The organism is Luteitalea sp. (assembly GCF_022842525.1).
Classification (GTDB): domain Bacteria; phylum Acidobacteriota; class Vicinamibacteria; order Vicinamibacterales; family Vicinamibacteraceae; genus Luteitalea.
In genome coordinates, this window is record NZ_JALHPM010000039.1 from 1 (window position 1) to 42,814 (window position 42,814).

Consider the following 42,814-nt stretch of genomic DNA (forward strand, 5'->3'; position numbering starts at 1 on the left):
CGCGGCGCCGCACGCCTGGGCTCGCCTCCGGTTCGATGCCGCCATCGCGAGTCGACGCTGGGCCGACGCAGACGCCGCGCTCGAGGCCCTCGGTGCCGACTTGGACGACGGCGCACGCGCGCTGGCGACGGCTCGCCTGCACCTGGGCCGCGAGGGTGGACTGGACGACGGCGCCCGGTCGGCGCTGGCCCATCTGGTGGCGCAGGACCGCCATGTGCGTGCAGCCACCGTCCTGCTGGCGACAGACGACGTGGCACGGCGGGAGTACGCGGCGGCCCTCGGGCGGCTGCCCTGGTCGCTCGAGGCGCCCGGCGCCGGCGTCGCCGCCACCGACATCCGGATCCTGGCCGCCGAAGCGCTGCTCGGTCTCGAGCGCGCCGCGGACGTGGTCCGGATCGTCTCGAGTGGGGCCTCCGAACCGGCGGCTCTGCAGGTCCTGTGGGCCCGCGCGCAGATCGCCCTGGGACACGGGGCGACCGCTCGCGCACGCCTCGAGACCCTGGCCGTGACGCGCGGACGCGCCGATGCGGCGCTGGCCCTTGCCGACCTCATCGAGACGTCCGAGGCCCGCCTCGCGATGCTCGCCGAGGCGCATGCCCGTCACCCGGACCATCGCGATCTGCACCTGCGGTACGCCGAGGCGCTGCGTCTCACGGGCGACACGACCGCGGCGCGCGCCGAGGCCTCCGCCGTGCTGCGTCAGGTGCCATCGTCGCGCGAGGCGTGGCGCGTGGTGGTGGCCAGTGCCGCCACGGCCCGGTCGGCGACGCTGGTCGACGAGCTCAGGCAGGCGCGCGAGGCACTGGGGGCTGGGCCCGACGTGTCGCTGCTGCTCGCCGAGGCCGTGGCGCAGGCGCCGCAGGTGAGCGGTGCCGGCGTCGACCTCGTGGTGTCCTGGTTCGCCGAGGTCGCCGAGGTCCCCGAGAGCCACGCCATCAGGGCCTGGCGCGTCCAGGCGGCGCTCGGCGTGGCGGCTGGTCGGTGGCCCCTGGCGCAGGAAGCGATTGGCCGCCTCGAGACGCTTGTACCGCCCTCCGATACGTCCGTACTGCGCCTGCGCGCCGACGTGACGGCCTGGAGCGGCGCCCATGCCGCGGCCGTGCCCCTGTTCGCGGCCTACCTCGCACGGGAGCCGGCCGATGCGGCCGCGTGGCGACAGTACGCCCGGCTGCTCACCTGGCGCGACGACCGGATCGGCGCGGAGCAGGCGTATGCGCGTGCCCAGGCGCTGACGCCCGTCCCCGGCGTCGATGCGGAGGCGCGGACGCGGCTGGCGATCCTCAGGCGTGACTGGCCGGCGGCCGTTGGGGCCGCGGCGGCGTGGCGGAGCCACGAGCCGGCCACGCTCGATGCGCTGGTGGATCTGGCGCTGGCCCTGGAGCAGTCCGGCGACGTGGCCGGGGCGACCCGGGCCTACGACGAACTGGCCCGCTGGCCCAGCCTGCCCGATACCGTGCGCCGCACGCTGGCGGCGTTCGAGTGGCGCCGCGCGCCGCACGGCGTCGGCGGGGTCGAGATCGACCATGCGGAAGGCTTCGAGGGCCAGCGCCTGCTCGAGCGGCGCGAGACGGCCGCGACGGCAGACGCGTCGGTGACGCACGCCGGCACGGTGCGCGTCTTCGGTCGCCTCGGCCAGGGGCGACTCGACACCGGCGTGGACGATCCGGCCTATCTGCAGGGGCAGGCCGGGATTCGCACCTGGCTCGCCCGCGGCATCACGGCCGAGGCCCGTGTGGGGACGACCCGGCTCGGGGGCAACGACGCAATGCTCGGTGGCTTGCGCGTCGCCGGTCCCGTGGCGCGGCATGTGGCGGTGGAGGCGAGTGTGGCCCGGCAGCCCTTCTGGGAGAACGCCGCCACCGTGGCCGCTGGCCAGCAGGCCTGGACGACCGGGGTGCGCGTCAGGACGCTGGGGACGGGCGCCTGGGATGCCAGTGTGGGCGCCGACTACAGCGCGCTGTCCGACGGGCTCGGCCGCCGGCAGATGGATGCGTCAGTGGGCCGTACCACCAACCGCGGGCCCCGGCAGGTCGAACTGCGGGCGTCGGCATTCCTGTTCGGCTTCAGTGAGCCGACGGGCGCATACTTCTCGCCGTCGGCGTTCGGCCGACTGGACCTGGAAGCGGCCGTCCAGCAGTGGTGCGGGCAGGGCGCGGCCGTGCGCGATGGGCGGTTCGCCCTGCGCGGACGGCTGGGATCCGGGGTGGACACCAACGGCGTCCCCTACGTGCTGGCTGGCGGCGGACTCGTCGTGCCGATCACGGGGCCCTTCGCCGTTGCCGCCGAGGGACGCTGGACCTCGTCGCGGGTCTACCGGGCCTGGTCCGGCATCGCCGGAGTCCAGGTGGGGACGAGCCGGGACGCGGTCCCTGGCCGGACCCGATGACGCGGCCGGGCGTCATATGTGAGGCAGCGGGACCTTTCGAGGAGCCGTCGCAGAGCCCATCAGTTGCGGCGGCTTGGCCAATTGGCATAACATTCCCGTTTCGTGCGTCCGGTGGCACTGTGGCCTCCGGACCCTACAGCCGTCAACGAGGAGCGCATGAGCAAGAGTTCCACGGTGACCGTCCGCGAGACGCCAGTCGCGGAGGTGACGACCGTTTCCGCCGGTGCCTTGAAGATTCACGGCGAGACCTTCGTCATCGAAACCGACGAGCGTGTCGATGTGGTGGATCTGACCGAACGCATCATGGAGCTCGTCCGGGGCCTCAACGTCCGGGAAGGCATCGTCAGCCTGTGGTCGCTGCATACCACGTGCACGGTGTTCATCAACGAGTTCCAGACCGCGCTCCTGTCCGACATCACGCGTTTTCTCGAGAAGATGGTCGCCCGCGATGACGCCTGGGTGCACAACGACCCGGATCACAGCGACTGCGATCGGATGAACGCCGACAGCCACCTGCGGGCCCTCCTGCTGGGGCACAGCCTCACGCTGCAGATCAGCGGCGGGGACGTGGTGCTCGGCCAGTGGCAGCGCATCCTGATGGGCGAGCTCGATGGCCCCCGTTCGCGCACCTTGCGCGTTCAGGTGTGGGGCATCGCCTGATCGGCTGACCACCATGCGCACCCGCCTGCGCGCAGCCGGGTTGCTCGACATCGCAGACACGCTCGACGCCCGGCAGCGCCTGTCTGCCGAAGACGGGCTCCGGCTGTTCGAGCATCCCGACCTCCACCTCGTCGGCTGGCTGGCCAATCGCGAACGCGAACGGCGGCACGGCGACCGGGCCTTCTACAACTACAACCTGCGGCTGGAAGTCACCAACGTCTGCCAGGCGTCGTGCCTGTTCTGCTCGTTCGCGCGCCTGCAGGAAGGGCAACCGGGCGCCTACACGATGTCGCTCGAGCAGGCCTGGGACAAGGTCCGCACCCGCGACGGCCAGGCCCTCACCGAGGTCCACATCGTCAACGGCCTGCACCCCCACCTGCCGTTCTCGTACTACACGGACCTGCTGGCGGGCTTCAAGCGGATCCGGCCCGACATCACCCTCAAGGCGTTCACCGCCGTGGAGATCGCGTTCTTCGCCGACCTCTACGGGATGACCGACGAGCAGGTGCTGCGCGAACTGATGGCGGTGGGGTTGGAGTCGATTCCGGGCGGCGGCGCCGAGATCTTCGCCGACCGCGTGCGCCGGAAGATTGCCCACGACAAGGCCGATGCCGATCGCTACCTGTCGATCCACGCGACGGCGCACCGGCTCGGCATGAAGACCAACGTCACCATGCTGTTCGGCCATATCGAGCGGCTCGACGAGCGGGTCGATCACATGGTGCGCGTGCGCGAGGCGCAGGATGCCACGGGCGGCTTCCAGGCGTTCATCCCGCTGACGTTCCACCCCGACAACAACCAGATGCGCAAGCTGCCGCCGCCGACCGCGGCCGACACGCTGCGGACCATCGCCGTGTCACGGCTGATGCTCGACAATGTCGAGCACATCAAGGCCTTCTGGATTGCCACCGGTGTCTCGGTGGCGCAGGCCGCGCTGTGGTACGGCGCCGACGACCTCGACGGCACCGTCCAGGAAGAGCGCATCTACCACATGGCGGGCTCGGACACGCCCGACATCCTGACGACGGCGCAGCTCAGGTTCCTCGTCGAACGCGCCGGCCGCACGCCGCTCGAGCGCGACACGATGTACAACCTCGTCGGCGCCTGAAGTCCTCGCCGGGTAGGGCCGGCTGTCCCAGCCGGCCGTCAGCGGCGCGGTCGGAGACCGCGCCCTACCCAGCCGGCCCTCCGCCCCTACTCCAGCCCGAACGAGATCGACACGTTCATCACCACCTCGACGGGAGTGCCGTTGAGCAGCGTTGCGGAGAACGTCCACTGCCGAACCGCGTCCATCGCCGCGGCCGCGAGCTCCGGATAGATCTCTGCGGAGGTCACCCGCGCTGCGCTGACGCTGCCGTCCTTGCCGATGACGGCCTCGATCTCGACCACCCCTTCGTGCCCGGCCTCCTGTGACGATGAGGGGTAGACCGGCTTGACGTCCTTGAGCTTCTTCGGCGGGCGGATATTGCCGCCGACGCGGACCCGCACCGGGCCGGCCGGCGCGGTCGCCGCGCCGCTGCCCCGGCGTCCCCTGACGCTAATGGTCTCCTTCAGCGTCCCCAGCTGGAGCGTGATCACGCGCGACCAGTCGGTGGGCGCCTTGAGATCGATGGGCTGGCGGAGCACCCTGAACCCGCGCACGGCGCTCTCGAGCACGTAGGCGCCCGGTTCGACCGCCGGGAACGCGAAGCGCCCTTCGGCGTCGGTCGTGGCCTCCGCCTTCCGCCCGTTCCCGTCAAGGGTCAACCGCACCTCCGGGACGACGGCGCCGCTCGAGTCGTAGACGACGCCCTCCAGTGGCGCCTGGGCGATGGCACCGCGGATGACGGCGACCGGAACGAGCAGGGCGAGCACTGCGCCGACGAGCACGGCGGTGGTGAGGCGGCTCGGGGTCGAGCGCGGCAGATCGGGGTTCAGCATGGCGGCAATCCTCCTGTGAAGCGTGGACGGTCTGGCCATCGACACGGCGATGGCGGGGGATGACGGGGGCGCCGCGCGGAGGGCGCGGGCGACGGCCAGCAGCTGCTCCGCATACGCGTGGGGCGCCACACCCAGCGCCAGCACTGAGTCGTCGCACGCCCGTTCACTCTCGACCGACAGCTGATGGCAGGCCATCCAGGCGAGTGGATTCCACCAGAGCACGGCGCGTACGACTGTGGCGTGCATCTGCCACACCCAGTCTCCACGACTGATGTGCGCCAGTTCATGGCCGAGGACGATGCGGATCCGCTCGTCGGGCCAGTCGAGGGCCCCGGCCGGAATCAGCAGGCAAGGCCGACGCCAGCCCCACGTCGCGAGCATGTCGGCACGCGGGCTCTCCTTCAGTCGCACGGTCCGGGCCACGCCGGCCGCGCGTGTCGACGACGCCAGCGCCGTGGTCCAGGAGGGACGGTCCACCGGGCGGGCCCGCCGGGTCGCCACCGCCAACCGGACCGTCGAGGCCAGCAGGCTGCCGAAAAGGAGCGCGGCGCCCAGAGCCCACAGCGTGGCAGCGACGGTCGTCCAGCGGACGTTGGCGTCCGGCGTTGTCGGCCGTCGTGCGGCCTCGACGCCGGCCTGTAGCGCCGCCGACTTCGTCCTCGGCCTCGCGGCGAGGCGAGCAGGCGCCGGCGGGGCCACCTGCGACGGCATCAGAGCGGCGATGCGGGAGAGGCCGGGAAGGGGCACGGCGACGGCGGGCAGCAGCAGGCCAAGCGGCGCGATCAGCGGCGCCATCGTCAGCGCGACGACCAGCACCGCATGGCGGAGGGCCGGCGCGCGCCGACGCAGCGCCACACACATCAGCAGACCGACCGCGAGCACGAGGGAACCGCGCACGGCGATGTCGAGCAGCAGCGTCACGGCGCCTCTCCCTTCGCACGACGAATGACCGTCTCGATGGCCTGGAGTTCCTCTGGTGTCAGCGTGCCGGCGTCCGTGCCGAGCAGAGCAGCGACCACCTTGGCGCGCGACCCGTCGAAGAACGTGTCCACCAGATGTCGCAGGGCGGAACGCCGGGCCGAGTGTCGCGGCACCGTCGGCGCATAGACGAAGCGGGTGCCCTGGGTGTCGTGCACCACGTGCCCCTTGGCCTCGAGCACCCGCAGCTGCGTCCGGACCGTGGAATCGCTCGGCGATCCCGGCAGCGCGGCCTGGACGTCGGCGGCGGTGGCCCGCCCGAGTCGGTACAGGACGTCCATGATCTGCCGCTCGCGCCGGCTCAAGGCCTGGTGCATCGCTCCCTCTCCGTTAATTTTGTAACAGTACAGCGAGAAAAATAACAGTGATGGCGATGGCTGTCAAGCGGCGATCGTCGTCGTGCTGTCACCTTTGGCCATCGGCCCGTATCTCATCCTCCAGCGTCGCGACCTGCGGCGCGTGCGCGCCGGAGCGACTCGGATTCGTGCAGACCCCGACGACCTCCTTCGGGGACGCCCTATGAGTGCATTGAGCCGTGCCGCCGCTCCGCTGGTGGCGGTGGGCCTGCTGGTGCTGGTGCTGATCGTGGTCGTGTCTCGCCGCAGTGAGGTCGAGACGACCCGTCAGACGTTCGAGCGGACCACCCGCGTCCACCTCGATCACGCCGCGTACTTCACGGAGCCGTTCGTTGATGGGCCGTCGGTCACGCGCGCCTGCCTGACGTGCCACAAGACCGCCGCGACCGACCTCATGGCCTCGGCCCACTGGACGTGGCTCGGCGACGAGGTGCGCCGCGAGGGTCACGCCCCGGTGCCGGTCGGCAAGAAGAACCTGGTCAACAACTTCTGCATCGGCATCCAGGGCAACTGGCCCAGTTGCACCAAGTGCCACAGCGGCTACGGCTGGAAGGACGCCAGCTTCGACTTCTCCCAGAAGCACAACGTCGATTGCCTCGTCTGCCACGACTGGAGCGGGCAGTACACCAAGGGCCCGGCGGGGCTGCCGGCCGCAGGCGTGGACCTGCTGGCGTCGGCCCGGAGCGTGGGCTATCCGAAGCGGCAGAACTGCAGCAGCTGTCACAGCTACGGCGGGGGCGGTCTCGGCGTCAAGCACGGTGACCTCGACAACAGCCTCGAGAACCCCGCCGAGGACATCGACGTGCACATGGGGCGCGAGCAGTTCCTCTGCATCGACTGCCACAAGGCCACGGCGCACCGCATTCCCGGCCGCAGCTTCGCCGTCAGCGTCCAGAGCACGGGCGGCATCGGCTGCGTCGACTGCCACCGCACCTTCCGCCACGCCGACACGCGCATCGAGAGCCACCGCTCGGCCCTCGCCTGCCAGACCTGTCACATCCCGTCCTACGCGCGCAAGGTCCCGACCAAGCAGACGTGGGACTGGAGCAAGGCCGGCGATGCGTCCCGGCCCGACGACCCGCACAGCTACCTGAAGATCAAGGGCGAGTTCACCTATGAGCAGGACGTGCTGCCCGAGTACGCCTGGTTCAAGGGCGAGGTCGATCGCTACCTGCTCGGCGACCCGATTGCCGCCTCCGGCCCGACGCATCTCAACAAGCCGCGCGGCTCGGTCGACGATCCGCGGGCGCGCATCTGGCCGATGAAGGTGCACCGCGCGCGGCAGCCGTACGACGAGGGCTACCGCCGCCTCATCGTGCCCGTCACGGCCGGCACCGAGGACGAACGCGGCTACTGGAAGGACTTCGACTGGAACACGGCTGCGGAGCGCAGTGCGAAGCACACCGGCCTGCCGTTCAGCGGTCGCATGGGCTTCACCGACACCGTGATGGTGTGGCCGCTGTCGCACATGGTGGCGCCGAAGGGCCAGGCGCTGCGCTGCGTCGACTGCCACGGCACGACCGGCCGCATGGACTTCAGGGCCCTCGGCTACGCCGGCGACCCGATGCGCACGGGCGGCAGGGCGCGATGAGGTCGCTGCGTGCCGTCCTCGTCGCCGCCCTGCTCGGGGCACCCCTGCTGGCCGCCGAGTCCGATCGCTTTCATCCACCGTTCGTGGCCTACGACGCGGACGGCGGCCTGGTGCGTGACACCGGCCAGCCCGTGAACAGCGCCAGAAGCTGTGCCAGCTGCCACGACACCACCTTCATCCGCAGCCACGACCTGCATGCGCGCAAGGGCGTCGAGGTGGACTGTCTGGCCTGCCACGCGCCGGCGCCACTACCGACGCTGCGGTCGGCCTTCGACGCGCAGGGCCGCCTGCCGACGGCGCAGATCACGCTGCAGACGCCTTCCAACGCGCAGTGCCTGGCCTGTCATGGCAGCGGCGGCGGGCCGCATCCGCTGATGCTGCCCGATCGTTATCTGGACCCGAACCCGGCCACGGGACGGCATCCGGAGCACCTCAGCCGGGACAGCGGCACGATCTACAGCGCCGGCTCGCGGTTGTCGTCGCGGCTCAACCTCGTCACCAAGGACGACCTCGACCAGCCCTGGGACCTGCACGCCGCCAGGCTCGTCTCCTGCGTCGACTGTCACTACTCGCCAAACAAGCCCGGGCGCCAGCGCCAGTCGCGACAGGCGCCCGCGCACCTGACGCGGGATCCTCGCCAGCTCTCGACGGCGGCCTACCTCCGGCGGCCCGACCACGGCCTCGCCAGTGCCGCATGCGTGGAGTGCCACGACCCTTCGAAAGGTCACGCCTTCCTTCCCTATCCGCAACGGCACTTCGAACAGCTGGACTGCCGGGCCTGCCATGTGCCCACGCTGCACGCGCCGGTGCTGCGACAGGAAGATCGCGCGCTGCCGGATGCGTTCGGTCGCCCGCGCCGCGAGTGGCGCAACCTCGAAGGCGCCGACGACGACCCGTTGAACACGCGGCTGGTCCGCGCCTTCCAGCCGCTGCTCGCCAGCGTCTCCGGCGCGGACGGCTCCTCGCGCATTCGTCCCGTCAACGTCGTGACCGAGCGCGCCTGGCATGGGGCGGATGGTCGTGAGGTCGACTACGCCCTCGTGCGTCAGGCCAGCGCTGGCGGGGCGTCAGCCGGCGATGTGGAGGCGATCCGCACCCGCCTGCTCGCGCTCGGCGTGCAGGCGCCCGCGCTGAAGGTCCGCACCCGCATCGTCCCCATCGTGCACGGGGTGCAGGAAGGCAAGGCGGTGCTGCGGGGCTGCCTCGACTGTCACAGCGCGGGAGGCCGGCTCGACACGCCGATCGCGCTCGGCAGCCTCGCCGATCCCGCCGACGCCGCGCTGGTGGCGCCCGGCGCCGGCACGCACCTGTACCTGCCAGGGCTCGGGCGACAGCTGTGGTCGACGCGCCTCGGGTCGGCCGTGTTCCTGCTGACGGCGCTCGGCGTCCTCGCGCATGCGTTCTGGCGCTGGCGGACGCAATCGCTCCGCGGCCATCTGGAGCACGGGGCGTCGACTCGGGTGTACCTGTACAGCGCCTACGAGCGGTTCTGGCACTGGACGATGGCGGCGAGCACGCTGGGTCTGGTGCTGACGGGCCTCGAGATCCACTTCACCGGGACGTTCAGCGTGCTCGGCTTCGGCCTCGCCGTCAGCCTGCACAACGCGATGGCGGTGCTGCTGCTCGGCAACGCCGCCCTCTCTCTCTTCTACCACCTCAGCACGGGCGGCATCCGCCAGTTCATCCCGCCAGACGAGAACCTGCGCGGCGCGTTGCTGGCACAGGCGCGCTACTACCTGCAGGGCATCTTCACCGGTGCCGCGCATCCCGTGCCCAAGACCGTCGGCCGCAAGATGAACCCGATGCAGCAGCTGACCTACCTCGCGCTGCTCAACATCCTGCTGCCGTTCCAGATCATCAGCGGGATCCTCATCTGGGGCGCCGAGCGCTGGCCCGCGTACAGCGCGGCCATCGGCGGTCTCGGCGTGGTCACGCCGCTGCACAACCTCGGATCGTGGCTCTTCATGAGTTTCACGCTGGGCCACATCTACCTCACGACCACCGGGCACACGCTCACGAGCAACCTGCAGGCGATGGTCGATGGTTGGGACCAGATTGCCGTGGCGCCGGCGGGCGAGCCCGTCCAGGAGGACAGTCATGGAGGCCGTTGATGCCCCCGTTCGCACCGAGCGTTACATCGATCCGTATCTGGCCGGCGCCCTTCTCGGGGTGGTCCTGTTCTGCGCGTATGCCCTGACCGGCACCGGGCTCGGCGCCAGTGGCGCCATCAATCGCGCGCAACTGAGCATCGTCAAGCTGGTGGCGCCCTCGCACGTGGACTCGGTCAAGCACTTCGCGGCGACGGCCGGTGGCTCACGGCAGCCGCTCGCCGATCCGAGCGTCGGCATGTTGCTCGGCACGCTACTCGGCGGTTTCGCGAGTGGCCTGCTGCATCGCCGGGTCCGCGTCGAACTGCGCAAGGGCCCGCGGGCCACGGCAGGCACGCGGTTGCTGCTGGCCTTCACCGGCGGCGGCATCATGGGCTTCGGTGCGCGTCTCGCGCGCGGCTGCACGTCCGGCCAGGCCCTCTCCGGCGGCGCCGTGCTCAGCGTCGGCAGCTTCGCCTTCATGTTCAGCATCTTCGGGGCGGGCTACGCGCTGGCGTGGTTCTTCCGCAAGCAGTGGATCTGAGGATCGCCATGGTGCCCATCGACATCACGTCCTGGTCGCTCGTCGCCCAGTGGATGCTCAGCTTCGGCATCGGCCTCGCCTTCGGGGCGGTGCTCGAATCGGCCGGCTTCGGCGACTCGCGGCGCCTGTCGGCGCAGTTCTACCTGCGCGACATGACCGTGTTGAAGGTCATGTTCGGCGGCATCATCACGGCGGCCACGCTCATCTTCCTGACCAGCAGTCTCGGCTGGCTCGACTTCCCGAGCGTCTTCGTCAACCACACCTATCTGTCATCGCAGGTGGTGGGCGGTCTGATCATGGGCGTCGGCTTCATCGTCGGCGGCTTCTGCCCGGGCACGAGCCTGGTCGCGGCGTCGACGCTGAAGATCGATGGCGTGGTCTTCCTGATGGGCGTGGCCGCCGGGCTGTTCGCGTTCGGTGAGACCGTGCCGGCCTTCGAGGCCTTCTACGAGAGCGGCAACCAGGGACGCTTCACGATCGGTGACTGGCTCGCGATCGACAACGGGTGGGCGCTGGTCGGCGTGGTGGCGCTGGCGCTGGCGATGTTCTATGGCGGCGAGATCGCCGAGGCCATGGTCGGCCGCGGCCAGGCCTGGTCGGATGTCTCGCTCGTGCCCCGCAACCGATGGAAGAACGCCGCGGCGGCCACGGTCGTCGGGCTCGCGCTGTTCACCGCGTGGCGCGGCCAGCCGGACGCCGCCGATCGCTGGCAGGTGGTGGCGCCACAGGCGCAGGTGCAACTCACCGAGCGGGCGGTGTACGCGCACCCCCTCGAGATCGTGCAGCTGAAGCAGAATCCCGGCCTCTACGTCCACGTGCTGGACGTAAGGCCCGAGCACAGCTTCAACCTGTTCCATCTCAAGGGCGCGTGGCACACCCCGCTCGAGACGTTCGACGATCCGGCGTTCTACCGACAACTGGTGGGGCTGCCGCCCAACACCGTGCTGATCGTGATGGGGCAGGCCGAACAGGAGGCCACGGCGGCATGGAAGCGCCTGCAGGCCGAGCGCGTGCCCAACGCCTACATCGCCGAAGGTGGCTACAACGCGTGGTGGGCGCTGTTTCCGCCCGAGTCCTGTCTCGCCGAATCGCTGCCCGGTGCCGATCCCGTGGTCGAACGCGCCACGTGGCGCTTCACGTCGGCCATCGGGGCCCGCAGCTATGCCGCGCATCCCGACTGCGGGTGCGTGGAGCAGGACATCACGTGCGGCGACGAGGCCCACGCGAGCGGCCGGGGGGAGCACCCGGCGCTCCCAGCGGCGCTGTTCACGCCGAAGGTGAAGGTGAAGACCGGCCCGACCCGGACGGGCGGCTGCAGCTAGGTCTCGGCCTACGGGACACCGGTCAGCTTCTTGCTGACCTCGCGCAACTGACGTCGCGCATCGGCGTCAGCCGCCTGGGCGTGGGGCGTACCGATCTTCTGGCCCACGAAGTACGTGCCGCTCGGCGCGTCGGTGGCGATGGCGTTCATCACGGCATCGGCGCCCTCGGCCACGGTGCTGCGCGGTGTCATGCCGCCCGAGCGCACCATCGTCGTGTCCATGTACGTGGCCGGGTGCAGCGACTGCACCACGATGCCCTTCGGCTTCAGTTCGGCCGCGAGGTCGATGGTGAACAGCACCTGCGACAGCTTGCTCTGGCCGTAGGCGCGGTTGCCCGAGTAGTTTCGCTCGATCATCACGTCGGCGAAGTCGATGGGCGCGGCGCTGAGCGAGGACACGTTGACGATCCGCGGCGACCGTCCCTTCTCGATGAGCGGCAGCAGCTTGTAGGTGAGGAGGTAGCCGGACAGGTAGTTCACTGCGAAGGTGAGTTCGTGGCCGTCCTTGCTGACCTGACGCTCTCCCTCGCGGATGAACACGCCGGCGTTGTTCACGAGCAGGTCGAGTCGCGGGTAGTCGCGCGTGATCTCGTCGGCGAGGCGCCTGACCTCGGCCAGCGACGCGAAGTCGGCCTGGTAGAAACGCGCGGAACCCTTGCCACCCTTGCCGATCTCGTCCACCACCGCCTTGCCGCGCTCCGCGTTCCGGCCGTGGATGATGACGTGTGCACCATCGGCGGCGAGTCGGCGGGCCACTTCACGGCCGAGCCCGTCCGTGGATCCGGTGACCAGCACGATGCGCTGCGACGTCGGCACCGCAGGGCGGGCGGCGGCCCCGGAGGGCTGTGGGGCACCCGCGGGAGCGGCGACAGCGAGGGCGAGCACCAGCAGGGTCGTGAGCATGTGGCAGATGATATTCCGAATGCCGAATGCCGAATGCCGAATGCCGAATGCTGAAGGGAGAAGGGAGAAGGGAGAAGGGAGAAGGGAGAAGTCACCTTCCCCGCGCACGTCGACCTCCGGGCGGTGGCGCCGCGATCTACGATGGGCGTCATGCTGAGAGCCGTCCTTCTGTCCAGCTGCGTGGTTCTCGCAGGGGTGCTCGCGGTCGCGCAGTCGCCGTCGTCACCGCGGCAGGCCGAGGCGGTGTCACTGGCCGGCGTCCCGCTGTATCCGCCGGACCCGATCCCCAATCGGGCGACGCTCGAGGCAGACCTGGCGCTGGCCCAATCCGTGTACTCCACGGCACAGCCGGAGGCGATGATCACCATCGGTCGCCGTCATGCGCACCTCTGGCACTACCGCGAGGCCATCGACTGGTTCACGAAGGGCATCGCGCGCTATCCGAACGACGCGCGCATGTATCGCCATCGTGGTCATCGCTACATCACCACCAGGAAGTTCGACCTGGCTCGCGCCGACCTCGAGAAGGCCGTGGCGCTCATCGAGGGCACCCCCGACGCGGTCGAGCCGGACGGCGCGCCCAACCCGTCAGGCATCCCGCGCAGCACCCTGCACTTCAACGTCTGGTACCACCTGGGCCTGACGTACTACCTGCAGGGCGACTTCGCGAAAGCCGTCGAGGCCTATCGCGCGTGTCTGCTCGTGTCGAAGAACGACGATGCGCTGGTCGCCACGAGCGACTGGTTGTGGATGGCGCTGATGCGGCTCGGACGGAAGGACGAGGCCGCGAAGGTGCTCGAGCCCATCGTGCCCACGATGGACATCCTCGAGAACGGCGCGTATCACCGTCGTCTGTTGATGTACAAGGGCGTCGAGGCGCCTGAGGCCCTGCTGGGGGCGGCCAACACCGATCCGACCACCGTCGCCACGCAGGGCTATGGCGTCGGCAACTACTTTCTCGTGACGGGCGATCGCGATCGGGCGCGCCGGGTGTTCGCGCAGGTCACCGCCGGGCCCGGCTGGAATGCGTTCGGCTTCATCGCCGCCGAGGCCGATCTGGCCCGGATGCGCTGAGGAGCGCCCGACTCCACGACATCACGGCCGCGCGACGACGGGGTGCTCCAGGGTCCGGACGAAGTCGGCGACGATGGCGTCGCGGTCGAAGTTCTCCCAGATGACGATCGTCCGAGGGTTGTCCGACCGGTCCTCCCAGCGCGTGCCGATCAGAGCCGGCGCGCCCTGTCGGCGCGAGGACGCCCACGCGGGGTTCTTGAGAATGGCCACGGCCCCCACGTCGTACAGCGCGCGTGACGGCGGCGTGCGGTCGAACTCGATGTGCGCGAAGAGGTTGGCGGAGTAGTCGCCAAAGGTGCTGAAGGCCTCGCCGTGGCGGCCCATCACGGGCGTCGCGGCGCGCGGACCCTTGCCCGCGATGCTCGTCTTCACCTGCTCGGGCGTCACGCGGATGGCATCGGTGCCCGACGGCGTGCCGTACCGCACCAGGACCATCTCGAACGGGACGTCCTGCGCGAGGACGTACCGCAGCGACTCCGGGTCGTTGTCCTGGTTGTACTCGCCAGGGGCCGGATAGTTGGATCCCAGCCAGACGATGCGCACCTTCTTCGCGATCGAGGGATCCCTCACCAGGGCCAGCGCGATGTTGGTCAGCTTGCCGATCGGCAGCAGCACCAGGGGCGTACCCGCGGGTTGCGCCTTGGCGCGCGAGACGATGAACTCGACGGCGGCCTTGCCGTCGTAGTCCGACCGGCGCACCGTCGGACGAATGGCCTCGAAGCTGCCGTTGGCGCCTGCCAGCAGCGGGATGCCCTGCACGCCGCACAGGGCCATCACGCGCCTCGCCTCCTCGTAGTGCTGACGGATATCGCCGCCGCCCTTCGTCGCGTTGACGGTCACGCCCTGCACGTCGAAGGCCTGCCCGTTGAGCAGCGCGTAGGCGAGCGCGTGCTGGTCGTCGAGCTCGTTGTTGGCGTCGGTGTCGATGATCACTGGCACCCGCGGCGCGGGCTGCGCCGCCGCGGGCAGTGTGACCAGGAACAGGGCCACGAGGGCCTGCCACATCGGGGCGCGCAAGGAAGGCATGGACGGCATCATGTGCCCGACGTAGGATGGCGCGTCAACCTTGATCGTTGCTCGTCCGGGCCCTCGCCGTGCCGACCCCGGGCAGGGAGTGTCGCGTGTTCACCAGTCTGGTTCTCACTGCAATGCTGCTGGCCCAGGGCGCGTCCACGCCCACCGAACCCATTCGCATCGACCACCACACCGCCATCCGGCTTCGCGATGGCGTGACCGTCTATGCGGACGTCTACCGTCCCTCGCGCGAGGGACGGGTCCCGGCACTCATCGTCCGCACGCCCTACGGCGTGCAGCGTGAGGCCACCGGGGTGCACGACCGCCTCATCTCGCTGGCCAGGATGGGCTACGCCGTCGTCAACACCGACGTGCGGGGGCGGTACGAGAGTGAAGGGGCCTGGGATCCGTTCCGCCACGAGGCGAAGGACGGCTACGACGTCGTCGAGTGGGCGGCGACGCAGCCGTGGTCGAACGGCAAGGTCGCGATGCAGGGCGGCAGCTACCTGGGGCACGTGCAGTGGGCGACGCTCGGCGAGCAGCCGCCATCGCTGGTCGCGGCGTTCCCGGCTGTCGCGTCGACCAATCTCTACGCGAACTGGATCACGCAGGGCGGTGCGTTCCATCTCGCCTTCAACTTCGGGTGGGGCGTGGTGCGCATGCCGTATCGCATCATGCAGCCGCAGTGGTACTTCACCGGACCCGATGCCGCGCCGGAGCTCCGCTACGAGACGCTGCTGCGCCACCTGCCGCTCGAGACGATGGACGAGCGGGCGTTCAACCATCCGGTGAAGCACTGGCGCGACTGGCTGCAGCACGAGAGCTACGACGCCTACTGGAAGGCCGTCAGCGACGAAGAGAAGTTCGCGAAGGTGCACGTGCCGGTCATGACGCAGGGGGGGTGGTTCGACATCTTCCTGCCGGGCACCATCGACGGCTTCGTGGGCGTGCGCAAGCACGGCGCCAACGAGCGGACGCGCGCGCTGTCGCGGATGGTCATCGGGCCCTGGGGGCACGGGCCGTCACGGAAGTACGGCGACCTCGACTTCGGCCCCGACGCCGATCGCACGCTCTTCCAGTACGAGGTGCGCTGGCACGACTTCCATCTGAAGGGCATGGCCAACGGCGTCGACACGGAAGCGCCCGTGCAGATCTTCTACATGGGCGTCAACAGGTGGCGTGGCGAGCAGGACTGGCCGGTGCCCGGCACGCGCAGCACGCCGTGGTACCTGCAGCCGGGCGGCACGCTCGCGCCGACGATGCCCGCCGCCGGCGCCGCTGCCACGTCCTACCGCTACGATCCGAACGACCCGGTGCCCACCACCGGCGGCAACAACTGCTGCGGGTCGCCGACCATTGCCGGCCCCGTCGATCAGGCGCCGCTCGAGGCGCGGCAGGACATCGTCCGCTTCACGAGCGAGGCGCTGACCGAGCCGGTCACCGTCGCCGGCAAGGTCACCATGGACCTGCACGCCACCACCGACGGCAAGGACACCGACTGGATGGTCAAGCTGATCGACGTCTACCCGGACGGCAAGGCCTACCCGATGGCCGAAGGCATCCTGCGCGCTCGCTTCCGCGACGGCCTCGACAGGCCGTCGATGCTGACGCCGGGGCAGGCCTATCGCTACACCGTCGACATGATCGGCACCGCCGTCGTCTTCCAGCCCGGCCACCGCATCCGCGTCGACATCACGTCCAGCAACTTCCCGCAGTTCGATCGCAACCTGAACACGGGCGACCCCCTCGGCACGGGCACCACCCCACGCGTCGCGCAGCAGACGATTCACCACTCGGCGGCACGACCGAGCGCGATCGTGCTGCCGGTGGTGCGGGGATTCTGAACCCGCAGCCGGCCTTCGGCATTCCGCCTTCGCCCTCTGGGCTACGGCGGACAGGTCGGCCTTGGGCCGTCGGGATCAAGGGACAAGGGACGAGCGAAGAGTCACGAGAGCGGCACGGGACGAGGGACGAGGCGGGCACGGGACAAGGGACGAGGGCCCGCTGGGTAGGGCCCTGATGGGTACGGCCCGCTGGGTAAAGCCCGCTCTCCGAGCGGGCCGTCACTGCCGATCACGCGAGGGGAACACCATGAGCACAGAACCGCAGCGATTCAGGTCCAAGGTCGACCGCTGGCTGCTGCTCGTGGTGGGGTGCGGGCTCGTCGTGATGTGGCTCGCGCCCATCCGGAGGATGTGGGCTGGCCGGCCCGTGGACGCCCTCGACGTCATCGTCCCACTCCTCACGACGGCGCTCATGGTGTGGGTCTTCACGACGACGTCGTACGTGATCACCGGAGACGTGCTCGTCGTACGTTCCGGCCCGGTGCGTCGGACGATCCCGCTCCGCGAGGTCCAGCGGCTGCGCGCGACGCACAACCCGCTGTCGGCGCCAGCGCTGTCGCTCCATCGCATCGAAGTCACGTACGGTGCGAGACGCCGGCGTGTCCTCATCTCGCCCGAAGACACCCGCGGGTTCGTGACAGCAGTCCTGAAATGGGCGCCGGCCTCGGCGGTCGACGGCCTTCCCAGGGGGTGACCGCACGTCGTTCAGAGTCCGACGGGGAGGACCTCGCTGGGCAGGGCCTTGCTGGGTAGGGCCCGCTCTCCGAGCGGGCCGTCATCGTAAGCCCACGCGGAGCCGCCGCCGGCATGCCCGGCATTCCGGCATCGCAGCATTCTGCTACGCGCGGCCGGCGAACTCGCGTGTCTCGGTGTGGACGCGCACTTTCTCGCCCTCGTTGACGAACAGCGGCACGCGCAGTTCGAGGCCCGTCTCGAGCTTCGCGGCCTTGGTCACGCTGCCGCTCGCGGTGTCCCCGCGGCTGCCCATCTCGGTCTCGGCGATCGTCAACTCGACGATGACCGGCAACTGCAGGCCGATCGGGTTGCCGTTGAACTTCTGCACCTGCACCTCGAGGTTGTCGGTCAGCAGCAGACGGTCGTCGCCGACGATGTCCTCGTTGAGGGTGAGGGTCTCGAAGGTCTCGAGGTCCATGAAGTGCAGGCCGGTGCCGTCGGCGAACTGATACGACGCCGGCACCATCACCAGGTCCGGCTCCTTCAGCTTGTCCTGGGCCTTGAAGGTCTTGTCGAAGACGGCGCGGGTGATCAGGTTGCGCATCTTCACGCGCACGAGCGTCTGGCCGCCGCGGGCGGTGGGGCGCGAGACCTCCAGTTCGAGCAGGTGGTACGGCGCCTCCTCGAACTCGACGAACATCTTTCGCTTCAGGTCGATTGCGGCAATCAGTCCGGCCATGGCGTACGGAAGGTCCTCTCAGAGAAAGCGTTGCAGGAAGGCGAGGATGGCCTGGCGGCCTTCTGGCGTTTCCTGGTGTTCGACGTCGTAGCGGCGCATCTGCCAGCGCTCGGGTACGCCCATCGACGCATAGACCTGCGTCAGGTGTGTGTCGATGCGGTCGAGGCCGGGCACCGGCGTCAGCTTGTCGCGCAGCCCCGCGAGGGCGAGGTGCGCGCGCGGCGCGATCAGCGCGTTGATCTGCGCCGTCGTGAAGTGGGTCATGAGATCCGGCACGTAGTAGTAGATGCCGTGCCGCGACAAGCCCTTGTCCTCGATGAGCGCGTCGAGGTCGGTCAGGCAGTTGATGTCGACGCACACCTTCATGCGCTCGTCGAGCGCCGCGAGGTACCACGCGGCGGTCGAGCCCATCGACATGCCGAGCGTGGCCAGGCGTGACGCGTCGACGTCGGGCCGCTGCACGAGGACGTCCACGGCGCGCAGGCTGTCGTAGACCATCATGCCCCACAGGACCTGGCCCTTCAGCAGCATCGCCTTGAACATGTCCAGCTCGCTCGTGTGGCTGCGCTCCCCGAAGATCCAGGTGTCGATGCAGATGGCCACGTAGCCGAGGTCGGTGAGCGCCTTCGCGTAGGGGGTCGGTTGCAGGTAGCTGCGTCCCTCGATGAACTCCTGCTTGCCGATCTTGTAGCCGCCGCCATGCGAGTGGCAGAACACGACCGCCGGGGCGCGCCCCGTGAGGCTCTTCGGGCGTGCGACGTACCCGGGCACGGGTTCGATCCCGTTGAGGTCGTAGCGCCAGGACTCGAGGATGTAGCCGTCCCGCTCGGTCTCGCCGAGCTTCTCGCCCGAGACGGGTCGCGTCCGGGCGGGCAGCCGACCGAGCAGGCCGTACAGTTCGGCGCGCCGGGCGGCGGCGTCGGCGGAAGCGGGGGACGCTGGCTGCATGGGGGATCCGAGCCCGGTCGAGGCCAGCACGCCAAGGCTGCCCAGGGTTCCGAGCACATGCCGGCGCGTGAGAGGCGACTCGCTCATCCGGGGAATTCTACAGCCGGCGGGACAGGTGGGCTCGGCGTGGTCGGCAGATTCGGCGCATTCGGGACCAACCGCCGAGGCGGCTTGTGGCGTCAGACCCTCATGCCCTCGTCGCGGCGCCTCGCGCCCGCCATCCGTGGCGCCGGTGTCCTGATGATCACCCTCGTAGGGTTCGTCGTCCTCCCACCCGCCGCCGACGCGCAGCCTGTGGCCCCGAGCCCCACATCGGCCGCCGCCACGCGCGCCGAACCTCAGGTCGTCCCGCCGGCACGACAGCTCTCCGGCAGGGTCCTCGACGCCCAGACGACCGCACCCATCGTCGGCGCCTCGGTGTTCGTGGGCGAGGCCCGCGCCACGACCGACGCCGATGGCCGCTTCGCGCTGATCGTCCCCGCCGGCCGCGCGGAGGTCCAGGTGGTGGCGCCCGGCTACTTCCCGCTCGTGACCACGCTCGACGCGCGGGAGGCGGACGTCACCGGCGCCGAACTCCGGCTGGCGCGCGACGGCGGGTTCAGCACCAGCGTCGACGTGGCTGCCGAGGCGCCAGGGGCGGCTCCTGGCATCCAGACGTTGCAGCCCGTGCAGGTGCTGCGCACGCCCGGCGCGCTCGACAACGTCTTCCGCACACTGCAGACGTTGCCAGGCGTCGCGGCCACCGACGAGTTCGGCAGCCGCATCGCCGTGCGCGGTGGCTCACCCGACCAGAACCTCACGATGATGGACGGCGTCGAGATTCACGACCCCTACCGGCTGTTCGGTCTCACCAGTGCCTTCAATCCCGAGACGATCCAGCGCTTCGAGCTGGCCACCGGCGGCTTCAGCGTGAAGTACGGCGACCGCCTGTCGTCGCTGCTGCTCGTGGAGAACCGGGACGGCACGGCCGGCAAGGGACTGACCGGCTCGGCGACCCTCAGCCTGACCGACGCCAACGTGGTGTTCGAGGGCGGGTTGCCCGGCGGCGCCACTGGCTCGTGGCTGGTCACCGCGCGTCGCACCTACTACGACCTCGTCGCCGAACGGCTCACCGACCAGCAGTTCCCGGCCTTCGCCGACCTGCAGGCGCGCGGCACGTGGGAGCCGGCCAAAGGCCGCAGGCTCACCGCCTTCGTGCTGCGCAGTCGCCAGGGCGCGGCGCTGTCGATCGACGAAGACGACGCGCGAGGCGAGGTGAACGACGACACCGACAACGATCTCGCCTGGCTCCGCTGGGACATGCCGGTCGTCGGACGCGGGCGCTCCCGCACCATCGTCGGCTACTCCGACACCCGATCGAGGCTCGGCGTCGACGCCGCCTTCGAGGCCAACGGACGACGCTCCAATGCGCCGGGCGACGACGTGTTCGGGACGGCCAACGTGAACTTCGAGCGGGCCCTCCGCATCCGAGACTGGTCGGCGCGGCAGGAACTCTCCTGGACGCTCGGCGCCCACGCCGTGGAGGCCGGTGGCGAGGTGCACGGCCTGCGGACCGGCCAGGAGTTCCTGATCCAGGGCGATCGCAACCCCAACGCCAGCAACGGCAGCAGCGTGCAGGGCGGCGCGGGGCTGCCGGATGCGCTGTCGTCGGACGTCTCGACCACGCGCGGCGGGCTGTGGCTGCAGGACCGGTGGCAGGCCGGGGCGCGGGTGTCGCTCGAAGGCGGGCTGCGCCTCGACCGCGTCGGCCTCACCCAGGAGACGCTGCTGTCGCCACGTCTGTCGGGCGTGTTCACCGTGAACCCCGCCACGCGCGTCCGGACGGCGGTGGGGCAGTACACGCAGAGCCCCGGCTACGAGAAGGCGGCACAGAGCGACTACGTCCTCGACTTCACCAATGAGGCGGTCCGGGCCCTGCGCAGCGAACGCGCGCTGCAGGCGGCCGCCAGCATCGAGCGCGACGTCACGCGTGGCGTGCTGCTGCGCGTCGAGGGCTACTACAAGCGCTTCTCGGACCTGCTGCTCGGTCGCCTCGAGACGGAGCCGGAGCGACTGGCCCGCATCGCGCGCTACGACTATCCGGCCGACCTGCAGGGCGAGATCCCGACCGAGGCGCTGATCACCACCGTGCCGACCAACGACGGTCGCGGCGCGGCGTGGGGCATGGAGGTGTACCTCGCGCGCACGGCGGCGCCTGCCGACGCGAAGGTGAACGGGTGGGTGAGCTACACCTGGGGCCGCGGCGAGCGCGACTCGTACGGCCGCCTCTACCCGTTCGAGTACGACCGCCGGCACGCCCTGAGCACGGTGGCCTCGTATCAGCTGACGCCCCGGTGGCAGGTGGCCACGACGGTACGCGTCGCGTCCGGCTTCCCGCGGACGGCGCCCCTGGGCGTGCGGGTGTTCGGCGCCGAGGACACGATGGACCTCGACGGCGATGGCAACACCACCGAGATCCGGCCCACCTACGATGCCAACGGGTTGCCGGTGTATGGCGTGAACTTCGGCGGCGTCGACAACCTGAACCGGGCGCGACTGCCCGTCTTCGCGCGCACAGACCTCCGCGTCACCTGGCGCCCGCGCGGGCCATCAGGACGATGGGAGTTCTATGCGGAGGTCATCAATCTGTTCGACCGCCGGAACGTCGGCGCCTACGATCCGAGTCTCGCGTACAACCCGGACGGCGATCGGCCGGCGATCATCGAGGAGCGCGACCAGGCCATTCCCCGGCTGCCGACCGTCGGGCTGCGCTTCCGTTTCTGACCAGTCGGCGCAGCCGTGAGCCGTGAGCCCTGACCCCTGAGCCTATTTCCAACCCGTGCTCTTTCTCAGGAATCGGGCCGGGATGGCGGGCTTGGCCTCCGCGGCTGGCGCCGGGGCCTCGTAGGGCTCCCCGGCCGCGGCGGCGATCTCGCGCTCGAGGTCCTCGTCGTTGGGCAGGCCGGCCATCTGGTCGACGAACACGAGCGACTGCTGCGACGGAATCTCGAAGCGCTTGCCGCACTCCTTGCAGGTGACCTCGTCCTCGACGCGCAGCAGGTAGTCGCGGAGCTTGGCGAACCTGGCGCGGTCCACCTCGTCGGCGCCACCGGGCAGGCGGTCCTTCTTCGTCCGACGCACCCAGCGGACGCCGTACTCGTGGGTGCGCTTGCACCGGGGACACTGGTGACGCGACGGGCGCGTCTCGGGCTTTTCCGTGAAGAAGGCGCGTTCGTCGAGGGCCATGGGGGGATGGTACCGGGAAATGCCGCGATGCCGGCAATGCCGAATGCCGAACCACGAAGGCCGAAGGCCGGATGACGAAGGCCCACGGGTCGCCAGACACACGAAAGGCGCGTCCGGGTGGACGCGCCTTCGTGTGTTCTGGGTTCGACCCCTACCCAGCTACCACTTCAGCTTGCCGGGCGCGAACTCGTCGATCAGGTCCTTGTAGTACGGCGTCAGCTCGGCCACGTTCGGGCGCGCGTCGCCCTTGGAGTAGAGGTCGAAGCGGTTGAAGGCCTTGACCCACTTCATGCACTCGCGGTCGTTCTCGTTGGTGAGGTGCGTGTACGCACCTTCCTTGTGCCACGGGTAGAACGAGTGATACCGGAGCGCGTACAGGCCGCCTTCCGGGATGTGGTGCTTGAACACGTGGTAGATGTACTCGTCGTGCCCCCACGAGAGGTGCACGTTGTCCAGCCCGCAGTGCTCGGCGTAGATGCCGGTGTCGGTCATCAGTGCCGGATTCTTCGAGTCGGGGTTGAGCTCGAAGAACTCCGGGTAGACGCACTTGTCGGAGAACTTGCAGCCCACCGGGAAGGTGTCGCCGACCACGGCCCACTGCGGCTCGCCCCAGATGCAGAGCACCTTGCCGAGGTCGTGCACCAGGCCCGTCAGCTGGAACCAGCGCGGCTGACCCGCGGCGCGGATGGCCTCGGCCGTCTGCATCGCGTGCTCGATCTGCGTGAAGTCGACGTCGGGGTCGCTGTCGTCGACCAGCTGGTTCATGTACTCGAGCGCTTCCCACACGGTCATCTCCATGCGGTCGAGCGTCAGGTACTCCTTCTTCTTGGCCAGCACGAAGTCCAGCGTCTGGTGCGTGTGGTTCAGCCGGTAGAACTCACGGACACTGCTGCGCGCCTCGGCGGCGTAGTTGCGGAACTCTTCAGGCTTCTTGCCTTCACCAGGATGCGTGGCGTTCGCCATGGCCCCTCCTCCAACGGAAAGACCTTCAGTATAGACCGCCAGTGCTACGATCGGAACCAGCATGGATGTCAAGGTCCTGACCGAATACGAGCAATCCAGCCTGTCGCAGCGCCAGCCGCTGCCGGATCGCTATCTCGGCCTCGGGCAGGAGGAGATGGCGCAGCGGATTCGGGCCGCCAAGGCCGCCCTGGGCGACCGTCTCCTCATCCTCGGCCACCACTACCAGCGCGACGAGGTGCTGGTGCACGCCGACGTCATCGGCGACTCCTGGAAGCTGTCCCGGGAGTGCAAGGCCCGCAGCCAGGCCGAGTTCATCATCTTCTGCGGCGTCCACTTCATGGCCGAGAGCGCCGACATCCTCGGCGCCGACCACCAGAAGGTCTCGCTGCCCGACCTCGCGGCCGGCTGCTCGATGGCCGACATGGCCGACATCGAGCAGCTCGAGATCTGCTGGCGCGAACTCGAGGCGATGGGCATCACCGACGTGATTCCCGTCACTTACATCAACTCGTCGGCGGCCATCAAGGCGTTCGTCGGCGAGCACGGCGGCACGATCTGCACGTCGGGCAACGCCAGGGCCACCCTCGAGTGGGCCTGGGCGCGAGGCCGGCGCATCCTCTTCATGCCCGACGAGCATCTCGGCCGCAACACCGCCTGGAAGATGGGCGTGCCGCTCGCGCAGATGGTCGTCTGGGATCCGGAGGAGATCGGCGGCGGTCATACCCCTGAGGCGCTCGCGGACGTCCGCCTGCTGCTGTGGAAGGGGCACTGCTCGGTACACACCCGGTTCACGCCGGCGCAGATCGCCAACATTCGCAAGCTCCACCCTGGCATCCGCGTGATCGTGCACCCCGAAGTGCCGCTGGCCGTCGTGCAGGCGGCCGACGAGTCGGGGTCCACCGAGCACATCCTCGCCAGGGTGCGCGAGTCGGCGCCCGGGTCGATCTGGGCGGTCGGCACCGAGATCCATCTCGTCAACCGGCTCGCCAACGAAGTCGCCCCGGACAAGACCGTCATCACGCTCGACCAGTTCGGGTGCCTGTGTTCGACGATGTTCCGGGTGTCGCCGAACCACTTGCTCTGGGTGCTCGACGGCATGCTCGACGGTGTCGTCCACAACCAGATCGTCGTGCCCGAGGCCACCAAGCACTGGGCGCGGGTGGCGCTCGATAGAATGCTCACGATTCAGTAGCCCCAAGGCTCAGGGCTCACGGCTCAGAACCAATTGACTCGAGGCCCAGGGCTCAGGGCCCAAGGCCCAGGAGAGAACCACGATATGGCTTACGAACTTCCGCCGCTTCCCTACGCCCACAACGCGCTCGAGCCGTTCATCGACGAGCAGACGATGCAGATCCACCACGGCAAGCATCATCAGGCGTACGTCAACAACCTGAATGCCGCGCTCGAGAAGTACCCGGAGCTGCAGGGCAAGCCGATCGAGCAGCTGATCGCCGACATGAACGCGATCCCCGAGGACATCCGCACCGCCGTGCGCAACAACGGCGGCGGGCACGCCAATCACGCGTTCTTCTGGACGCTGATGGCGCCCAACGCGGGCGGCGCGCCGACCGGCGCGGTGGCCGAGGCCATCAACGCCAAGTTCGGCTCCTTCGACGCGTTCAAGGAGGCCTTCTCGAAGGCCGGCGTCGGCCGCTTCGGCAGCGGCTGGGCCTGGCTGATCAAGAGCGGCAGCGGCGTCGAGATCGTCAGCACGCCCAACCAGGACAGCCCGCTGATGGAAGGCAAGACGCCGGTGCTCGGCATCGACGTGTGGGAGCACGCGTACTACCTGAAGTACCAGAACAAGCGCCCCGACTACATCGCCGCGTGGTGGAACGTGGTGAACTGGGACGCCGTCAACAAGCTGTTCTAGGCATCACGAGGGGCGGCCCGCTCGGAGAGCGGGCCCTACCCACCTTGCGGGCCCCACCGCACCGCGCCACCCACCACCGTCACCATCGCCTTGACGGCCCACAGCCGCTCCGGGGCGATGGCGAGGACGTCCTCGGACAGGACCACGAAGTCGGCCATCCGGCCCGGCGCGAGCGTGCCCTTCTCGTGGTCGTCCCGGCTGGCGTAGGCCGCGCCCGCCGTGTAGTGGCGCAGCGCCGTGGCAACGTCGATCCGGTTGCGCGGATACCAGCCGCCCACCGGCGTGCCGTCCGGCAACTGTCGCGTCACGGCCGCATGAATCCCGCGCATCGCCTCCATGGTGAAGACGGGGTAGTCGCTGCCGAAGGCCTGCGATGCGCCGGCCTCGTCGAAGAGTGCGAAGGCGTCGGCGCGGGAGGCGCGTGCCGGCCCGAGGGCGGGTGCGAAGTTGCCGAGCGTCACCGCGTCGGGGCTCGCGAACATGGCCTGCGTCGACGCGATGACACCGAGCTGACGGAAGCGGGGGAGGTCCGCGGCGGACGCCACTTCCACGTGCTCGATGCGATGCCGACGCCCGGACGTGCCGTTGACGCGCGCGGCGTGCGCGTAGGCGTCGAGGGCCATGCGGACGGCGCGGTCGCCGACGGCATGCAACTGCACCTGCAGCCCGGCCTTGTCGTACGCGGCCACTGTCGCATTCAGCGAGGCCTGGTCCCACATCGGCAGGCCCGACTCGGTCGGCCGGTCGGCGAACGGCTCGAGCATCGCCGCAGTGTGCGCGTCGACCGTGCCGTCGAGCATGCCCTTCACGATCCCGAACGACAGCCAGCCGTCCTGATGCGCGTCGCGCAGCCGGATCAACTCCGCGAGCCGCTGCTCGGTGACGCCCTTCTCGAACGGCATCGACGCGCGCACGCGGATAGGCAGTGTGCCTGCGCGCGCCGCCCGCTGGTAGGCCGCCACACGCAGTCCTCCCGCGTCGCTGGCGCTGGCGTCCTGGACCGAGGTCAGGCCGAATGCCGCCGCCTGCTGCAACTCGCCCAGCACCGCCTCGTCGGCCTCGTCGGGCGTCACGGCCGGCAGCAGTCGCTGCGCGAGCGCCATCGCCGCCTCCTGCAGCAGTCCGGTGGGTTCGCCGGTGGCGTCGCGCACGATCCGGCCGTTCGGCGGATCCGGCGTGTCGCGCGTGATACCGGCGAGTGCCAGGACGTGCCCGTTGACGAGCACCTGATGGCCGTCGCGATCGGTCAACAGGACGGGCCGCGCCGGGAAGTCGGCGTCCAGCACGCGTCGGTGCGGTTCGCGGCCAGGGAAGTCCGTCGGGCCCCACCCGCGGCCGAGCACCCACTCGGCGGACGTGCCGCCGGCGCGTGCCGTCGCCAGTCGGCGCTGGATTTCCTGCACGGTGCCGGCGCCCGACAGGTCGATGGGGCGTCGCAGCGGCAGGTGCCAGTGGGCGTCGTTGAAGCCGGGCACGACACGACGCCCCTGGACGTCGATGACGCGCGTGGCCGGCGACGCCATCGCGCGCATCGTGTCGGTGGTCCCGACGGCGACGATCCGGCCGTCGCGGATGGCCAGCGCCTCGGCCTCCGGACGGTCGCGATCGCCGGTCCAGACGAGGCCGTTGACGACGATGAGGTCTGGCGCCGGAGCTGCAGTCCGTCCGCACGCCAAGAGGCCCAGGCACAGGAGCAGGAGGAGGGCACGACGGCCGGGAGACATGCCCGCGAGTCTACAGAAGCTCGTCCAGGGCGCTCCTCGGGTAGGCTGTAGGCCGTCGCCCATGATCCGTCCCGCCCTGCAGGTCCGCGTCCTCGTCGCGCTCGTCCCGGCGATCGTCGTCTCCCTCCTCTCCATCTCGAGTCATGCCATCCGGCAGACGCCGGCCGCCGGCGGTCTGCACCTGAAGGTGCCCGATGGCTTCACGATCGAGCGCATCGCGGGCCCGGATCTGCTGGCATACCCGATGTTCGGCGTGCAGGACGACCACGGCCGCCTGTTCGTGTTCGAGTCCACCGAGCCGAACACGATGACCACCGAGGAGATGCTCGCCAGGCCGTCGTATCACATCCGCGTGCTCGAGGACGTCGACGGCAACGGCACCTACGACCGCAGCACGATGTACGCCGACAAACTGCCGTTCCCGAAGGGCGGCGCCTTCGTCGACGGCAGCCTGTTCGTCTCGGCCGCACCGCACCTGCTGCGCCTGAAGGACACCAACGGCGACCTCGTCGCCGACGAGCGCGAGACGGTGGTCACCGGCTGGACGCTGAACGTCAACGGCGCGGCCCTCGGCGGCCCCTTTCTCGGACCCGACGGCTGGCTCTACCTGACCGACGCGCGTCGCGGCTTCCGCATCACCCGCAAGGAAGGCGACACGCTCGAGGGCAAGGGTGCCCGCATCTGGCGCGTGCGGCCCGATGGCAGCGGCCTCGAATGGATCGCCGGCGGCGGCTTCGACAACGCGATCGAGATGATCTTCATGCCGTCGGGCGACACCATCGGCACGATGACCTACTTCATCGAGCCGCGCGACGGCCTGCGCGACGCGCTGATGCACTGGGTCGAGGGCGGCGTCTACCCCAAGCCCAACGAGGTCATCGCCGCCGACCGGCTGCCCCTCACCGGCGACTACCTGCCGCCGATGACGATGCTGGCGCGCGTGGCGCCGTCGGGACTGGTGCGCTATCGCGGCACCGCGCTCGGCCCGGACGTCCACGGCAACCTGTTCAGCGCCCAGTTCAACACCGGCCGCATCATGCGCCACGTGGTCTCGCCGAGCGGCTCCACGTATCGCACCGACGACCTGCCGTTCATGACGGCCACTGGCGCCGACTCGCACCCGACCGACGTGCTGCAGGATGCCGACGGCAGCCTCATCGTCATCGAGACCGGCGGCTGGTTCATCAAGGGCTGCCCGCTGTCGCGCGTCGCCAAGCCTGAGATTGCCGGCGGCATCTACCGGATCCGCCGGACTGGTGCGTCGACGGTTGCCGATCCCCGCGGCCAGCAGATCCGGTTCGACACCCAGACGCCGGCGCGCCTCGGCGGCATGCTCGCGGATCGGCGGCCGGTCGTCCGCGATCGTGCGCTGGCGCAGCTCGTGCGCCTCGGCGACGCGGCGGTGCCGGTCCTCGCAGGCGCTCGTCGCACGGCCTCGGACGTCGAGACCCGCGCCGACGTCGTCTTCGCGCTGCATCGCATCGGCACACCGGCCGCCCGCGAGGCGGTACGTGCGTCGCTGGCCGACCGCGACCCGGTCGTGCGCACCGCGGCCATCCGCAGCGTCGGCCTGGTGAAAGACGACGCGGCATTGCCCGTCCTGCTGCGCGCCGTGGTCACCGACGCGCCGGCGGTCCGCCGGCAGGCGGCCATCGCGCTCGGGCAGATTGGCAACACCGACGCCGTGCCCGCACTGCTCAAGGCGTCACGCGACCCTGCGGATCGCTTCGTCGAGCATGCCGTCATCCACGCCCTGATGACCCTGCGCCAGCCGGCGCCGCTGGTCACCGCGCTCACCTCATCGTCGACCAGCGAACGCCGCGCGGCACTCATCGCCCTTGACCAGATGGCCGGAGCGGACCCGCAGACACGGCCGCATCTCAAGCAGGAGCACGTGCGGCCGTTCCTCGCGTCCGCCGACGATGCGCTCTGGAGGACCGGCATCTGGGCGGCCTCGCATCATCCCGGCTGGTCCGACCTGATCGTCGCGGGCGTACGCGCCCGCCTCGATCGCCCCACGCTCAGCGAGGCGGACACCGCGGTGTTGCGCGACGTGATGGTGAGTGTGTGCCGGGACGGCGACGTGCAGGCGTTCGTCGCCACGGGCCTGGGAGGGCGTGGTGACGGCCGGCTCGGCGAGGCCGCCCTCCCGGTGCTCTTCGATGTCGTCCAGGCGTGCCCGGTGGCGAAGATGCCGGACGTGTGGGTCGAGGCGGTGCGCGTGCAGCTCGGGAGCGGTGACGAGGCCGTCCGGGCCCGCGCCATGCGCCTGGTCGCGGCGCGCCGGATCGACGCGCTGGCCGGCGACCTCGCCCGCATCGCGTCGGACCCGTCGGCGCCGCTCGCGCAGCGGTTCGACGCCATGGAGGCGCTCGTGCTCGTGCGGCCGGCACTGGAGCCCGCCGCGTATGCCTGGCTGCGGTCGCAGCTCGACACGGCACAGCCGGCGCCGATCCGCCAGCAGGCCGCCGGCATCCTCGCGCAGGCGGCGCTGACCGATCCGCAGTTGATCACGCTGGCCGAGACGGAGGTCGCCGCGGCCGACGCGTTCGTCCTGCCCCGCCTGGTGACCGCCTTCGATCGCACCACCAGTGCCGCCGTGGGCACGGCGCTCGTGCGCGCGCTCGAGCGATCCACCGATCGTCTCGACGTGCTGTCGGAGCGCGACCTCGCGGCGCGGCTCGCCCGGTTCCCCGAGCCCGTCCCGACCAGCGCGGCGCCGCTGATGCTCGCGTTGCGCCAGCGACAGAACGCCCGCCTCAAGCGACTCGAGTCGATCGAGGCGAGTCTCGGGCGCGGCGACATCGACGCCGGTCGTCGGCTGTTCTTCGGCAAGGCCACGTGCGCGACGTGTCACGCCGTCGGCAGCCAGGGCGCCGCCTTCGGCCCGGACCTGAGCAACATCGGCGAGATTCGCGCGCGTCACGACATCCTGGAAGCGATCCTCTACCCGAGTGCGAGCTTCGCCCGCGAGTACGAGACCTGGCGCGTCCGCACGAAGACGGGTGAGAACACCGGCGTGCTCAAGGCGCAGTTTCCCGATGCTCTCGTGATCGAGACCGGTCCGGGGGCCTCGCTGCGCATCCCGCGCAGCACCGTGGTGGCGGTGGAACCCGTGGAGTTCTCGGCGATGCCGCCTGGTCTCGAAGCGCTGCTCTCGCCGACCGAGCTGGCCGACCTCCTCACGTACCTCGAGGCGCTGCCCGATCCGATGGATCGGCGAGCGAAGCGGTAGGCGCGTCCGCGGGGGATCACGGGCCGACGACCTGACTTGTCCGCCGTAGCCTTGGCGAAGGTGGAACGTCGACGGCTACGGACGAAGACGGCGTGACGACGGCTCAATACAGCGTGACGAGGACCGGCGTGCCGGCGGCGACGTGCGAGACGCCGAGGGGCACGCTGACGTAGCCATCGGCGTCCGACAGGCTGGTCACATCGCCCGACCCCTTGAAGACGGGGATGGCCCGCGTCCCCTCGAGGCGCACGGGATAGAACTGCAGGCGATCCACGGGGCTCTTGAGCTCGCGTGTGAGTGTTGCCTCGCGCGTCTGCTCGTGGAGCGGCGGCAGTCCCGCCAGGTGTCGCACGAGCGGTCGCAGCAGGACGTAGGCATTGGACAGGCACGACGTCGGGTTGCCGGGCATGGCCAATACGAGCTGTTGGCCGATGCGTGCGAACGCCGTCGGTTTGCCCGGCTTGACGGCGATGCCGTGGAAGATCACCTCGCCACGTTCGGCCAGGATGTCGGATCCGAAGTCCTGCTCCCCCACCGAGCTGCCGCCCGAACAGACGATCAGGTCCGCCCCGGCGGCGGCATCGAAGGCCGCGCGCCAGTGCGCCATGGCGTCGCGCACCAGGGGCAGCACGCGCACCGTGGCGCCCGCCGCCTCGCAGATCGCCGCCAGCATCGTCCGATTCGCGTCGTAGATCTGGCCGGGGCCTGGCGCACCGTCGTGCGTGGTGGCCTCGAGCAACTCGTCGCCGCTCGACACCAGGGCGACCACGGGACGTCGACGCACCTGCACCGTGCGCAGGCCGAAGGAGGCCGCCACTCCGAGGCGCGCCGGCGTCAGCACCTCGCCAGCGCGCAGCACCACGGCGCCAGCGGCGACGTCGTTGGCGCGCCGCGAGACGTGGTCGCCGGGGGCGGCTGGGTGCGTGAACCGCACGCGCCCCTGATCGCGATGCGTGCGCTCGACCATGACGACGGCGTCGGCGTCGACCGGGATCGGTGCTCCCGTGGCGATGTCCACGCAGTCGCCCTCGCCGACCACGCCGTCGAACACCCCGCCGGGGCGCGCCCGTCCCACGAGCGTCAGCCACACCGGCGCCGCCGCGGATGCCGTGGCAAGGTCACGCGCCCGCACGGCATAGCCGTCCATCGCCGACCGATCGAAGCCCGGCACGTCGAACGGCGCGGCGATGTCGAAGCTCAGCAGTCTGCCCGCGGCGGCGGTCAGGTCGAGGGTATCGCACCCCTCGACCGGCGCTGCGGTGTCGAGCATGAGGCGCCGCGCCTCCTCGAACGGCACGACGGCCCCGAAAGGCCGCATGCCGCCATGCGCGCTGGTCGTTCCCGGCATCGTCCGCATTATAGATGAGTTAGTGAAGGGTTTCCCGAATCCGCGTCGTGAGTAATGATCGCGCTACCGGATGTCCCGGAACGCCCCGTGAACGTCAAACGTCCTGCGCTCTTCTACGCTCTCCTGCTGCTCACCGCCATGCCGGTGTTCGTCGCCGACTGGTATACGCCGCTCGGCGTCTCCGTCTGGATTCTGTACCTGGTGCCACTGGCGCTGACGCTGCTCGGCCCGTCCGTGGACGCCCCCATTTTCGGGGCGGCGCTCATCACCGCGCTGGTCGGGCTCACCACCATCACCGACGCACACACGATTCCAGGCGTCGGCTACGCCAACCGCATCTTCGGCATGTTCGTCATCTGGCCGGTGGCGGTGCTGACCCGCCAGCTGCTCATCACCCGCAACGCGATGCACTACGAATCGCGGCTGCGCGGTGTGCATGGCGAACTGCTGCGCGAACTGCAGGGCGAGGCGGGCGTCGACGAATTGTCGCGGCGGACCCTCCGCGTGGTGGGTCGAGCCCTGTCGGCGCCGGCCTCGGCGATCTATGCCTCGGACGACCAGCGCGTCTTCCGCCTGACGGCCTCGGATGGCGTCGACGTCCAGGTGCTGCCGACGGAAGTCTACCGGGGCGACGGGCTGATCGGACAGGTCATCGATTCGGGGCAGTGGCACGTGGTCGAGGACGTGCCGTCCGAAGCGTTCAGGATGAGTACGGCCCTCACCAGCGGGGCGCCGCGTCATCTCGCGCTGATGCCGCTGGCGGTCGACGACGAGCGCTACGGCATCCTCGAGCTGGCGCTGAACCAGCGGCCCGACACCTTCGCCCGCGACCTGCTCGAACGCGTCGCCGCCAGCGCCGCCATCGCCCTGCGGACTGCCGCCTTCCGCGAACGCGTGCGGTCGCTGCTGGTGGAGACGCAACGGCAGCGCGACGAAGTGCAGGCGCAGCAGGAAGAACTCCGGGTGGCCAACGAGGAGCTCGAGGAACAGAGCCTCGCGCTCAAGACGAGCCAGTCGCGCCTGCAGGAGCAGCAGGCCGAACTCGAAGCCACCAACGCCCAGCTCGAGAGCCAGACGCAGGAACTCGAAGTGCAGCAGCAGGCGCTCGCAGAGTCCGCCGCGCGGGCCGAGCAGGCCAGTCAGTACAAGTCCGAGTTCCTCGCCAACATGTCGCACGAGCTGCGGACGCCGCTCAATAGCGTGCTCATCCTCGCCAAACTGCTGGCCGACAATCGCGGCGGCGGGTTGAGTGCCGAGCAGGTGCGCTTCGCCAACACGATCCACTCGTCGGGGTCGCACCTGCTCACGCTGATCAACGACATCCTCGATCTCGCCCGCATCGAGTCCGGCCGCACCGATCTGAGCATCGAGACGATCGATCTGCACACGCTGGCGGACGGCCTGCGCGAGATCTTCGAGCCCATCGCCCGCGATCGCGGCCTCGACTTCTCGGTCGAGGTGTCCGACGACGCGCCTCGGTCCATCACGTCCGACGCCGTCCGGCTGCAGCAGGTCGTGGTCAACCTGCTCTCGAACGCCTGCAAGTTCACCGTGACCGGCCACGTGCGGCTGCGCATCGAGGCGACGACCGACGGCGCCGTGGCCCTGCACGTCCAGGACACCGGCCCCGGCATCCCGCCGGACAAGATCGACCTCATCTTCGAGGCGTTCCGCCAGGTCGACAGCAGCACGCAACGTCGCTTCGGTGGCACCGGACTCGGGTTGTCGATCTCGCGGCAGCTGGCCCACCTGCTCGGTGGCGAGCTGCTCGTGGAGAGTGTGGTCGGGCAGGGCAGTCGCTTCAGCCTGGTGGTGCCGCAACACCACGTGCCGCGTCCCGAGTCGGCCGCCGCGACTCCTGCCGTGGCGGCAACCACGGCCACCGTCGCGCCCGTCATGCCGGTGCGGCGTGCCCAGGCGCGGCCGCCCGCGCTCTCGGCGCCGGCCGTCCTGGACGACCGCGGGTCGCTGGCACGTCCCGATCGTCTGCTGCTCATCGTCGAGGACGACCCGGCCTTCGCCGGCATCCTCTACGACCTGGCGCACGAACTCGAGTTCGACGGCGTGGTGGCCAGCACGACCGACGAAGGCTTCCGGCTGGCCACCGAACTGCGCCCGACCGGCATCCTGCTCGACGTCAGCCTGCCCGACGGCTCGGGACTGGCGCTGCTGGACCGCCTCAAGCGGACGCGGTCCACGAGGCACATTCCCGTGCACATGATGTCGGTCGACGACCACACGCAGACGGCGCTCGCGCTCGGCGCCGTCGGCTATGCGGTCAAGCCGGCGACGCGCGAGACGCTGCTCGAGAGCGTGCGTCGCATCGAGGCCCAGACCCAGCGCAGCGTGCGTCGCCTGCTGATCGTGGAAGACGACGAGGCGCTGCGCTCGAGCATGGTGGCGCTGCTGCAGCTCGAGGGCGTCGAACTGCACGACGTCGGTACCGGACGCGAGGCACTGCAGCGGCTCAGCGACATCACCTACGATTGCGTCGTGCTCGATCTCAGCCTGCCCGATGCCACTGGCTTCGACGTGCTCGATGCCATGAGCGCGAGCCAGACGCACGCCTTTCCGCCGGTGATCATCTACACGGGCCGCGCCCTCTCGGCGGCCGATGAGGAGCGCCTCCGCCGTTACTCGCGCTCGGTCATCGTCAAGGGTGCGCGCTCGCCCGAGCGCCTGCTCGACGAGGTGACGCTGTTCCTGCATCGGGTCGAGTCGACGCTGCCGACGGCATCGCAGCGGATGTTGCGCGCGGCCCTCGAGCGCGACGAGATCTTCGAGGGACGTCGCATCCTGCTGGCCGAAGACGACGTTCGCAACATCTTCGCGTTGTCGGCGGTGCTCGAGCCGCGCGGCGCGACCATGGTCATCGCGCGCAACGGGCGTGAGGCCGTCGACCTCGCGCGGGCCGAGCGCCCAGACCTGGTGTTGATGGACATCATGATGCCCGAGATGGATGGGCTGACCGCGACCAGGGCGATCCGCGCCGAGCCGGCGCTGCGGGAGGTGCCGATCATCGCGCTCACGGCCAAGGCGCGCCGCGAGGACCGCGATCAGTGTCTCGAGGCCGGGGCCAACGACTACATGGCCAAGCCGATCGACGTCGACAAGCTCGTGTCGCTCTGTCGCGTGTGGATGGCCCGGTGACCGGCGTCGAGACGACGCCGGACGACCGGGCCGCCGACGTCGAGTTCGAACTCCTGCTCGAGGCGATCTGGCGGCGCTACTCCTACGACTTCAGGCACTACGCCCGCGCCTCGCTCCGGCGGCGCGTGACCAGCGCCATGCGACGCCTCGGTGTCGAGCGGATGTCGCTGCTGCAGGAAGCGCTGCTGCGCGATGTCGACCTGTTCACCCGGCTGCTGACGATGCTGTCGGTGCCTGTCAGCGACTTCTTCCGCGATCCGGCCTACTTCACCGCCCTGCGCCAGGACGTGCTGCCGATGCTCGCGACCTATCCGTCCCTGAAGATTTGGGTCGCCGGCTGCAGCACGGGCGAGGAGGTGCATTCGATCGCCATCCTCCTCGACGAGCTCGGCCTGCTCGACCGGGCGCTCATCTACGCCACCGACATCAACCCGGAGGCACTGCGTACGGCGGAGGCCGGCGTGTACCCGCAGGCGCGGGTGCCGGGCTTCACCCGCAACTACCAGGCGGCTGGCGGCACGCGGTCGCTGTCGGACTACTACACGGCAGCGTACGATCGCGTGGTCTTCGATCGACGGCTGCGGGCCAGGGTCGCGTTCTCGGATCACTCCCTCGCCACCGACGCCGTCTTTGCCGAGGTGCAACTGGTGTCCTGTCGCAACGTGCTGATCTACTTCGATCGGGTGCTCCAGGCCCGGGCCGTCCAGCTGTTCCACGATGCCCTGGTGCCGCGCGGGTTCCTCGGCATCGGGTCGCGCGAGAGCCTGCACGGGTTCGCGACCGCCAGGTCGTTCGAGGTCGTGTCCCGCGAGCAGCGCCTGTACCGGAGGCTGGCGTGAACGAGGCCCTCGTCGACACCCTGCGGCTGCACCCGCCGTCCGTCATCGTCATCGGCGCCTCGGCTGGCGCCGTCGATGCGCTCATGCAACTGCTGCCACCCCTGCCCGCGGACCTGCCGGTGCCGGTCGTCGTCGTGGTCCACGTGCCGGCCGATCGCCGCAGTGCGTTGCCGCAACTCTTCGCCCAGACGAGTGCCCTCACGATGTGCGAGGCGGAGGACAAGATGACGCTCCAGCCGGCGACCGTGTACTTCGCTCCGCCCGACTATCATCTGCTCATCGAGCACGACGGGACACTGGCGCTGTCGGTGGACGAGGCCGTGCACTACTCGCGGCCCTCGATCGACGTGCTCTTCGAGTCCGCGGCCGAGTCCCGCGGCGACCGTGTGCTCGGCATCCTGCTCTCGGGCGCCAGCCGCGATGGCGCGCTGGGACTGGCGAGCATCCGCGAGGCCGGCGGCCACACGTGGGTGCAGAGCCCCGAGACCGCCCAGGTTGCCGTGATGCCGCGGGCCGCCCTGGAACTCGCGCCGCACGTCACGCTCGACCCGGCCAGCATGGGCCGCATCCTGGCCGATTGGGGCACACGCCGTGGCTGACGCCGCCCTGCTCGCCGGACGTGCGTCGCGCCCCGACGGGGCCATCGCCCCGGTCTCGGTGCTCGCCGTCGACGACATCCCCGACAACCTCGAGGTGCTCGAGGCGCTGCTCGCCGAACCTGGACTGCGGGTGCTGCGGGCCTCGGGCGGCCCGGAGGCGCTCGAGATCCTGCTGCGGCACGACGACATCGCCGTGGCGCTGCTCGATGTGCAGATGCCGGGCATGAACGGCTTCGAGCTTGCGGAGCTGATGCGCGGCGCCGAACGATCGCGGCACATCCCGATCATCTTCCTCACGGCGGCGGCGCCCGAGTCGGCGCGCCTGTTCCGCGGCTACGAGGCCGGCGCCGTCGACTTCCTGTTCAAGCCGCTGGACGTGGCGCTGGTGCGCAGCAAGGTGCAGGTGTTCACCGAGCTGTTCCGCCAGCGTCAGTTGCTGGCCGCGCAGCTCGAGGAGCATCGGCAGCTCGTGCGGATGTCCGAGATGCTCTTCGGCGTGCTCGGGCACGATCTCCGCACGCCGCTCGGCGCCATCATCTCGTCGGCCGAGGTGCTCCGCCTGCGGACACGCGACGACCAGACGTTGCAGCGGATGGTGGCGACGATCCAGTCGGCGTCGGGCCGGATGACGCGGCTGATCGCGCAGCTGCTCGACTTCGGTGCAGCCCGCCTCGGCAATCTGCCGATTCGCCCGCGTGTCACCGACCTCGCCGTGCTGTGCGACACGGCCATCGCCGAACTCCACGATCGGCAGACGTTCGAGATGCAGCGCAGTGGCGACACGGCCGGCACGTGGGATCCCGACCGCCTGCTGCAGGTGATTTCCAATCTGCTCGGCAACGCCGCCACGCACGGCGACCACGACACGGCGGTGCAGGTCCGGGTGAGCGGCGACGACCCGGCGGAAGTCCGCCTGGAAGTCACCAACCCCGGCACCATCCCGAGCGAGATCGCCACCGCGCTCTTCACGCCCTTCGTGACGTCGAGCAGCACGACCCGCGGCACCGGACTCGGCCTCTACATCGTCGACCAGATCGTGCGCGCACACGGCGGCAGCGTCACCGGATGCAGTACCGACGGGCGGACGTCGTTCGTCGTCCGGGTGCCCCGCCACGCCGTGCCCCACGACCCCTCTGTGGGGTAGGGCCCGCTCTCCGAGCGGGCCGCACCCTCGATCACCGCCGCGCTTCGCGGACCAGGTGCCCGAGCTCGGGCAGCACCAGCTTGTCCATGGCCAGCCGCACCGCATGGACCGAGCCCGGAAGGGCGATGACCACGCGGCACTGCGAGATGCCGGCACACGCGCGACTCAGCATCGCCGCCGCGCCGATCTCCTGGTAGCTGAGCATCCGGAACAGCTCGCCGAAGCCGGGGATGGGCTTGTCGAGCATCGTCATGATGGCTTCGTGCGTGTTGTCGCGCCTGGCGACGCCCGTGCCGCCCGTCGTGAGGATCGCATCGACGTCGTCGCGTGACCGCTGTGCCTGGACCCAGCGCTGCACGGCGCTCGGGTCGTCCTTCACGAGCCCCCGCATCACGATGGTGTGGCCGTGGTCCTCGAGCAGCGAGACGAGGGCAGCGCCGCCGCTGTCCGTGTCGAGCGTTCGGGTATCAGAGATGGTGAGGACCGCGCAGCGCACGGAAGTGGGCGCCGCCGCGCGGTGGTCGGTGTGAGACACCCCAGCATTATCGCAGGTGGCACCGGCGACCGTCGGACAGGGTCCGACGGCTACATCACGACCTCCCAGTGCTCGCCGGCCACCAGCGGCGGACGATCGAGCGGACTCACGCCGCGCCCGTCGATCCGCAGCCGCTCGATGGCCAGGGTGCCTTCGTGGACGTGCAGCGTCAGCCGGAGCTCGCGGCGATCCGGCGCGACGCGGGCGACGGTCATCTCGCCGGACGCGCGGCCGGTGGACCAGGGATAGCGGCCGAGGCGACCACCAATCGAGAAGGTCTTCGTGACGGCGGAGTAGTGGAAGCCCGTGATCGCGAGGATGGCCGCCCAGCTGGCCATCGCCCGTGCATAGTGGTGGCCGCACTCGGCCTCGTCGAATGGGTTGCGGCGCTGCCCGTCGTAGCGGGCGCGGATCATCCCGATGCAGCGCAGGCCTTCGGCTTCGAGCCCCTCGTACAGCATGCCGACGGCGGCGGCGTACTCGAAGCCCGTCATCACCTCGGTGAAGTACGGAAACGGGTTCTCCGGCCGGCCCTTCGGATAGCTGGCCATGAGCAGCGCGGCATCGTCGGCCATCGCGAAGACGCGCATGTTGTTGAAGTGCCCGTGCATGTCGGCGCGCAGGTTGTACCTGAGGATGCTCTGAAGCGTCGTCCGGGCATGCGCGGGGTCGACGAGCGATCCCAGGTCGCACACACGCGCCATGAACTGACCCACGAGCTGGTCGACCAGACAGCCATCGGCCAGCTGGAACTCGGGACGGGTCACGTCGGCCGCGCCCATGCCCACGAGCAGGCTGGGCGCCACGGCGTCGGCGCTCGACGGCGGTCGCACCTCGTGCTGGTAGTACTCGCCGTTGAACAGGTGCGTATCGATCCACGTGCGGCCCCGCGTGTAGAGGTCGCGGCACGTCGACGCGAACGCGGTGTCGCCGAGGTGCCGGGCCATCTCCTCGGCGGCCCGCAGTGCGCCGAGGTACCACAGGCCCATCTGCGGATTCGGGCCGTAGTACTCGACGTCCATCGTGTTGTGCTGGCAGCCTTCCATCACGCCGTCGCGATCGGCGTCCCAGCCGCCGGGAATCCAGCAGAACTCCATCGCACGACGGATGGCCGGCCAGAGCCGCCGCAGGTCGGCCTCGCGGCCCGAGAGCTGCCAGTCGCGATAGACCTTCATCACGCAGCCCATCTGGCCATCGGCTGCCGCCTTGCCGAAGGCCTTGCCCCGGGCCAGCGGCAGGTGCACGCGGAAGCTCATCATCCCCTGGTCGTCGATGGCGTGGCCGAACTCCACTTCACGCATCGACCAGGCGAGATCGCCGAAGAGGAAGGCAGTGGCCTGCTCGTAGTTCCACACGTGCGTGCACGAGCCGTGACAGCAGCCCTGGGAGTCGGCGATGCCTTCCCAGCCGAACAGCGTGCCGTCGGGCGTGCGGAAGCAGGTCTGCGTGCGCAACGTGCTCACGTTGAACAGCGCCGCCTCCTTGACGACCACCGGGAGGTCGCTGCGGCACACGCTGGTGACGAATGTCGCCGTGCGCGTTCGCAGGCCGTCGAGGCGGGACGTCTCGCGCGCCAGCACATCCCAGGCGTCGGCATACCTGGTCGAGTAGTGATTGCCGATCCGATCGTCGCCCGATGGCGGCGTGTTGGCGGGCGTCCACGTGTAGCGGTTGGGGAAGTGCCACGCCAGCAGCAGGGACACCTCGCGTGTGGCGCCTGCGGGCACCTCCAGCGTGACCGCCAGCGAGGCCACCGGCGTCTCCACCTTCGGGTCACTCGCTCGCGCGTCGAGCCGGCCATCGGCCGAGAAGTCGTCCCAGAAGTCGAGCAGCGGCACACCCCAGCGCGGCGCCACCCACGACGTGCGGCGCGAGATGCCCGTCGTGGCCGTGGTGGCCAGGGCGATGGTGCCAAAGGCCTCGTGCAGGGGATCGACGCCCGCTGACGACAGGAACACCCCGTGCAGCCCGTCGCCGTCGCGCAGCACGTTGACGTTGCCCTTCGCGCCAATGGCCTGCCGGTCGCCCTTCCAGTCCTTCGACGTCTGCGAGCCGTCCACGCCGATGAAATTCGGCAGTGTGGCGCACACCGCGGCCGTCACCGGCACCGCCGTGGTGTTGCGGAGTTCGACGACGATGGAGACGAGCGGGAGGCTGCTGGCGTCGGCATCGGTCGGCACCAGCGGGTTGAACGCCTTCAGATGGACCTCGAGCGGCACATCCGGATCGGACAGCACCACACGGCCGAACGGGTACGCCGTCGCGAACGTGGCCTGCCGGAAGCGTGGCAGGTTCAGGTTCGGTCCGGGCGCCCCGTGGCTGCCCTCGTACTGATCGGCGGAGACAGGACCTTCGAGCAGGCGGCACACGGACGGCTCGCTGCCGCGTTGCGTGAACAGCGCGAGGAACGGCGCCGCACCGGCCATCGTCGGCACGAAGCCCTTGCCCGGGCGGTTCATCACCTCCCAATCGCGCAGGTCACCGCGGCCGCCCAGGGACACCGTGCCGGTGCCGATCCCGCCGAGGGGCAGCGCGATGCGTGCGAGATGGTCACGGTCGTACACGCGCAGCGACGGCCACGACGGATCGTCGAGCAGGCGCTCCACGTCAGCTGCGGCGGCGGCGGTCGTCGTGACGTGGGGCGTGTCGCTCGTCTCGTCGCGTGCCGGCGATGCGGCGGCCACCGGGGCGGCGGCCCCCGTCAGCCCCAGCCCCACCAGTCGCACGAAGTCCCGTCGATCGACGCGGGGGGCGCAGTCTCCACCCGGACAGCACTCGTCAGCCATGGCATCCAGTTCCACGATGGGTAGGGCCCGTTCTCCGAACGGGCCGTTGGTGGCGGCCGGCTCGGAGAGCCGGCCCTCCCCTCGGATTAGAACGTGAAACTCCACTGCAACGACAGCAGGTCGTCCCGCGGGTCCTCGCGGCCGACCGTGCGGTTGATCATGTACTCGGCCCTGACCTCGCTGCTCCGGCCCAGACGATAGCCGGTGCCGATCTGGTGCCGCTGCATGTCGTAGTCCCAGCGGTCACGGGCGCCCGACGACGTCGCCAGGTCGCGGAAGGTAATCGCGTTCGTTCGGATGGCGACGAACCAGCCTGCGGTGAGCGTGGCCTGGGCTTCGACGTAGCCCGAGAGATCCCGCGGCGCCTCGATCACGTTGGCGACCTCCCAGCGGTTGACCAGCACTTCGCCGCGCACGGCATACCGTCCGCGCTCGAACGTCACGTCGAGGCCCCAGGTCTCCTGGGCCTGTCTCGGGGCGTCGACCGTCGGTCGCATGTAGGCGCCGTTGGCGTAGGAGGCGGCAACCTGGACCTCGGGGCGGAGGCGCCACCGTACGTGGCCGACGGCAGAAAGGCCACCCGGCGCGTCGAGGCGCCAGCGATCCCAGTCGGCGGGATCGGCCGAGACGGCGCTGCTCGTCACGCCGCCGGTCGCCGAGACCGGGCCCGCACCGACCGACAGCGTGGCGCCGATCGGGTACGGCACGGCCCACACGATCGGCAGGCCCGCGGCCCTGAAGGCCGGACGGTTCTTCCACGTGAACACGCCGTCGTTGGCGGCCGGGAATTCGGTGGCCGACATCACGGTCCGGTAGTCGTAGGCGAGTGGCGGCCGGATGAACGGGTCGGCCTTCGTGTGGGCGCGCCCCGGGTAGCCACCGAAGGGCGAGACGAACTTGCCGGCCTGCACGCTGACCGCGCGGCCGACCACCGGCGTGTAGCGCACGAAGGCCTGCTGCAGGTGGAGGCGCAACGGGCCGCTGCGCGCCGGCTGCCCGCGATCCACGCGCACTTCGCTCGAGAAGAAGAGGTAGCGTCCGATGAAGACATCCGTGAACAGGCTCACGCGTCCGGCGACGAACGGGTTGGTGCCCTCCAGGTGCCAGGCGGGCTCGTCCTGCGGCACGAACAGGTCGACGTCGATGCGGGCGCTGGGCACGATCTGCACGAGGCCGCCCGGTGAGTCGTAGCGCACGCCGCGCTGGTCCAGCGTCGGCTGATCGAACACCTGCGCCGGCGCCGGAGCGGCGGCGGTGACGAGGCAGGTGCCGACCAGCAGCGCGGTGCCGATGGCACCGCCGACGGAACGGCCTCGTGCTGGCTCGCGCAACCCCTCGACACGATACGGGGCGATCGGGGTCGAGAAGCCCTTCACGAGCCGTGAAGGCAGGGGCGCCGCGTCGACGGCGTCGCGCACCCGCTCGAAGGTCTGCTCGCCGATCAGAATCTCTCCCGGCTGCGCTTCGGAGCACAGCCGCATGGCGGCGTTCACGGAAGCGCCGAGCACGGTGTAGTTCAGGCGGGTCGACGACCCGGAGTTGCCCGCGACCGCCGGCCCCGTGTTCACCCCGATGCCGATTGCCAGCGGGTCCTCGCCACGCGCGCGTCGCGTGCGATCGAGTTCGGCGGTCACGCTCCGCAGCAGCAGCGCGGCGCGCACGGCGTGCAGGGCATGCTGCGGATCGGCCACCGGTGCGCCCCACACCGCCATGACCTGATCCCCGACGTACTTGTCGACGACGCCACCCTCGGCGGCGATCGCGGCCGCGGCGAGCTCCAGCCATTCGTTCAGCATGTCGATCACCTGCTCCGGCGTGTGGTGCTCGGTCATGGCCGAGAAGCCGCGCACATCGGCAAACAGCGTCGTCACCTCGCGGGTCTCGCCGCCGAGACGGAGGTCGCTCTTCAGCAGCGCCTCGGCGACATCGGGCGACACGACCTTGTCGAGCACGCTGCGGTAGCGCTCCTTCAGCAGCAGTCCCCCGGTCATCTGGTTGAACCCCTCGGCCAGGGTTCCGAACTCGTCGTGATGGGGAACGTCCACCGTGAAGTCGTAGTCGCCGCGCCTGACGCGATCGGTCGCGCCGAGGAGAATCCGGATGGGCGCCGTGAGCTGCTGCGACAGCACGGCGCCAAGGAGGACGGCCAGCAGCAGGGCGGCGACGGCGGCGAGCAACTCGACGCGCCTGATGCGGTCGAAGGGCGCCAGCACGTCGGCGAGGGGCACCGCGATGACCGCCGCGACTCGGTCGGCCGCCGGCAGTTGCGTGGCCGTCAGCGCCAGTCGGCGCCCGTCCAGCGTGAGGTAGGTCGGCGCCTCGCCCCGGGCGGCTGCGATCATCGGCCCCGCGA

31 protein-coding genes are annotated in these 42,814 nt (G+C 70.1%); 18 read left to right on the forward strand and 13 right to left on the reverse strand.

Going from position 1 to position 42,814, the window contains the following annotated elements; translation table 11 throughout:
• From Q0C41_RS10375 to mqnE, 3 genes are all read left to right on the forward strand, one after another.
• On the forward strand, positions 1 to 2,386 hold a 2,386-nt coding region (locus Q0C41_RS10375), incomplete at its 5' end, for a tetratricopeptide repeat protein (RefSeq protein ID WP_291983482.1).
• A 156-nt stretch (positions 2,387 to 2,542) separates the two neighbouring features.
• Positions 2,543 to 3,046: a secondary thiamine-phosphate synthase enzyme YjbQ gene (locus Q0C41_RS10380; RefSeq protein WP_291983483.1), complete on the forward strand. Its 504-nt coding sequence runs from the start codon at positions 2,543 to 2,545 to the stop codon at positions 3,044 to 3,046.
• Positions 3,047 to 3,059: 13 nt separating this feature from the next.
• Positions 3,060 to 4,154, forward strand: coding sequence for an aminofutalosine synthase MqnE (mqnE, locus tag Q0C41_RS10385; RefSeq protein ID WP_291983485.1), 1,095 nt, complete (start codon positions 3,060 to 3,062; stop codon positions 4,152 to 4,154).
• An 86-nt stretch (positions 4,155 to 4,240) separates the two neighbouring features.
• Here mqnE and Q0C41_RS10390 read toward each other — a convergent pair whose 3' ends face one another.
• Together Q0C41_RS10390 and Q0C41_RS10395 are read right to left on the reverse strand one after the other, a co-directional pair.
• The gene (locus Q0C41_RS10390) at positions 4,241 to 5,887 is read right to left on the reverse strand and encodes a M56 family metallopeptidase (RefSeq protein ID WP_291983487.1); all 1,647 of its coding nucleotides are present in this window, start codon (positions 5,885 to 5,887) and stop codon (positions 4,241 to 4,243) included.
• A complete protein-coding gene (locus Q0C41_RS10395) occupies positions 5,884 to 6,261 on the reverse strand; it encodes a BlaI/MecI/CopY family transcriptional regulator (RefSeq protein ID WP_291983489.1) in 378 nt (125 codons plus the stop codon). The genes Q0C41_RS10390 and Q0C41_RS10395 overlap by 4 nt, the downstream gene beginning before the upstream one ends.
• Positions 6,262 to 6,463: 202 nt before the next feature.
• Between Q0C41_RS10395 and Q0C41_RS10400 the strand changes: the two genes are divergently transcribed.
• Genes Q0C41_RS10400 through Q0C41_RS10415 form a run of 4 tightly spaced genes read left to right on the forward strand, consistent with a single transcriptional unit; the run spans position 6,464 to position 11,844 of the window.
• Positions 6,464 to 7,891, forward strand: a complete 1,428-nt coding sequence (locus tag Q0C41_RS10400; RefSeq protein WP_291983490.1) for a tetrathionate reductase family octaheme c-type cytochrome — start codon at positions 6,464 to 6,466, stop codon at positions 7,889 to 7,891.
• The gene (locus tag Q0C41_RS10405; RefSeq protein WP_291983492.1) at positions 7,888 to 10,002 is read left to right on the forward strand and encodes a cytochrome b/b6 domain-containing protein; all 2,115 of its coding nucleotides are present in this window, start codon (positions 7,888 to 7,890) and stop codon (positions 10,000 to 10,002) included. Before Q0C41_RS10400 ends, Q0C41_RS10405 begins: the two co-directional genes overlap by 4 nt.
• Positions 9,989 to 10,522: a YeeE/YedE thiosulfate transporter family protein gene (locus Q0C41_RS10410; RefSeq protein WP_291983494.1), complete on the forward strand. Its 534-nt coding sequence runs from the start codon at positions 9,989 to 9,991 to the stop codon at positions 10,520 to 10,522. Before Q0C41_RS10405 ends, Q0C41_RS10410 begins: the two co-directional genes overlap by 14 nt.
• 8 nt (positions 10,523 to 10,530) lie before the next feature.
• Positions 10,531 to 11,844: a YeeE/YedE thiosulfate transporter family protein gene (locus Q0C41_RS10415; RefSeq protein WP_291983496.1), complete on the forward strand. Its 1,314-nt coding sequence runs from the start codon at positions 10,531 to 10,533 to the stop codon at positions 11,842 to 11,844.
• Between the two features lie 8 nt (positions 11,845 to 11,852).
• Here the strand turns inward: Q0C41_RS10415 and Q0C41_RS10420 are convergent, their stop codons facing one another.
• Positions 11,853 to 12,659, reverse strand: a complete 807-nt coding sequence (locus Q0C41_RS10420; protein ID WP_367079195.1) for an SDR family NAD(P)-dependent oxidoreductase — start codon at positions 12,657 to 12,659, stop codon at positions 11,853 to 11,855.
• A gap of 237 nt (positions 12,660 to 12,896) precedes the next feature.
• Between Q0C41_RS10420 and Q0C41_RS10425 the strand changes: the two genes are divergently transcribed.
• A complete protein-coding gene (locus Q0C41_RS10425) occupies positions 12,897 to 13,820 on the forward strand; it encodes a tetratricopeptide repeat protein (protein ID WP_291983500.1) in 924 nt (307 codons plus the stop codon).
• Positions 13,821 to 13,841: 21 nt separating this feature from the next.
• On the opposite strand, the gene Q0C41_RS10430 is transcribed toward Q0C41_RS10425, so the two are convergent.
• Positions 13,842 to 14,846: a nucleoside hydrolase gene (locus Q0C41_RS10430; RefSeq protein ID WP_291983502.1), complete on the reverse strand. Its 1,005-nt coding sequence runs from the start codon at positions 14,844 to 14,846 to the stop codon at positions 13,842 to 13,844.
• Positions 14,847 to 14,941: 95 nt separating this feature from the next.
• On the opposite strand from Q0C41_RS10430, the gene Q0C41_RS10435 reads away from it, so the two are divergent.
• Both Q0C41_RS10435 and Q0C41_RS10440 read left to right on the forward strand, forming a co-directional pair.
• Positions 14,942 to 16,678, forward strand: coding sequence for a CocE/NonD family hydrolase (locus Q0C41_RS10435; RefSeq protein ID WP_291983504.1), 1,737 nt, complete (start codon positions 14,942 to 14,944; stop codon positions 16,676 to 16,678).
• Positions 16,679 to 16,925: 247 nt separating this feature from the next.
• Positions 16,926 to 17,372 (forward strand): PH domain-containing protein, encoded by a 447-nt coding sequence (locus Q0C41_RS10440; protein ID WP_291983506.1) that lies wholly within the window; start codon positions 16,926 to 16,928, stop codon positions 17,370 to 17,372.
• 144 nt (positions 17,373 to 17,516) lie between these two features.
• Here Q0C41_RS10440 and Q0C41_RS10445 read toward each other — a convergent pair whose 3' ends face one another.
• Both Q0C41_RS10445 and Q0C41_RS10450 read right to left on the reverse strand, forming a co-directional pair.
• Positions 17,517 to 18,092, reverse strand: coding sequence for an elongation factor P (locus Q0C41_RS10445; RefSeq protein WP_291983508.1), 576 nt, complete (start codon positions 18,090 to 18,092; stop codon positions 17,517 to 17,519).
• Positions 18,093 to 18,110: 18 nt separating this feature from the next.
• Positions 18,111 to 19,127, reverse strand: coding sequence for an alpha/beta hydrolase family protein (locus tag Q0C41_RS10450; protein WP_291983510.1), 1,017 nt, complete (start codon positions 19,125 to 19,127; stop codon positions 18,111 to 18,113).
• A 153-nt stretch (positions 19,128 to 19,280) separates the two neighbouring features.
• Here Q0C41_RS10450 and Q0C41_RS10455 point away from each other — a divergent pair, with 153 nt between their 5' ends.
• The gene (locus Q0C41_RS10455) at positions 19,281 to 21,803 is read left to right on the forward strand and encodes a TonB-dependent receptor (RefSeq protein WP_291983512.1); all 2,523 of its coding nucleotides are present in this window, start codon (positions 19,281 to 19,283) and stop codon (positions 21,801 to 21,803) included.
• A 42-nt stretch (positions 21,804 to 21,845) separates the two neighbouring features.
• On the opposite strand, the gene Q0C41_RS10460 is transcribed toward Q0C41_RS10455, so the two are convergent.
• On the reverse strand, positions 21,846 to 22,265 hold the full coding sequence (locus Q0C41_RS10460) for a hypothetical protein (protein ID WP_291983514.1): 420 nt from the start codon (positions 22,263 to 22,265) through the stop codon (positions 21,846 to 21,848).
• Positions 22,266 to 22,424: 159 nt separating this feature from the next.
• Complete coding sequence (locus Q0C41_RS10465) at positions 22,425 to 23,228, reverse strand: inositol oxygenase family protein (protein WP_291983516.1); 804 nt, start codon at positions 23,226 to 23,228, stop codon at positions 22,425 to 22,427.
• Between the two features lie 61 nt (positions 23,229 to 23,289).
• Between Q0C41_RS10465 and nadA the strand changes: the two genes are divergently transcribed.
• Both nadA and Q0C41_RS10475 read left to right on the forward strand, forming a co-directional pair.
• Complete coding sequence (nadA, locus tag Q0C41_RS10470; RefSeq protein ID WP_291983518.1) at positions 23,290 to 24,420, forward strand: quinolinate synthase NadA; 1,131 nt, start codon at positions 23,290 to 23,292, stop codon at positions 24,418 to 24,420.
• A gap of 84 nt (positions 24,421 to 24,504) precedes the next feature.
• Positions 24,505 to 25,101 (forward strand): superoxide dismutase, encoded by a 597-nt coding sequence (locus tag Q0C41_RS10475; protein ID WP_291983520.1) that lies wholly within the window; start codon positions 24,505 to 24,507, stop codon positions 25,099 to 25,101.
• 35 nt (positions 25,102 to 25,136) lie between these two features.
• On the opposite strand, the gene Q0C41_RS10480 is transcribed toward Q0C41_RS10475, so the two are convergent.
• A complete protein-coding gene (locus Q0C41_RS10480) occupies positions 25,137 to 26,825 on the reverse strand; it encodes an amidohydrolase (protein WP_291983522.1) in 1,689 nt (562 codons plus the stop codon).
• 61 nt (positions 26,826 to 26,886) lie between these two features.
• Between Q0C41_RS10480 and Q0C41_RS10485 the strand changes: the two genes are divergently transcribed.
• Positions 26,887 to 30,060 carry a PVC-type heme-binding CxxCH protein gene (locus Q0C41_RS10485; protein ID WP_291983523.1) on the forward strand — a complete coding sequence of 1,058 codons (3,174 nt, stop codon included), beginning with the start codon at positions 26,887 to 26,889 and terminating at the stop codon, positions 30,058 to 30,060.
• Between the two features lie 103 nt (positions 30,061 to 30,163).
• On the opposite strand, the gene glp is transcribed toward Q0C41_RS10485, so the two are convergent.
• Positions 30,164 to 31,408, reverse strand: a complete 1,245-nt coding sequence (gene glp, locus Q0C41_RS10490) for a gephyrin-like molybdotransferase Glp (protein ID WP_291983524.1) — start codon at positions 31,406 to 31,408, stop codon at positions 30,164 to 30,166.
• Between the two features lie 87 nt (positions 31,409 to 31,495).
• Between glp and Q0C41_RS10495 the strand changes: the two genes are divergently transcribed.
• The 4 genes from Q0C41_RS10495 to Q0C41_RS10510 are packed head-to-tail and all read left to right on the forward strand — an operon-like array spanning position 31,496 to position 37,140.
• Positions 31,496 to 34,558, forward strand: coding sequence for a response regulator (locus tag Q0C41_RS10495; RefSeq protein ID WP_291983525.1), 3,063 nt, complete (start codon positions 31,496 to 31,498; stop codon positions 34,556 to 34,558).
• Positions 34,555 to 35,397 carry a protein-glutamate O-methyltransferase CheR gene (locus tag Q0C41_RS10500; protein WP_291983526.1) on the forward strand — a complete coding sequence of 281 codons (843 nt, stop codon included), beginning with the start codon at positions 34,555 to 34,557 and terminating at the stop codon, positions 35,395 to 35,397. The genes Q0C41_RS10495 and Q0C41_RS10500 overlap by 4 nt, the downstream gene beginning before the upstream one ends.
• Positions 35,394 to 35,996, forward strand: coding sequence for a chemotaxis protein CheB (locus tag Q0C41_RS10505; protein WP_291983528.1), 603 nt, complete (start codon positions 35,394 to 35,396; stop codon positions 35,994 to 35,996). Before Q0C41_RS10500 ends, Q0C41_RS10505 begins: the two co-directional genes overlap by 4 nt.
• Positions 35,989 to 37,140, forward strand: coding sequence for a HAMP domain-containing sensor histidine kinase (locus tag Q0C41_RS10510; protein ID WP_291983529.1), 1,152 nt, complete (start codon positions 35,989 to 35,991; stop codon positions 37,138 to 37,140). Before Q0C41_RS10505 ends, Q0C41_RS10510 begins: the two co-directional genes overlap by 8 nt.
• A 31-nt stretch (positions 37,141 to 37,171) precedes the next feature.
• Here the strand turns inward: Q0C41_RS10510 and Q0C41_RS10515 are convergent, their stop codons facing one another.
• The 3 genes from Q0C41_RS10515 to Q0C41_RS10525 all read right to left on the reverse strand — a co-directional run.
• Positions 37,172 to 37,675: a molybdenum cofactor biosynthesis protein B gene (locus tag Q0C41_RS10515; protein WP_291983530.1), complete on the reverse strand. Its 504-nt coding sequence runs from the start codon at positions 37,673 to 37,675 to the stop codon at positions 37,172 to 37,174.
• A gap of 50 nt (positions 37,676 to 37,725) precedes the next feature.
• Positions 37,726 to 40,461 carry a GH116 family glycosyl-hydrolase gene (locus Q0C41_RS10520; RefSeq protein ID WP_291983531.1) on the reverse strand — a complete coding sequence of 912 codons (2,736 nt, stop codon included), beginning with the start codon at positions 40,459 to 40,461 and terminating at the stop codon, positions 37,726 to 37,728.
• 86 nt (positions 40,462 to 40,547) lie between these two features.
• On the reverse strand, positions 40,548 to 42,814 hold a 2,267-nt coding region (locus Q0C41_RS10525), incomplete at its 5' end, for an adenylate/guanylate cyclase domain-containing protein (RefSeq protein WP_291983532.1).

Bases quoted from the DNA above. Each gene is read 5' to 3' on its own strand.
- Q0C41_RS10380 (WP_291983483.1), top strand. From the start codon at position 2,543: ATGAGCAAGAGTTCCACGGTGACCGTCCGCGAGACGCCAGTCGCGGAG.
- mqnE (WP_291983485.1), top strand. From the start codon at position 3,060: ATGCGCACCCGCCTGCGCGCAGCCGGGTTGCTCGACATCGCAGACACG.
- Q0C41_RS10395 (WP_291983489.1), bottom strand. From the start codon at position 6,261: ATGCACCAGGCCTTGAGCCGGCGCGAGCGGCAGATCATGGACGTCCTG.
- Q0C41_RS10400 (WP_291983490.1), top strand. From the start codon at position 6,464: ATGAGTGCATTGAGCCGTGCCGCCGCTCCGCTGGTGGCGGTGGGCCTG.
- Q0C41_RS10405 (WP_291983492.1), top strand. From the start codon at position 7,888: ATGAGGTCGCTGCGTGCCGTCCTCGTCGCCGCCCTGCTCGGGGCACCC.
- Q0C41_RS10410 (WP_291983494.1), top strand. From the start codon at position 9,989: ATGGAGGCCGTTGATGCCCCCGTTCGCACCGAGCGTTACATCGATCCG.
- Q0C41_RS10415 (WP_291983496.1), top strand. From the start codon at position 10,531: ATGGTGCCCATCGACATCACGTCCTGGTCGCTCGTCGCCCAGTGGATG.
- Q0C41_RS10425 (WP_291983500.1), top strand. From the start codon at position 12,897: ATGCTGAGAGCCGTCCTTCTGTCCAGCTGCGTGGTTCTCGCAGGGGTG.
- Q0C41_RS10430 (WP_291983502.1), bottom strand. From the start codon at position 14,846: ATGCCTTCCTTGCGCGCCCCGATGTGGCAGGCCCTCGTGGCCCTGTTC.
- Q0C41_RS10440 (WP_291983506.1), top strand. From the start codon at position 16,926: ATGAGCACAGAACCGCAGCGATTCAGGTCCAAGGTCGACCGCTGGCTG.
- Q0C41_RS10445 (WP_291983508.1), bottom strand. From the start codon at position 18,092: ATGGCCGGACTGATTGCCGCAATCGACCTGAAGCGAAAGATGTTCGTC.
- Q0C41_RS10450 (WP_291983510.1), bottom strand. From the start codon at position 19,127: ATGAGCGAGTCGCCTCTCACGCGCCGGCATGTGCTCGGAACCCTGGGC.
- Q0C41_RS10455 (WP_291983512.1), top strand. From the start codon at position 19,281: ATGATCACCCTCGTAGGGTTCGTCGTCCTCCCACCCGCCGCCGACGCG.
- Q0C41_RS10460 (WP_291983514.1), bottom strand. From the start codon at position 22,265: ATGGCCCTCGACGAACGCGCCTTCTTCACGGAAAAGCCCGAGACGCGC.
- Q0C41_RS10465 (WP_291983516.1), bottom strand. From the start codon at position 23,228: ATGGCGAACGCCACGCATCCTGGTGAAGGCAAGAAGCCTGAAGAGTTC.
- nadA (WP_291983518.1), top strand. From the start codon at position 23,290: ATGGATGTCAAGGTCCTGACCGAATACGAGCAATCCAGCCTGTCGCAG.
- Q0C41_RS10475 (WP_291983520.1), top strand. From the start codon at position 24,505: ATGGCTTACGAACTTCCGCCGCTTCCCTACGCCCACAACGCGCTCGAG.
- Q0C41_RS10480 (WP_291983522.1), bottom strand. From the start codon at position 26,825: ATGTCTCCCGGCCGTCGTGCCCTCCTCCTGCTCCTGTGCCTGGGCCTC.
- Q0C41_RS10485 (WP_291983523.1), top strand. From the start codon at position 26,887: ATGATCCGTCCCGCCCTGCAGGTCCGCGTCCTCGTCGCGCTCGTCCCG.
- glp (WP_291983524.1), bottom strand. From the start codon at position 31,408: ATGCCGGGAACGACCAGCGCGCATGGCGGCATGCGGCCTTTCGGGGCC.
- Q0C41_RS10520 (WP_291983531.1), bottom strand. From the start codon at position 40,461: ATGGCTGACGAGTGCTGTCCGGGTGGAGACTGCGCCCCCCGCGTCGAT.